Origin of the sequence: Polaromonas sp. JS666 (assembly GCF_000013865.1) — a bacterium.
GTDB lineage: Bacteria > Pseudomonadota > Gammaproteobacteria > Burkholderiales > Burkholderiaceae_C > Polaromonas.
Window position 1 is genome coordinate 172,201 of record NC_007949.1, and the last position, 56,203, is coordinate 228,403.

Consider the following 56,203-nt stretch of genomic DNA (forward strand, 5'->3'; position numbering starts at 1 on the left):
GCCAGTGCGCTTCAGCCGGACGAAGTCAACGCTGTTCGGGATAAGCTGAAGGTTGGTGGCGGAAGGGGACGAAAGTAGGCCTGCCGCCGGCGACGAAAAATGAACACCATAGTGGGTTGCCGCGTTCTAAAACATGTGTAATGTCGGTGCTTAAATCAACCAGAGGGTCCATATGGCAGGCAAATTTCCCATTTCGGTGGACATGCGAGAGCAGCGATCCGGTGTCACGCAGATCCTGGAGCGCAGTCAGGTAGTCTCAGTCGAATATGTTGAACTTGCCGTGGGTGACTTTGTGCTGTCCCATGATGTTGTCGTGGAACGGAAAGAAGCCACTGACATGATCAATTCCATTCTTGACAGGCGGCTGTTCGGGCAGGTGGCCCAAATGAAGGCAAATTACACGAGGCCCATCATCCTCATTGAAGGGGACATTTTCAACACCCGGTCGGCAATAAATCCTGATGCGCTTCGCGGTGCCCTGTCATGGTTGACCGTCATTGAAGGTGTCGGCCTTTTGCATTCCAGGTCCGCGGCTGAGACAGCAAGTTTCATTGAGGTAGCGACGCGACACGCCCAGGAGGGCCTTGGATATGACAACCCCCTGCGCGGAAGTAAACCAAAGGATCTGGCGGTTCTGGCGCATTTCGCAGTCGAAGGCCTGCCGGGGTGCGGTCCAGGCACTGCAAAGAAGCTGCTCGGGCACTTTGGAAGCGCCGAGCGGGTTTTCGCGGCCTCGGTCGATGAGCTGTGTGCTGTGAAAGGTATCGGCCGCAAGACTGCCGATCAGATCCGCGAACTCCTTTCCTTCACCGTCGCAAGGTCGTGACAATGCTTCCCGGATTGCGGGTAGACTGATTCTGTTTTGGCACAGTCCAATCCGCTGGCCTTGTGCCAGCCTTCAAACAAGGGTCAGCTGACCCGATCTCAAACCTACCCAGCTGGGGACTACGTCCCTCTGGGTGTGGTCCGTCGCCTGGGTTTCAACAAGGAAGACTTTATGCGTGGATTGAAAACACGGGTGGCATACGCACGTGCCGTTGTTCTCGCGGTGATTGATGACGTAAAGGGTCCAGAGGCCATCAACGATGCGTACTTTGACTCGCAAGTTGACGGCGTGCACGACTATCGCGCCGGCAACTTTGAAGTCCCGGCAATGATTCGTGATGTGCCTGACCTGGTACTTGCCTGGGAGTATGGGCAGGCAACAGCAGCAATGTTGACGGTCGCGAATTGCGAATCAGAGTGCAACCTAACTGAAGGAGATGAGCAATGAGCAACGCCATGGAAGAAGTCATTGAATCGGTGCCCGACGGCACGATCAGCGACCCCAAGGTCATGCAAAGTGCACGGGGCTTCTATGTTGGTACCACCAAGGCTGAGGACGGTATGCAGGTTCCCTGCAATCGCTTCTCGGACTACATGCCCGAACACAAGGCTCAGGAATGGCTGCAAAGGGCCATTGACCAGGGCGCACTGTAGAAGTGCATTCGGGCTTTCTCCGCTCCCGCTAAAGCTCACTTCTTGAGCTGATACGGGGGTGTGGCGAAACTCATAAACAAAAAATGGCCCCTGCGAAGGGGCCATTTCTCTTTCCTCACGAAAGTTTTGCAGTCCCGAATTACTTCTTCGCCACCGGGTTGGCCTTCTTGGCTGGCGCTGCGGCTTTGGGAGCAGTCTTCGCCTTTGCAGGAGCTGCAGCCACAGGTGCAGTTTTCAGACCTGCACGCTGATCCTTAAGGCCCATAATTTCAGTCGCAATCTTGTTCTTGCGCTCGGTCAGCGTCGCAATTTTCGCTGTCAGCCTCGCTACGGCCTTTGCAGTCTTGGAGACAGGTGCCTTTTGGGCTGGAGCCTTGGGCACAGGTTTCGCCGTCTTGGCGGGAGCCGTTACTTTCTTCGCTTTCGCTGCGGCTTTGTTAGCCACTTTTTTCGCAGTTGCCATGTGATGTACCTATTTTTGTTAGCTGGCAGAAGAATATCTGCCAGACCGTGATTGTCGCCAATATTTGGCCAGCAATAGTCACGGCTCCAATCGTCATTGCCGCCGGGACCATTTTGTTGGAAAATAGCAGCGGTTAGGCCCAGTGCCTTTCGCGTGCCGGCTTCATGCCAGTGCACGCATTACTTTTACCCACGCGGGAACTCACGTCCCGCAAGGGCATGGGTTCCTTTTTTTTTGAGGGATCCCCATGAAATCAATAGCGTTAGAGCGCCCCGTGCCTAAAGCGCATGGGACATTCGTTCTACCCCAAATCAGTTCGGAAGTTCCTCTGGTCATCGGGGGCGAGTCCATCGCTCACCAGACCCTGGCCAAGTTTTCGCTCGCAGCGGAAAAGTGTGGAATGGAACTGCCAGGTGGTGACATTCCAAAGCTGGAATCGATTGTCCAAATGCAGCTGCAGGGTTGGCTGGACAAGCAGGTCGGCGCGAACGCTCGGGCTTGTTTGGGCGGCCAGCCTCTCATCTCTGCAAATTCAAGCGAAATCGAGTTTTTCATGCGAGCAGTTTCCAACCTGGAATTGCTCAAGTTGAAACCCGTTATCGAGGCACTTGAAGCCAAGGTGCCGGGGCTGGGCTGGTATGTGGTGGATGTCATCGAACGGTCAAACGGTCGAGGCATCAGTATCTACAGCCCAGCAGCGATGGGCTATCACTCCTTTTCCCAATTGCAGGGAGCGGAGTCTGACGAAGACTTTGTGAAGGAGATGCAGGCGATGGAGGGTGAAGATGAACCTTCACCGGAGGAGCTTGCAGAACTGATCGAGCAAGCGAGGAGCGACTATGCCTACCTGCCTTCCAAAGTGCTGGAAAGTGTAGAGGGCCATGCGCATCTTTTGGGATGGGCATCACCGAATGCAAAACACGGACCCAAGCGACTGAAAACAAAACAGGCGGCGTACTTGCTGAAAACCGCGGAATTGCCCGATGGCCTGAAGCAATGTGTCACGGACGCAATTGCCTTGGACTGTCTATACGGTAAGGACAAGGGCGCTTATACCTGGGACAACTCACAAGACGAAGAGCAAATCGGGGCAGCCTGCTTCATTGCATGGAATGACGCCGAAATGTTGTTTGAACTGGTGCAGCACTACGAAGAAGATACCTACAACAGCGGAACAGCCATGGAGTGCTTGTGCCGGTTGAAGGTGGCCACAGGCGGAACGCCTGCAGAGTTTGAACAAATGGCGCGTCTCATGCGCGCTTACTTCGATCAATGGAATGCATTGGGCAACCTGCTTGTGCACTTCCTCGATCAACAAGGAACCGAAAATGGAAACAGCTGAAGTGTCCGTACAGGACAACCGGTATGTATTGGGTGCGGCAGTCATGCTGTACTCCAAAGCGAGTAATTACCTGGACTGCTCTGGCGCCATAGCGACAGTGCACCACGTGCATGACATCGATGGAAAGCCCGTAATTGGGGCTGGACGGCCGATGACGGAAGCTGATTACTTGGCCATGGTCAAGGTGTTGGCGCCCCAACAGAGGCCTCAGATGGAGTGGCAGGACCACTGCATCCTGGCAAAGGGCATGGGCAAGATGATTTGGTGGACTCCACCGATGAATCGGGCGATGTTCTTCAAGAAGTCGGACATGTTTGGCGCAACGACCTTCTCGGGCCAGGGCATCTGCCCGCTTCCAGGGATGGTCTGGATGTCAGATGGGCGTGACCTATTTGTCTACGCCTACCGCGGAAGCGCGATGCCGGGCAAGGAAACCAGGCTGTGCCAGGCACCACTGTTCAACGTGTGGGCGCGTGGCGAGGTGTGTGTAGGAAATGCCTCGCGGCCGGATGACTCTGCAAAGGGGAATCCGCAAGCCTGGGAGCGTTTCCTGTTCGACTCGCACTTTACGCATCCGAACTTTGCGCAAGTGGATCGCCTTACCAAAGGTGTGAAACCTGCCGAGTTCTGGAAAAAGATGGTTGCGAAGCCTGCTCAAAAGTTCCCTGAGTCCGTTTTGGTTGACCTGGAGCTGAAGGTAGAAGACCTCATGGAGCCTGACTTCAGGACCCGGGTGGCCAAGATGCACGCTGCGGGGGAATTTTGATGTCGCTGGATTCAATCATTCAAGGGATGTTTCCCACGGTGATCATGCCTCGTGAAGGGACGATCGCGCCGGCCACAAAGAATGGAACCCGCTACGTCGTGGCGGGGGACGGTTTGTGGCGGGAGGTTGTGTTGCCCTGGGTAACGGTGATGCACAAGATTGCCAACTCTGACTTTATGCTGCCCTATGGGGCGGCCGAAGAGGCGGTGGTGATCAAGTGCGGGCCAATCCCAACGGAATTGAGAAGCAAGTTTGTGCAGGATGCGAAAGCAGCCATGCCGAACGAAATGGCGGCTGCTGTGATCTGGAATTCCAACGATCACAGCTGGCGCTACGAAATGCGTGAAAACACCACGGCCAGCACCGCCCACATTGACTACCGCGAGGTGCATCTGGGTGACGGTGAGTTCCTGGTGTTGGATCTACACAGCCACGGCACATTCTCGGCGTTCTTCTCTCAAGAGGACGATCGGGACGATAAGGGTTCGATGAAGTTTTCTGGAGTGATTGGTAACCTGAATTCAGGGAACATGACCTCCGTGCTTCGAATGAACATGCTGGGCCAAACATGGGATGCCAATCTGGCATCTAACGGGAAACTGGAGGTTCTATGCAAATGAAGCACAAGCTTCATGCAGCCCTGCTCACAAAACCAGTCAAGATTCTCTTGGTTGGGGCTGGAGGGACGGGTAGCCAAATGATGGTGAAGTTGGTCAACCTGCATAAGGCGATGGTCGCGCTGGGGCACCCACATGGCTTGAAGGTCATGGTGGTGGATCCGGACGTGGTCTCACACGCGAATATCGGTCGTCAGAACTTCTACCCCGGAGACGTGGGTAGTTTCAAGGCGGATGTGTTGGTGACGCGGGCCAATATGGCACTTGAGAATACGGTATGGGAAAGCAACATTGGCAAACTCGATACCCGATCAAGTCTGTGTGACTACGACATCGTCATTGGCGCTGTTGACAATCGTGCCGCCCGACTGGGAATCCTTCGGGGCCTGGAAGGGACCAGATCAGGAGTTCGCTACTGGCTGGACACGGGCAACAGGAGGGCCGATGGTCAGGTGATTCTTGGGGAAGTCAGCAGCCGATCCAAAGTTGGTGAAGACAAACTCAGATTGCCTCACGTGGGTGAGCTGTACCCGGAGATGATTGATCCGGCGCAGGAAGATAAGGATGACACACCGTCCTGCTCATTGGCGGAAGCGTTGTCTAAACAGTCCCTGCTAATTAATCCGACCATCGCGGATTTTGCAGGGAACATACTTTGGCAGTTGTTCACGAATGGCGAGATTGAAAACCACGGGGTTTTCGTCAACCTGGACCGGATGATGGTGATGCCTTTGAAGGTAGACCCTGATGTCTGGACGCGCTTTGGCGTGCTTCGTGATGGACGGCGACACCGCATAGTGCGACAAAGTGTGAAAGCGAAACGGGAAGCAAAGGCCAATCAGGCTGTTGCTGCCTAAACCACAATGAAGAATGGCCACCCGCATGGGGTGGCCATTTTTTTTCCCGGCTGCGTATGCTGCCAATCATTGACCACTAACCCCGTTATAAGTTGACCACCGAATGTCGGCTTCGGAGAAAAGCGAACTTCCCCTTAGGGCCCTTTGCGGGCACTGATGATTGGAATTCGAACGACGGGGCTGCAGCGGAAGGAGTCATTCAGGTGCAGCTTCTGCTGGGCTATAGTGCTTGCATTGCGAAATGTCGGACAGCTTGGCTCGGTGCCAATGCGCCAAGATAGGCGACAAGATAAAGGGGGACTGTAGTGGCACTAGCGTTTCAGGAAAAGCCTTTGCAAACCTTGGCTGCATGCGGCTTGCCGCCCAATGGACTGATTCGTATCCAGCGGCGGAATTCTGGTTTATCTGGTTGGATACGCTGGGATTGCCAGAATATCCGACGGTCTACATCACGTTAGGCCGCGCAAATACTGAGCCATGAGCACTTGTCTAGTCATACATGGGACCTGGGGTGATCGATCCGATTTTGCATTTGCGGACTCGTTGTTCTGTCGGGCCATCAAGGCCGCAACGAAGCACACTTTGGAGTTTGAAAGATTTGAATGGAGTGGGAAAAACTCGTCTATCGAACGCGTTCAAGCAGCGTTACGTTTACGCGAGGTGATTTATGCCTTTCCAGACTCTCGGCTACCCATACTTCTGCTAGCGCACAGCCACGGTGGCAACGTAGCCATTGAGGCGCTACGGGATGAGGATGTAGCTATGCGCGTTGCTGGCGTCGTGACAATGGGAACCCCGTTCCTAAGCGAAACCATCAGGCACTGGGTGCTATTTCTGTCTACGATGCCTGGCCGAATGAGCGTATATGCAGCGGTCGTCGGCATAGTGCTAGCAAGCGTGTTTGCAATTGTGGGGTCGATAATATCGATGCATCACCCAGCGTACGGAATGGCTGGAGCTCTTGCACTATTGGTTCTCTTTTTTGTATCTAGCCGGTCACCTCACAGTGACCTGCTGGAAGGCGCGGCGAAAGCAGTCCGCCTGCGCTCTGAAACGATTCTTGCCAAGAAGAGCAGCCCGATAAATGCCAAACTTCTAGTCGTGCATGCACGCGCCGATGAAGCGCTGTGGTGGCTGCGTCACGTGTTTGCCTTCTCATCAATTCCATTTACGTTGTTTAGCGTTGGTCTTGTGACCACAGGCTGGGCAATGTTGCTGGCTATTGCGCTCGGAGCGCTGTTTAGGGTCTTGAGAATTTTTATGGATGAGAAGTCCATTGAATGGATGCTCGTGCCAGTTTTTGCCTCTGCAGGCTTCGGACTTTCAGCGCTACTGCTAGGTCTGGTTGCCATCCTATTGACCAAGTCGCTTCAGCGCTTCATTGGAGCCGGAGAGGCCGTCAGCTTTTGGTCTGACATCGTGACGCACGTTCAAGCAACTCGATTGCCAAAGATCGCCGTCACAGACATTCGCAAGCTTGACGCCTCGCTTGGAAAATTCCATGGAGGCTTATCGCATTCAAAGTACATGCGTAGCGGGGACGTTGCGGATCAAATTGCAGAGGCATTCGATGGATGGCTATCGAACAGCGCGGCCTAACCCGTCATTGCAGCGGACCGCCTTCGGCGGCCGCTGAATTTCAACGTTAAACCTCAAGAGGGCATCGTGCCGCTTACTACCACCGGAATCGCAATCCAGATCCTCGCCAGCATTCGTGCCCATCGCGAGAACCTGGAAAACTGCACCACCAACGACTGCAAGGTCGTCGTGAACTATTTGATTCGGAAGTTTTCGGAGCCGCTCGGTCGGGTGAACGAGAGCCAGGTGAAGATGTCGGCAAGCGTTGCCGCCGGAGAAGGTGGGAACACAGTGCGAGACCATGCAGTACCGGTGATCATCTTGCTGGAGGAACTTCTCCAGTGGCCCGACACACATGTAAAGGTAACGCTCGAGAACGCGAGCCGAGTCGAGGAATTTCTCCGCAAGTCCTTACTGATTGTCGAGGTGACTCGCAATGAAGATCTTGTCCTGTGCAATCGTGGCTATCAGCGCGCGATGCCTCCATGTTGGAGCAATAGCGACCATGCGTGGTTTCAAGACCCTCTTGCTCGCTACAAGGAGTGCGGAATTGAGGTTTAACTGGTCACCCGACTCGGCCACGCAACATCAAAAGGCCGCTTCGCGCCATGCGTTGCGTGCCGGTCAGCTTCGACGTTGAACGACTGCTATCGAGAAGATCGAATGACCGGAGTCAGTCTTGACCTGCCCCTTGGCACACACGCTCGGATGACCGGAGTTGGCCGCAAACCGTCATTTGCTGATAATCGACAATGTTCGATTATCGATAGTCAGCGAAAAACGGGTTTGCGATTGTCTGCTTTCGGCCCATAGCGGATACGGCCTTCATGACGCGTGCTTCGTCTTGAACTCCGGATAGAGCTGACACATTGCAGAGAAGCGGGAGAAGTCATCGCTCAACCTCATGGCTTCGTGTGTCTGCTCAACCAATCTGGTGAACGTGATACTGCGCAGCTCGCCCGATTCTTTGTGGTAACGCAGCATCTCGAATGAGCTGCCGCTCGGCGCGTCGTCGGGCGCGCCGACCAATGCCAACGTCCCATGAGCGATGTGGTTCCGCGTGTCGTTAACTGGCAAGGTGCGCACAAGAAGCTGCTTCAGATCGTCCATCGCGGGGGAAGCCGGTACCTGCTTGATCTTCTCCGTCATTGAAGTGATGCGTGCAGAGAATGTCTATTGAAGCCAATTCGCGGAAATCTGCTCTCTGAAAACATCCGTGCGGATGTGACCAAAAACCCAATCAACTTCATTCAAAGAAAAGATTAGCCGTCCAATGTGGTTGGCCCACACTTGACGATCACTGCCGTTTGCCGTGTGTACCATCGTATCCCTCAAAAAATGCACAGTTCCATAACTGGTTTCTATTTGCAGGCATTGTGTAGTATGGGAATCTAAGGAATGAACGCTTGCACTTCAGAGCGGTTATTGGACTCAGGATTTCCAAAAGCCGCAAAGGGTCGTCAAGACGGCGCCGACTCACGACGTTAGCCAGAGGTAGGTTGGAGCCGGTTGGCACATGACGCACAATTGGTGGCAAGAGCAACAATTAGGCGTCGCTCGGCGGCCGCCTCCCAGGGAGAGAGAAATGCAGGTTCTAAGTTCTAGGACTGGCGGGCAGTGGCGAGCCCCAGTTCCTCCAGCACCACCCGGTGTTGGCGCGCCTGCTGCTGCCAGCGCAGCAGTTATAGCCGATGTTGGTGAGGACCCCGCGGCAGCCGAAGCTAAAAGGGCGCTGTCAGATGTCCTCCGCTGCAACAACCTAGTGGTGCTGTCAGGTCTGGGGACCTCTCTTTGCGTGCTCCCACACACGGCAGGTGGGCTCAAGGCCCCGACTATGGCTGACCTATGGAATCAGGCCGAGGCCGCGCAGAATGCCCCGGTTCCGACCGGTACCGCGGCTCGGAAGTCTTTCGCTGAAGTGTTGCAGGTCGTTGGTCATCCCGTCGAAAAGAAGGACATTGAAGCGCTTTTGTCGAGGTGTCGTCTTGCTGAATCGTTCTTGACCGGGGCAGACAAGAGTGAGGTCGCTCGGTTTATTGAGACCGCAGAAGCGGTGATTTCGATAGCAACTAATTTTGTCTTCATGGACCATCCTTTGCCCGTGCACTCGGAGTTCTTGCGGCGTACAGCGAGGCGCCCCAATCGTAAGGCGAGGGCAAAGATATTCACGACCAACTACGACCGTTGCTTTGAGGAGGCAGGACGTCAAGGGCGGTACATCGTTGTCGATGGCTTCTCGCATACATGGCCGCCTACGTTTGATGCAGTTCACTTTACATATGACACGGTCCGCCGCCTTAAGGAGAATGACACTCAGGAACTCATCCCCAACGTGTTCCACCTGTACAAGCTTCATGGCTCTATCGACTGGCAACGTCACGCAGAGTCCGGTGAAATTACAAAGTGGGCGCCGGGAAAGCCACTGCTTATCTACCCGCGGAACTCCAAGTATGAGCTGGCGTTTGAGCAGCCGTATCTTGAAATGATCAGTGCATTCCAAGCGGCATTGCGCGAGCCGAACACCGGCCTTTTGGTGATTGGATTTGGGTTTAACGACAACCATCTCGCTGAGCCCATCATGTCGGCAGTTCGTTCCAACCTCAGCTTGAAGGTGGTGGTTGTCAGTCCAGGTTTGGCCCCATGGACTGCGAATGGTCAGGCCGGTCCAGGAGAGTGCGGGATGAACAAGTACCTTGGGAAGCTACGAGACCTCGCCCTTGCGGGCGACGCTCGCATCACATTGCTGAACTGTGGCTTCGAGCAGATGATTCCACTGGTGCCAGACCTTGCCGCAGAGACTGACCTTGAGCAGCATGTGGCTAGACTTCGGAGCATTGGGGCCGCATGAGCAAGCTTGCCATCTCACCTTTTGATCAAAGCCGATATGTCGGTTCGGTCTGTACAGTTCGACCAGCCTTGGTTGAAGTAAATCTGCCTCTGTCACCGCGTCCGGGGAGTAGCCACTTTGCCGGGTATCCGTTGCCGCGGGGCCAGGTTGGTGAGTTTGTTGTCATTGAAGGTGAAGAACATGCAGTACTCGGGCGCGTGATTGAAACTCGTTTGCCCGAGCGTGACCGACTCACTGTGGAGCCTACGTCCAATAGTGAGGTGGCGCCCAATCCGTTAGGGGTCGTGCAACTGCTGACGGCCATTGACCTGGAATCTGGCCGAGCGCTTAAGGGGGTTCCAGTTTCGCCTCGGATTGGTCAACACGTTTTTTCCGCCCACCCGCTCATCGTCAAACAGGTGGTGGAGTCGAGTTCAACTGCAGAGGACCGGCGTATTCAGTTGGCGACATTTCCTCACGCGAGGGATACTTCTGTCTCCATGCCCCCAAGCTACCTCTTTGGAAGGCACTGTGCGATTCTTGGCGCCACTGGCGGTGGAAAAAGTTGGACATTGGCGCATCTGGTGGAAGAGATAGTGCGCCTACGAGGCAAAGCGATTCTCTTCGATGCAACCGGTGAGTTTGCGACACAAGATGCACCCGGCGTCGTGCACGTTCATCTCGGTGGGCGGAAAGCCAATCAAGCGGACCCACGACGTTTTCTGAGCTTCCCATATTGGCAGCTCACGGAGTCAGACCTCTTCGTCCTGTTGCGCCCGAGCCCCGGGGTGCAGGCTCCAAAGCTCAAGGAGGCGTTGCGTAGTTTAAAGGTCGCGACACTCATGCCGGCATTGGCGCAGCAGGGGGTGATTCGCAAACAAGGTCAGCCGCGTTTTCCATTTGAGCAAGCTTGCATTCAGCATGCGTCTGCTTTGGCGCGGCCAGGCCAATGGTTTGACATATCCCTGCTTGCGCATCAGGTGTGGGAAGAGTGCGTATACCCAAACGGGTTTGGCGCCGCTGCGACCACCAACTGGGGCGGGCCTACTCCTAACGAACAGTCAGCTTGCGTGACGCTGCTCACGCGAATTGAAAGCGAGCTTGCCTCGCCAAGCTTGGAGTGCTTGTTCTCGCCGGCCGGCCTAGAGTCACTCCCAGATGTCCTGACAGCATTTCTTGCGGACCCTGAGCAACGAGTGCTAAGAATTAGCCTCGAATTCTTGTCCTTTGAAAACAACGCTCGTGAGATTGTTGCAAATGCGGTTGGGCGATACCTATTGGGGCTCGCTCGGGAGGGGGAGTTCGCTGCCATGCCTCTTGTAGTCATGCTCGATGAGGCTCATCAGTTCTTAGACAAGTCAATTGGGGACGAGTTCTCCCGAACGGACCTAGATGCCTTCGGCCTCATTGCAAAGGAGGGGCGGAAGTACTCATTGACCTGCGTGTTGGCGACCCAGCGGCCTCGGGACGTTCCCGAAGACGTATTGAGCCAGATGGGCATGTTTATTGTTCACCGTTTGATTAACGAGCGGGACAGAAACGTTGTCGAGAAGGCATGTGGCGACCTTGATGCATCGGCCGCTTCGTTCTTGCCAACTTTAGGGCAAGGAGAAGCGATGGTGGTGGGCGTAGATTCACCGATGCCGCTGCCAGTGATGATTCGGAAGCCACGGCGCCCTCCTTCTTCGCATTCGGCAAACTACGAAGCGCTCTGGGGTTGACAGGCGGGCACCATGCTCATGGGAGCCTGAAGAGAAGGTCCTCGACGTAGTACTGAAAGTTGTCCGAGTTGTTGCGGGCCTTGCTCGGGTCGGTCAAAGCCAGCGCTTTGGCTTTCGAGGTTCCGTACACCTCTTCCTTCAAGCCCACGCCAGCGAGATGGGTCAACTCGTGAATTAAGGTGCCCATCTGAGAGTCGGCTCCGGTCACCTTGAGTCTGAAGAAGTCCGGCGTCAGGTAAATCGAATCCGGGGCCGCCTTGTGAACAGCAGCAAGATCACCTTGCCCCCACTTGAAGGCTAGATCGTTGCTGACAGGACACCAGAACTGGGAGAACGCGGCCGATCCGAGAGAGCTTGCATAGACCTTCTGGACATTTTCGGCGGTGTCGCTTCCTAAGCCGCCGAACCATTTTTGCAGTCGGTCTACGTCGGTTTGCGAAGGCGCTTTCAGGCTTGCGATGGCTCGCTGGACGCCGCTCCTGGCGTCGGCCAGCGCCCTATCGGCTGCCTTCTGCTGATCAGGCAGGCACGCCTTCTTGTGTTCGTCTGGATCAGCCGCTAGCGCAGGACTGCAGAGAACCATGACCAGTAAGGCTGCACCAATCGCAGCGCGCCACAAACCGTTCATGGGAACCTCCTCAATCGCAGCGAACCTTCATAAGAACGATCCCGGCTTCCACTTTCACAAAATACACAAGCCGTCGATGCGGGCATCGTCGATGCCGAATATCACTTCTTGCCACCGCACCTATAAAGGACAGTCACCGAGTGGCACTGCACCAGGACCGGTAGTGACGTTCACAGGGATCACTTGGGATGTATTTGGTCCTCTCCGGGTTGACCACGACAGCAGTAGAAGGATCTTTGGCGAAGTTCCGTTCAGGCCCTGACTCGACGCTCAATGCGCCCACCCATTGCTCAAGAGTTATCGGATTTACGCACATAGGATGCTGAGCAGTCTCTTTGCAGAACGTCGCGGCCAATGGCCACAGTCGTCGGCTGACGACCCATTGTCGGTATGCTCTATCGCGTACAGCTTTATCGGCACCATCCTTCTTATCCGCCATCGCGGCCCTCGCCACCAATGCGCAATTCACCCCAACGTTTTGCAAGAGGGTGTCACAGAGAATCTTGACTTGATGTGCCTCGTCGTTGACGTCATCCTTGGCCAGTCGACGCATCGGCGCGAGTGCGAGAAGTTGGTAGTACATGCCGAAGATCGAGGAGGCCGTTGGCAGGGCCGCGTTTGCTGAAGGTTGCCGCAGCGTCTGCAACTCCGCGCCTGTACCCGATGCTGACGCGGCCTTTTGAATTGCTGCTGCCGGCAACATCAGCGCGAGCGTCTTGCTAACTTCGTTGGGTTCGAGCGGCGCGAACGACTTCGGGCAGTACGCCTTCAGTTTTGCCACGTCAGTCAAAGTGTCACGGTCGCACGCGGCGTCACGGGCGCATTGCAGAACGAAATCTTCAGTACATGTAGAGGCGGCATAGAGTGCTGAGCCCCATCGCGCAGCATCCTTGTTCGTGTCTGGAAGAAATGGAAAATAATACCGCGTTGGTTGTACCGCCGCGTCCGCATAGAGTTGCGCGAGTTCTCTCAGGCGTTGAGCATGACCCGTATAGATATCAAGATCCCAATCTGACATTCCAACAGCCAACAGGTCCTTTGGCCAAGTTGGTAAGGATTGATACGGAACGAGGATCAACGTATAAGGAACGCTGAGATCCTTTGCAAACGTCGGAAACTCCATGATCTTCTTCAATACTGCATCTGCGTCGAGAGCCACGTTCAGAAAGCCGCCTTCCTGCATGGAGATGTTCTTGGTGCTCTTCTGCTCCAGCGACTTCTTGAGTTCTCCACTCACAGAACCGCTTGCACTAAATGCTCCCGCACCGCCTGATGCTTGAGCACTGAACGATTCCTTGAGGCTTTCGAGAGATTGCTCGGCTGTGAACATGACGGAGAGCTTGCCCCCCGTGCGAATTGTGCTTACGAATGAATCACCGCACTCGTACTGAAAGTTGGTCACCCGTTGAGAAGGCGTTTTTGTTTGATCCGACAGCAGCTTCCATGCGCGGGGGGTGAACTCGACGACAGTTGTGGCCTGAATATCCCCAGCGTCAGATCCAAGAGCGACCAGTTGTTCGCCCCCCTTGTCGACAGTGGCCACCGCAAGTATGTTGCGTTTCGATTTATCGAAGCTGGTCTCACGCGAGAACTTGGCACTTCCTGAAGCCGCCCCGTACGATCCTTTCATGGATACGTTGAGGATGCGTTGCATCGTTTCACGGTCGTATGTGTCATAAAAGCGAACATACGATGCAGCGCCCGTGACGGGTTTGCTAAGTCCGTAGACACACTTGGCCTGCATCTTCCGGCCCATGCCGCGATACCAGCCTTGGCCCAGCAAAGCCGCCTCGCGCGGATAGACCTCTTCCGACGACTGAAAGTCGGCAACACGCGCGAGCATTTCAGGGGTTACGGCAGGCGTAGGAGAAGGAGGATGGGAGAGTCGGTTCCCTGCCGATGTTTGTGCACTCGCCTGTTGGGCAGCGAAAAGCAACAGGCAGACAGAGGCTGTAACGCTGACACGAAGCATGTTTTACCCTCCAAGAGAGACTTTTAGTCCGCTGCTTGTAGTCCAGCGGTACCAGCGCGCGCTTTCTTCCTTTCTGCGATTCTCGCCATAGCCACAGTACCTGTCAAGAACATCCATAGCCTGAAAGTCAGAAGCGAGTCTCGCCTGTGGAGGGACGTTTGGTCGATTAGCTTCCTGCCGTCACGGCACCCGTATCCACAACTGGCCCGCCTGGTAGCTGCCCCTAGCCAACGGCTGGAATTGGCCGATTCCTGCCTCAGCTTCGGGCTCGCCCCGGTGGCGATAGGCACCCATTTGTGCCTGAGAAACATGCGTTTAGGCCTGGTCATTGAATACCAGCACCAGTGGTTAGCTATTACCGGTACAAGTGGCCAACACCACCGGAATGCTCACTTTGCGCCGGTTTGATTCCACCAGCGGCAAGAACAGAAGCGGCAATAACGGCGGCGCACCGAGGAGTGCAAATGTTTAGGATTTTCAGTTTTCCTTGATGTTTTGTCGGTCAAACTTTATGGGCGTCTACGTAGTGAAGTGTCGGCACGAGCTCATCTGGGGAGCGTAGATTCACAGCGATGGGTGAAAGCCACTTGACGCGACGGGCCTGCTGGCCGTCTCGTGGGCCAGTGTTATAGGTGTGCCAGTGGGCTCTTCTCATATGGGGACGGACTGTACCGCCGTCGCCGGGTCCGGTTCGGTCTGCAATGGTTCTGGCCTCTCTCAGCGCAGAACCAACGCGAAAGCCAACGTCCCAAAAAGAAATTCGGTCAGCGCTGTAGCTGCGCTTGCCAGCTGATTCCTGAGTGCGTAAAGCTGCTCGACGATTTCCAAGCCCTTGGGGGGCGACGTCGGACTCATCAGCGCAAAGGTAGAGCACAAGACTGGCTAGCCGCAACCTCAAAGCGTTCATGTCGTCCAATACTTTATTGACCATATCGGGGTCTCGATACTCATCATCAGTGGCTTTGGGCACCGTCTTCCATGCATTACTAAGGCTGTCATGTTCTGGAAGATTATCTTGAACCTCCTTAAGAACTTGCATGGCGTTCAATGATTCAATATAGCTGGCCTTAGACGCAGCTCCAAAACTACCCCTCAGAAGATCAACATGGTCATGCACATGAATGAATTCCTTGCTACGCATGAAATCGCCTGGGTCGAGTTGGGGGTGCCGACGCAAAGCTAAAGTGAACTCGAGTATCAACTCTGGTGAGCTGCGCAGAAGTAGCACGAGTGCCCATGGATCGCTCATTTTCGGGTCCACGAGAATCTCGAAATGTAGCTCGGGTGCTTCATCGCCTCGTTTGCCGCTGCTTGCATGGTCGTCAATATAAGAAAAGAATCCATGCATCTTTAACCCGGGGGAATGCTGCATCCCAGGAGTGGGGATGTACACGCACCAATCTGGAAGGCGAAAAAAACAGTCTTCGGGTAATCCGTCTTTAACGTCGCTGTTGACGATTTCTTCTAAAAGCGTTGGATCGAAACGGTAGACGCCCTTGGTCATGCGCCACGCGGCAAGTGCAGAGCCCAAGCGCATTTGATGCATTAAAAGCATTTCGGCTTCTGCAAGGCTATACGTGTCTTTTTTTAGCTCTGCAAGGACACCGCCCATGACGTTTACAGGCAAATAGCACCAATCCTTCCAGCCGTATCCAACGACTGCTTCCGGGTACTTTCTGGCCATTTCCACGACCTTCCATGCGCCGGGGAAATCGTGGCCATAACCATCAAGGACGCGCTGCGGCAATGTAACTTCACGAGTGACGGCTTCCCTAAAATCGGATGATTGACCGAATTGATATTTCTTATTTGATTTCATTGGCAGTTCTTTAAAATTCCGCCACCAATCCGTGAATACGGTTGGAGCCGGTCTTTAGGTTTATGGACATCTATGTCTCCCGAATTAGGAGTTGACCTTTTCAAGTAACTTGTCAAACTCGTGCAAGACCTGCAGTTGGGCTTCACGGATGGTTGGGTGGGGTTCGCCGCTGTACCAGACAAAACACCGATTCTTGGCGCGCGTCAGCGCCACGTACATAAGCCGGCGTTCTGCCTCGGTATTCACCAGGTCGGAGCCATCCTCCGGCTTACCCGCGTCGATGACGTGGACGGTCTCGAATTCCATGCCCTTGGACGCGTGCATGGTCATGAGGGTGACTGGACCGGTCTCCGTGCTATTTTTGTTCCTGGCGATGAAGCTCAGTCTGCTTGAAATCGTGCCCTTAAGCATTTTGAGGGTGGCTGCTGCTCCTTCGATAACTTCCTTGATGCCCTTCGAACGCTGCTTGGAAGCCAACCACTTGCCTACATCAAGCACCACCTCGTCAACACTACCGCCGGCTTGCGATCGCAACTGATCACGCCAGTATTTGCAGAATTTGGCGAATTCCTTGATGAGAGCGGCATCTGTGGATGTTGCGCTGTCGAGATCCGGTACCTGAGCCTCAAGAAAGTCCTCCGCTCTGCCACGCATGGACTGAAGCAGCTCGGTTTTTACAGCGTCGTCCAGGCCCAGCGTCCCAAGGCATCCAAAAACCCCCACTGGCGAGGCATCCACAAGGGATTGGAGCAAGCCCAGGTAGGTGGCAACCCAAGGGTTGTCCCAAAACGATTTGCCCAGGCGGACGTACGCAACCTGACGCTCTGTCAGCGACAATTCCAGGTCATTAAGGGATTTGTTCTTCCTAGCCAGCACCGCTACGTTTGAGTGCGCGTTGGGTGTCCTGCTGATCAAGTCCGCCAACTCCTTGCACTGGCTTACAGGCGAGGCTGTGTGGTACGAGGCTATCTTCCCTCCCGGGCCACGCTGAGCAACAAGGTGCTTGGCAAGCCGATTCTGGTTGTTCTGGACCAGCAAAACAGCGTGGGTCAGGATTTCCTCGCGGCAGCGGAAGTTGTCGCCCAGCTCAATGCGCTTCGCCCCGAAGGTGTCCATAAAGGACTTCATGCCGCTGTAACCCAAGGCGTGGCGCCACTCATAGATTGATTGGTCGTCATCCCCCACGATGGTGACATTGATTCCAGCGCGTGCGTGGGCGAAGATCCAGACTTTCTGCAGTTCGTCAGTGTCCTGTCCTTCGTCCACCAGCATGTCGGTGTAGCGCATAGGCGGAATGGTGCCGTTGTCGGCGAATAGGGCGCAGTCACGCATGACCGTGTACAGATCCGTAGCCCGACTGGCGCGTAGCCGCTCCATGTACCGACTCACCACCCTGGCCGCAGGGCCACTGAGTTCATGGGCCTCCCTATCAATGGCGTACATGTAGGACTCGAATTCCTTTCGGATGTCCTTCACCAATTCCATATCACTGGAAAACGGACTCAAGGATTCATTGAGCAGAATCCCTTGTTGAGCTGGGCCCAGCACCTTCTCGTGCGTGCGATGTTCAAACAAGTGCTGGAGGGCAATGCTGTGAAAAGTACCAACGCGCAGGCGGTGCTTTGCGATAGGGGGCTGACCTGAGCCCACTTGTGCCTTCTCAAGGCGTTTTCGCATTTCCTCGGCACCTTCCTTGGTGAAGGTGACCATGATGAGGGAGCGGCGCGGGTCGCTCAGAATCCGGCGAGCCTTGGCCACGGAGGTCGTAGTTTTGCCAGAGCCTGGGCCGGCGACGATCATCAGGTTGCCGTCGTGGTCAATCGCTTCTTGTTGGGTAGGTGTGAAGGCCATAAACGCGCAAAAAAAAGGCCGCGCGGGTGCGGCCATTTAGGATGATTCTGATTTAAGCGTCAGTCAGAGCGTCTGCCTTGTCAGTCAGAGGGTCTGCCTTCTTTGCGCGGGGCTTGGCGCCAGCCGCCTTGCTTGCAGCTGCTGTTGCGGCCGCGGCGTCATCAATGACTTGAGAGGGGTCGGCGTTATCCAGATTCAGGCTGCTGTCAGTCGCGCTGTCGTCCTTCATCGACTTGTCGAAGGCGTCGAGTTCCTTGCCCTGGGCTGCAATCGTTTCGGCCTTACCGGACTCAACATGTCCATGCTGTTCCTTGATCAAGCGGTCTGCTTCACGGTACAGGCGAACCACTTCATTGCGCAGCGCTGCAGCGAAGGCGCGAACAGACTTCTTGCACATGAACTCGGCTTCGGCACGTTGGGTTGAGTTGATCACGCCCATCAGGTTGGCGGTGCCGGCCACCAGATTCAGGCGGTCGAGTTCCTTGAGAATGAGGAAGTAAGCGCGAGCGTGACCCGAAATGATGGGTACGGAGGTTTCAATGGCGTTGGGGTAAACGGCGCTTTCCATCTTCACGCCGTTCGTTTCCATGAGCTTGGCAAAGCGGTTGTTCCAGTTGCCGATCAGTGTCCCAATGCTTTCCAGCTTCTTGGTAATCATGTCGCCATAGCGGTCCAGGAGGCCTTGATCAAAGCCGTTCCAGGAACGGTACTGATACTCATAATTCAAAACCTTGGAAATGAACTGGAAGTCACGGCGGAAAAAGTTGATTGCCGGAGGAGAACTGAGTTTTGCATCATCGATGAACGCGATGGGACCCATGAACTGATTTGCGAATTTCTCGCCGAAGACTGAAATGACCGCCTGCCGCTGCTTGGAGGGCAAGAGGTCTACGAATGTGTTGGCACTGCGCTCGGGTGTTGACATTGGGAGACTCTCCAAAATAGTAATAAGTACGCTATGAATTTAGGGCAGATGGCTCAAATGCATGCCCGAACAACGCACTAAAAACTAGCCAAAGCCTCGGCAAAGTGGAGGGTGACGAAGGAAATCTGCCATTTGTGTTGACGCTTACTAAAAATGCCATGCATAATTAATTCCGAAAGCTGCAAACCAGCGATCAGTGCAGATGGAACACTTAAACGTTTCGATCCGAAAGCGTCAGTTGCGACGGTAACTGGCAGCCTTACAGGCATAAAGAAATTGAAGAGGCCGAGAAGTTGGCTTCTCTTGGGGGGTGCATAAGCACCCCGTCCATGATCTTCAAAGACGTGAAATACATGACAGGTTGATACCGACTTGTGATGTCTTTCTCGACGATGTCGGAAAAGTCATGCAGCAATGCATGGTTGCGCATCTTGTGTGCGCCTTAAATGCGATGACGTACCTTCGGGGAAGTCATCTTCACAACCTCCCATACGGGCACTACTTGCCCTTTGGGTGATGTGCTCGTGATTTTTCTAGGAAATCTCATGAGCACGTTCATCAAAATCATCCTTGCTGTTGTAGCTATCTACGCAGTTGTTGCAGTCGCTGGTGCCAATACGGCCTCCGTCGGCAAGCAAAAGATCGTTGACCGCCAAGCCAAGATCGAACAGGTCCTGGAGGCTGCCAAGTAAGAAAAGAAGACCTCCGGGTCTTCTTTTTTTTCTGTCCATCAAACATCGCTCAGTTCGAGCACATCACCAAAAACTCCAAGCGTCAGAACTGCTGACCGGATTGCCAACATGTGCAGTCCTGTGAGCACTTCTCGATGCAAATCGAAAAGAGCGAGCCTCGTGTTCGCATAAACCATGATGGGGTAACTCATCAATTTATCAACCCGGCAGGGAGCCATCCCTGCAGGGGAGCTCCTTTGTCGGTTCACTGACAAGGAAGACATGAAGATGAAAACTGTCCTTCTGCTCAGTCCCTTAGAGGTCTGGCATGAGCGTGAGAGCGCGTAAACGCGCAGAACCCAAACAGCTTTTCCTTCCCACGATGTTCCTGCCTCATGAAGAAGAGGCCAGAGAGCAAGCGTTCCAAGCCCGCCATAAACGGAAATTAGAAAGTCGAGCGAAGTATCAGAGCCGCGTTTCCAAAAACAAGGTGAAGACTCGCAAGATTGACGACATACATCCGAGCCTCTTTGACCTGCCCCTTGGGCCTGTTGAGGACGTTGAGCTGAGCATTCCATTTGATCCGTACGACGACCACGTTGGCATGGACAAGCCTGATCTTACCGATGAGGCGGCAATGGATTGGAGCGAGGGCGCCATAAATCAACTGCACGAGGGCATGGTGATGTATTCACTGCGCCTTCTCAATGCACGTGGAAATGGCAAGGAAAAGAAAGCAATCCTGAGTTGGATCTTCGACCCACATGCCTTGGCTTACGCCGGGGACATGGACGGTCCTGAACCGCTTTGGACAATTATTCAACCATCTGAAGTTCCGTTTGGATTTGAACTGTGCTGTCGCCTTTCCGGCTACGACCCAGAGCGAATCAGAGAAGGCTTAGCACCGATTCTCAAAGAACTGGACCTGGATGAACTCTTTAAAGAGGTAGAACATGAGCGAAACACAGAGCAGCGTACAAGAGCAACAAAAGTATCCAATACGCTCAACATTCAATATTCCCGAGGCACCGGAAAAGGCGGCGATTCTGGGCCTGAAGCCGGGACTCCCAGGAGTACCGAAGGTAGACCCGTACTACGTCTTCGAAACCGAACGCCTGCGTGACATGACGATGTTCTGGATCGGCGGCTTCAAGTCCATGCTGATCGAGGGCGATCCGTCGGCCGGGAAAACGTCGTTTATCAAGCAGTGGCACGCGAAGTTGAATGTGCCGCTGTCAACAGTGGCATGTAGTCCTGACACGCAGAACCATCAGGTGTTTGGGCAGATGCTGCCGACCGAAAATGGAACCCTGCGCTGGCATGACGGTCCAGTCACCAAGGCCTGCCGCGATGGCACCTCGGTACTGCTGGATGAGTACAACATTCTGGAACCTGGGCAGGCATCCGCCTTGAACCTGATACTGGAAGGGTACTCATGGACTATCCCTGAAACGGGCGAAGTCATCACCCCCGCTCAATCTACGCGGTTCTTTGCAACACAAAACAGCATCGACAGCCAGGCTGCCGTGACCGGACGCAACGTCATGGACGTGGCCAACGAGGACCGATTCTTCTACATGGAGGTCGATTTTCTGTGCCCTGAACATGAAGAAGCCCTGGTCCTGCGGACACTGCTTCCGGGCGGTGTGCAAGCAGAAGTAGCGAAGCACATTGCCAAGCTGACGGTCGAAGTTGCCAACAAGGTACGCGTTGCGTTCCGGGATGGTGATGAAGCGATTGAGAAGCCACTTTCAACCCGTGCAGTTCTGCGCTGGGCGAAGTTGGCCTCGATGTACACGCCGGTTCTCAAGGCCAAAAGGCAAAGCGGGTTGCATTTTGCGATGCGCCGCGCACTGAAGATGCCGCGATCCATGGCTGCTGCCGTCAATGAATACATCACTCTGGCGACAGGGTTTGATGAAAACCTCAACCAGGTCAGCCCATGAGCTTGCTCTATGAGCTGTACCAGCACCCCACAAAGGGGGCTTGGGGTGTGGCAGTCAAGGGTCAGACGGTTCACACCGCCGCGGTCAACGGCCTGTCATTCATTGATGCAGCCTTGCCAGCTCACCAGCTTGCTGGTGAGATCAGCAAGCGGTTGCGAATGGGCTATACGAAGACAACCCGTGCGAAGTACCTCAAGGTCGTAGATGGCCCTGAGGGAAAGCGGGAAGGGAGTTTCGTTGAGCAGCACCCCGAACTTGCCGTTCAAGGTGGACTGGTGCTTTTCACTACGGTGAGCAATGCGGACGATCTGCAGGCGCTCTCCCAGCAATGGGAGGCGGCTGTTGAGAAGTCTGATGCGCGACCAGTTGAGATTGCCAGTTGGGTCAAGGACGTGAAGAACGCAACCCAATACATCGTCGCCCCGGCAACGCACCCAGCCATTGCGCTGGTGCTGGCTGACTGGGCGATAGAGAACAAGCGATTGCTCGTTGCGGGTGCCGAAGGCGTCCCAATGCAAGCGCCAAAAATTGTGCCAAAGGAGTGGGAAGACTGGCTTGCCGGTTTCTTTACTTCCAGGAGCGATATCCGTACTGCCTTAGAGCAGTTGGGGTGGTCGCTGCGTGATGCGCTAACGCGTAATGACGTGCAACCCGAAACAAACGTAGGCGATGGCGACTCATGGTTTTCGAGCGCTTCGTCGAATGCCTTTTAAGAGGATTTTTGATGATCAACAATAAGAGTGTTTATCGCCCTGGATGGGTGAACTTTCTGATGACTCTGGGAATGGTAATTTTCGCACTGCTGCGGTTTGCCATCCGGGCCATCGCGTGGATCACAGTGAAAGCATTGCTTTTGCTGGATAGGGTTGGGCCAAGGCGTAAAGCCGATCCCCGTGCTCTGGGCACCATTGCCGCCGCAAACGCGAATGTGCCCGTTCATCGTGAGTTTGTAGCCACTACCGTGCTGGAAACAGCACCACGCGGCGAAGAGTTCATACCTGCTGACCGTATCGTGTCCATTCGTTTGGATCCGCCGGTTGCAGTGCTGAACCTGCGTATCTACTACAAGCATAAGTTGATCAAGCGTGAAATGATCGTCACTGAGCAGCGTCTACGGACGTTGATGCAGGGGCGGCACCACACGCTTGGTGAAGTGGCCTTTGATCCTGTGAAGGGTCTGGAAGCAATCAAGGACGAAACCGTGCAAATGGCGCAGGACTTGATCAATTCGACAGGCAACATCAAGGTGTCAAAAGCCAAGGGCAAACCGGAAGAACGAAGCGACAAGCCAGTTCAGCCGAAACAGGAGAAAGTGGTTGCCAAGCGTCAGCAAAGCGAGCCCAAACCTGTTGAACCGAAAGCTGTGGCGGTACCCAAAGCACAGCCGACGCCCGCGCAGCCTGCACAGCCTCGCAATGCGTACGTACCCAGACCTACCAAGGGGGTCACGTTTGAAGGTAAGCTGGTCGAAGCTGGCTCCCGTGTTTTCCGACCCGAGGGCCGAGCACCATACGAGACTTTTGAGGCATTGCTCAAACTCGACAATGGCGTGGATGTGCCGTTGCGTGGTGCAGAGCTGGAGCGAGAACTGCAGCGCTTCAATGTGCGTGTCGGAGAACGCGTTGCAATCACGCCAATGGGTAAGGTGCCAGTCACCCTGCCCAGCGGCGATGAAGGATCGAAGAACGTGTATCGTGTAAGCCGTTTGGACGGAGCGAAACAATGATCTCGATTACTGCACATGGCCGCTTGGCGCATCAACCGGAGTTGAAAATGATTCCGGGGGGTAGCCAGGTATGTGAATTCCGCCTTCTTGACTCGCGTTTCCACAAGGGTCAGGAGGTCACGGAAGCGGTTACGTTTTTTTGCTTCGGTGAGATGGCTGAAGAGTTTTGCTCGACGACTGTCAAGGGACAAGAAATCTCTGCCACCGGTACACAGGAAACGCAAATCTACACGCCGGCAGGTGGACCGACCAGAACGTACGTGAAATATCGTTTGTCCTGGTTCTCTCGTGGACGCAAGCCTTACACAGGCGATCGATCGCAGAGGCAGGGGTATCAGGGTGGCGTGCCACAAGGCGATCGGCCGGCACAGGGGCAAAACGATGGTCCGATCCCGGGCCAACGTCCGCAACAGAGGCCACAAGGTGACCAGCAAGACCGCAACTGGCAGCCAGGTCATGAGAGGCATCAAGCCGCTCAAGGCCATTCTGGCGGGTACAGCGATCATGGTGGTGATTTTTCTCACTCTGGGTTTGCCCACAGTGGGAGTCATGAACCGGGCTTCTAGCCTTAACGAACTCACTTCAACCCAACCGGGGCACTTCCCGGTTGGGGAGTGCTCCTTCCCAGGAGGCACTATGCCATTCATGTGTGAGCGGCTGGTCCAGACGGTCCGGCAATTTCAAGATTCAACAGGTGAAGTGGCCATGACTATCGTGATCGAGAATCGCGACGAAAGCATGGGGATTCACAATGTAGGGTTCGACCCCAAGATTGGACTGCTTGTGGATGGCAAAACGCCATCACTCACGTGGTACATCGAGGCGGAAGACTTTCACCCCCTCCAGTGGGGCCCAACGTTGCTGCACTGATTTTGGCAAGGCTCGGACGCAAGTCCGGGCCCGCTGCCTTGCAAAGGTCCATATATTCTGAGAAGATGCGAGCGTTATGAAAAAAGTCGGTGCCCGGCTTTTCTCATAACCTTCCAACGGAGCTGGTAAGCCGTGCTGAGAAATCAGCGTACCCAGCCTTCAACATGTCCTACCCAGCGTAGGCGATTCACATGGCACTCCCTGGTGGGAGTCGCAGTCTACTGGTCAGGCTCATAATCCTTTGGTCGTTGGTTCAAGTCCAACACGCCCTACCACTTTCTGTAAGGTTTTCGGCGGAAGTAGGTGCATACATATGCCGGTCCACAACGGCGTTTAGTTGCCACTTCGTTGCCGTTCTTGCCGCGAAAGGGTAGCGCGATGAAGCCTGCTGAGCCGCTCAAGTTCACTCTGATTCGTCCAACGAGCGGAATCGAACTGCTTGGGAAACGTCGAAAACCATTGACAGATCGGACTCAGGACGAACTTCAAGAGTTCCTCAGACGTCTCGAGGCCGACGACTACACGTTTGAGCGCTTCCAGGGAGTTGCAGAGCTTCGCGTTTGGCAGGCGCTGGCGCTGCACCAGTTCCTGGACCCCGCTGTCTTGGGCCTGAACAGGAAAGGCCGATTGGGCGAATTAAAGCGAGCGGCAAAGATGCTGCTGCCCTCAAGTACCCGGCTCCTGACTTTTGTTGCTGATGTCCCGATCATGCTTGAGGACATTGAGCAAGGAAATCTGGTCTGCGTCAAATCGACAGGCGATCTTTTGCAAAGCTTCACCACGCCCGAGCAATTCAAGTCCTACGTGATGAAGGGGCGACTCAGCGTTTATCCGCAGCGGGCCCGGAAGAAGGAATCATCGCCAGTCGTCCCGGCGTTATTGCCGCCGGTCCTGCGCGACATGTGGGAAGGGATTGAGCGTTGGAAGCCTGTTGACCAAGGCGGAACCGTTATCCCCGGCCGCCGCTCGACCGAGCCGGACCTGCTGCCATTCTTTGTTGAGCGGGGTTACTCCATGCATCAAAGCAAAGTTTTGGCGTCACTTTGCCGACCTCCCACCGCCCACATCGGGCGCCCTCCCAAGGAGCCGAGCCACAGTTCGATGTTCCCTGGCTCGGTAAGGTCAATGCGAAAGGCTTAAAGCCTTTTGCCTGCGCGGAGAAATATCTTTCGAACTTTTCATTTGCTGATCGCTGATGCAGCATGCCGTCTCATGAAGACTCGCATCAATTGGCAAGCATGATTGCTACAAAGGAAGAATCGAATGATCTCCGGCTATTGCGGGAAAGTCAGATCCTGGAGTTGATACCGGTGTCTCGATCAACCTTTAGACGCTGGGTCAAGGCCGGTAAATTTCCGGCTGGCTTCAAGGTATCCGAGAGAATCACCATGTGGTATAGCTACGTTGTCTTTGATTGGATAAAGAGCCCTCCAGAGTCGCCAGAGGTGCGCCAATGGTGAAATTGACCCGCGAGCAACTCTACCGATGGGTGTGGAGTTGTCCGATGACAAAAATCGCCGACGAACTCGGAATCTCTGACTCCGCGTTATCCAAAAAATGCCGTGAGCATGACGTTCCAGCACCTTACCGCGGCTACTGGCGGCAGGTCGAACGGGGCAAACAGGTGCAGCGCGTGCCGCTTCCGGATCCCGATATGGGCGCTACTGAGGTACCGGTCAACGTGAGCGAAGCGCGCGCAGCCGAGCTGGATCAATTGCCGGCGCCGGTGGTGAATGACAAGTCGTATGCTGGGCTAGCCCTACCGAAAGTATTGGCAGGTGCTAAGGCTCCCCAGGTTGCGGCTGCAAGCGGTTTTGCGAGCGGTATGCCAAGGCCGCAGGTCGGCCTGGCCGAAGAGGGGCGCGAGACCATGGCAGCTCCCGCCGACATCATTGCCTTGGCGACACTGCATGACAAATCTGTTTCAGCGAGGCGCTTTATGGAGGCCTTGAGAGAGGCAAGCCAGGATTGTGATGCGCCGACGAAGGCGGTGCTCATGTTGTGGACCGACGCCGCCGGAGCGTTCATTTTTCAATCGGACCCTATCGCCCGAGTCATCAAGGAGTGCCGCCGTGTGGCGTCAGGAAATGGCAATCCCGGATGGTGGACCTCTATACAGCAGGGAAATGGTGGGCATCAATAACTAACGTGCTGCGCATTGAAGTGCCCGCATTCGAACACCAAGGCGGTGCGCGAAAGATCGATGTCCGTTGAATGATTTTGCAGGCTCTTCGGTGCTGCTCAATCGCAACCTTGGACGCTGGCAAGTCTTCCGCCGTTATGGATTTATGGATTGCTTTGCGTGGGTTCGACTGCCTGCATCGTCCCGCTCTTGAGTCGAACGCGCAGCTCCCCAACGTTCCATAACGTCACTCTGCCGATTCGAGTAGGTTGCGGCAGATGACCTGATTTGCACCAGCGCCAGACGGTTGCCGGCGAGATGGCGAACAGGGCGGCGACAACGGGAAGTCGCACGCCCGCGGATGAAGGAAGACTGTCAAATCCCGCGAAGGCTGCGCGATCAGTATCCCTCATATGCCCAGCTCCCTGTGTCATCACCAGCGGCGTACCGTCTCTACGCTTTCCGGAGCCAACCCATCGTGAGTGCGTCGGGGGCGCATACGCCGGGGACGTATCATGTCCAGGGCAGGCTCAGCATTCAGAAGATCATAGAAATCTTCAGCACGAACGGCACGCGGATCAGCCGGCCGAATTCTGAATAGCGGCAGCCCCGCCAGCTGGAACAGCTGGTTCTTGATGTCGTCACGACTCGCCGCGGTTTCGCTGTCGTGCCATGATGAGTCCAGTTCAAACCCCGCTACTGGATCCTCGTCGCAGGTGCACAAAAGAATGTCGACCTGAGACTGCCATGCAAATTTTCGAAAACTCTCAGGTATGGAGAGACCAAGCTCATCCAGATCGATGAAGTTGCGCAGTGCGATATTGGGATAGGTTTGCAGCGATGGGAAATACTGGCGGATCGCGCGCAGAAACTCTCGCTCCTGATTGCTTGCGCACAAGTTCCGCCGAAAGTCGAGCGCGTCGGAAGCGGACCAGGTGCGAATAGAGAATGTGCTGACGATCGACACACGCTTCACCTGTGGGCACTCCTGGGCGAGTGGTGGCTCGCGTCGACGTCGAACAGAGTCCGAAAGTTTCGTCGCTGCCTCAACGCGAATGGGTAGCGGTTTAGCCGGCAGGTCAGCCGTCATCGCAAGCGTCTTCAGCGCGCCATCGATGTTCTGATTGATCATGCTTCTCAGGTCGTTCTCAACCAGCAGCAAGCTTCCGTTCAGTGCAAGCCGCCATAGCGTCACCAACGCTTTGGCTGTGACGCTGCCCTTTTCGAAGCCTCTGCGCAGCGCTGAGGGAAGAGCAACTTGTGTAAGGGGTATCGCGGCGGGCTCAAATACTGCGGTGAGCACGTATTGCTCATATGCCGCCAGGAAGCCCTCTAAATCATCGGCCTCCAGCCGTCGTCTCATATGCTCGATTGCTGCACTCATTCGAATTGGCTTCACAAGGAACTGTCCCCACGCTAGGTCGTGAACCTTCAATTTGACGAAGGGCTGTAAACCGGTTTGAAAAGGGAGCGGCTACCGACAGCTATGAGGTTTATGTGAATTAGTGTTTATGTGATTCAGAGCATACGCGAAGTTGCTCTTTCTGTGAAGGCAAACCCCTTTGCGTGCTTCGTGAAACCAGGCCATCGACAAGCTTTTGGGAGCACATCAAAAGCGCATGAATCGCTATGGATACTCATGGATCTCCATAGCTCTGCGCGCAATATTTTTGCGCTTTTCGGCACACATACAACCTCAAAGCGAGCCGCGCGCGTCAGTACCTTGACGGCACGCCGGTCGCGGGTGTTGTGGTACCTGACTCTTGACGGTTCTGATGAGGCGCTCAGGTGTCCTATGCGTCCAATCCAGGTCCTGAGGTGGTGAGCCCATTTTTAATGGCTTCTTCGAGAGAAGGGGCGGATGGCCCCGGGCTCAATGACTGCGGGCAGGTTATGACCCGCAGAGCGGCCGTATGGTGCTACTTGGCATCGCTGGTGTGGCGTACCTTCTCGAAAAACTCAAAAATCGAAAGGTTGAATGCACCAGCGATGACCTCAAGCGCATTGAGTGTTGGGTTGGCTTGACCCCGTTCAAGTCGGCTGAGGTACGTTTGATAAAAGCCGCAACGCTCACCAAAAACAACTTGGCTCATACCGCTCTCAACACGGAGCTTGCGCACTGTCATTCCCACTCTTAAGGCCAAGGTTTTCTTCACCTTGGTGAATATCCAGGCAATATCCTAATTCACATAAACACTAATTCACATATGTTGTGTAGGCATCAACACATCGAGTCTGGATCCAGATACCGACATTTCCTATGTCACAAAAATTCAAGCTGCATTGGCTTTGCCGATCAACGAAGTGATTCTGAGTGAGGGCCGACCCAGGACATGCACGCTTGAGGAAATCCTGCGCTATCAAAAACCTCTTTCGTGACACACGCATGCCCACCAAGCTATTGTTCCTCGATATATTCCTCCTGCTTCACCCCCGAAGCTGGGATTGCTCGGCAGGTCTGACCTATCGTCGCGAGGTCGTCCGCCCGCGTTACCGTTGGCGAAACTATCTTGCCGCTTTCCTGGCAATCAACAGCTGGAACTCAAGCCCAGATGTCTCGGGTGCAGGCTATTACTACTGCCAGCTGACGCATTTTCTGCCACGTTGCCTTGCGGGGTGCGCCGCTCTCCAACTCTATTTCAGCCACGGCCGCAGACAGCACACTTAACGGAGCCTCGTCGAGCACGGCCCGCAGTTGTGCAATGTGCTTGGGAGGAATTGTGCCGGTGACCAATGCGTGACGCAGTGTCTCAGGCGGTATTGGCTCGCTGTAGCTAATGCTGCCTGAACGCGCTGCCATTTCTAGCGCGTTGCTGGTTTGTGCATCTGATTTTGGCTTGCGGATACCCGTCACCCCCAGCCCGTAACCCAACACGTTAGCCAAGCGCTCGGCGCGCGTGAGGCTTAGATTGGCGAGCTTTCCGGTTTCAAGCTCGTTGATCGTGGCACGTGATAGCCCGGCCAACTTTCCAAGGCGTTCCTGGCTGAGACCCATTTCGGATCTTTGGCGTTTTACGACATTGGAGAGCTCACTGAGGATGGCCATCCCGTCACCTTAGCAGTCAATTTTCAAAATGTCGAATATATTTGTCTCGTCTATGACCAATATATAAGAAATCACTAGCCCATGTTAGCCATGGGCCCCTTATTTGCTGTACAGCAAATCAAGGAGTTGAGCATCCGGCCAGTGACGGAATAAGGGTGCCTCCGTTCAGCAGCGTTGGCGTCAACGGCGACGGCACGGTTATGCTTCCAAACGCGGAACAGTTATGGTTCTAGGGACATATGCCACCTAAATATGACACGCTGACTCCCGACAAAGGGTCCAAGATATTCCTTGATGTGGTGGCCGAAGAGATTTCGCACGCACCCCAAAATTGAGGTCGTGAGCTCTAGCGGCCGACGGATTCACGAATCTTTTGACGATCTGCGCAAGTCGCTCTCGCCAGATATCCAAACTCGAATTATCGATGTCAACCCTTACTTTGATGACCTCTCAGAGTTCGAGGAAAGCATGATCCCCGAGACACAGCCCTTAGACGCCTAAGGCTAGATGTTCTGAGCAATTAAAGTCGTAAACAGGTTATTAAAGTCGTAAACACGGCTCTAGCACCCATGCGGGTTTGCGAGCAGGTGAATTTTTACGGGCTTGTTTAAAGTCGTAAACACGCCTGTAAATGTGGGATGCCGAGCGACCGCTCAGCAGCGAGGCTGTGTAAAAACCCCTTGAACCTTGCATGAAATTTGCTGTCACATATCGAACCGTACGGAGGGTTGGATATGGCGAGATTCATTGTGGGTGCGGATCGGCAACAAGTCACGCTGCTACCGGAGTGCTTGGACGACTTCATCACTGAAGACAACACCGTTCGGGTGGTTGATGCGTTCATAGGTGAGTTGGATATGGTGGCCCTGGGTTTCGAGGGAGCAACCCCGGCTGCAACGGGTCGACCTTCGTACCACCCATCAGTGCTGTTGAAACTCTACCTCTACGGTTACCTCAACCGCATCCAGTCCAGTCGCCGCCTGGAGCGCGAATGCCAACGAAATGTGGAGCTGATGTGGCTGACCGGGCGCCTGGCCCCTGACTTCAAGACCATTGCGGACTTCCGTCGTGACAACGGCAAAGGCATCCGCAATGTGTGTCGGCGCTTTGTGCTGTTATGCCGTGAGCTGAAGTTATTTAGCGAAGCGGTGGTGGCCATCGATGGCAGCAAGTTCAAGGCCGTCAACAACCGGGAGCGCAACTACACGCCCGGAAAGATCGAGCGGCGTGAACGCGAACTCGAAGAAAGCATCCAGCGCTACCTGGACGCCCTGGAAACAGCCGACCGCACCCAACCCACAGAGATGCAGGCCAAGACAGAGCGCTTACAAGGCAAGATCCAGAAGATGCGCCAACGCATGCAAGACCTGCAGGCTGTCAAGGCACAGCTAGAAACCCTACCGGATCGACAACTCTCCCAGACCGACCCGGACGCACGGGCCATGACCACCTACAGCGCCAAGGGCACAGCCATGGTGGGCTACAACATACAAACAGCGGTAGACACCAAGAACCACTTGATCGTGGCGCATGAAGTTACGAACAACGGCAGCGACAGGTCACAGCTGAGTCAGATCGCACTGGCTGCACGCGAAGCCATGGGCAAGCGAAAATTGAAAGCTATCGCTGACCGCGGGTATTACAGTGGCACGGAGCTCAAGGCTTGTGAGGATGCAGGGATCGCAGCAATTGTTCCCAAGCCCATGACGTCAGGCGCCAGAGCCGAGGGGCGTTTCGATAAATCAGACTTCATCTACATCGCCCGCGATGACGAGTACCAATGCCCTGCTGGGCAGCGTGCCATCCACCGCTTTACAAGCGACGAGAGGGGAATGCAGATTCGTACCTACTGGAGCAGCTCGTGTATTGGATGCGCAATCAAGGCGCAATGCACTCCCAGTGACTACCGGCGCATAAGGCGCTGGGAGCATGAGGCGGTGATGGACAAGGTACAGCAGCGTCTGGATCGTATGCCAAAGGCCATGACGGTGCGTAAGAGCACTATTGAACATGTCTTTGGAACGCTCAAGCACTGGATGGGCTGGACGCACTTCCTCACGCGGGGCATGCACAACGTGGCAACGGAAATGAGCTTGAGCGTGCTGGCTTACAACCTCAAACGTGTCATCCGCATTCTTGGCTTTGCGAAGACGATAAAGGCAATGCAACTGGTGGGTGCATAGGCACCTATTTAGATCGCAGATCTGCCAATACTGGCCGTCCAACGACCCATAGGGTTCCCATATAGGGTCTGCGGTACAAATTAATTAAGAAAATCTGACGCACCCGAGAAATCGTGGAGCGCGCGATGATGATTCGGCTTGCCGATGCGTTGTCACACAGCCTCCAGCGGGAGCTGCCGGTGGCCAGTGCCCGCTTTCTGGCAGCCCAATTGCATGAGTTGGGTTACAAGTCAGTCATCGGTCGTAGCGGCCTACTTAGACGTCAAATGGGCTAGTCGACCTGCGCGCCGCTGGTAACTTTGAAATTCAGTACCTGTGAACCGGCGGCTTAAAGAATGCAAAGGCGACCTTTTGCGATTCGTAACGTCGGGCTAAGGCCTGCCGCTCACTTCGTCACCACTTGTCGTCAGCCCTGCTGGAAGTGCCTTGAGCCGGCGCGGCAGAAGCTGCAGCATTGGTGGTACGCGGCTTCGCTGCAATCACAGGTTTCACAGGGCTGGCGCCAGGGGCATCGGCAACTGCAGGATCAGGTGCCTCTTGAGATGGCGTCATGCCAGCTGTTTTTTGCGAACCCGCTGGGAGCTCTTGGCGTAATTGCAAACCACCGGGAGAGAGCTGCTCGAGGTTGGAGCGCACGTTTTCCAGCCTGCCGTAGGACAAGTTTGGCGTGACGCGTTCCACCACCAGCTCACAACAAGGCGACTCTGTTCGGCCCAGGCTCTGTCCTGTTTGCGGGTCCTTCATCTCGTTGCCCATGGTCACCATGGCATAGGCACCTATTTAGATCGCAGATCCGCCAATACTGGCCGTCCAACGCCCCATAGGGTTCCCGTATACGGTCTGTGGCGCAAATTAATTAAAAAAATCTGACGCACCCGAGAAGTCGTGGAGCGCGCGATGATGATACGGCTTGCCGATACGTTATCACACAGCCTCCAGCGAAGGCGGGCATCGGCTAATGTCTGCTTTGGGGCTCAACTGCTGGCCGCAGATTCCCTCGCCGTGTCGTGTCGGGCCGGGAGGCGCTATGCTCATACCGCCTGCCTTTCTATTGCAGCACGCACTTGCCCGGCGACGGGAATGGGTTCTACGGCGCCATAGCCTTCTGTTGACAGGGCAGCGGCAACCGCTGCATAGTAGCCCGCCGTCTCCAGGTCATCGCCCGCCGCCAGGCGGGCCAGCAGCGCGCCACCAAAGGTATCGCCGGCACCGGTGGCATCAACCGGACGGCAGGGAAAGGGCGGGATCCTGATGCGTTTGTTGCCATCCACCAGGAGCGCGCCATCCGAACCAAGCTTCAGAGCGACGACGCGCGCGCCGAGCTCCAGGCAGAAGTCGGCCAGCCGGTCAGGATCCTGCAGCCCGCTGATGGCCACAACGTCCTCGTAGCTCGGCAGGCAGATGTCGGCCTGCCGGATCAGCTCGCGCATCACCGCGCCTGCCCGAGCCAACGGCCAGAGTTTCAGCCGCAGATTGGTGTCGAACGAAACCTTGACACCTGCCGACCTGGCGATGTCGATCGCCGCGAAACAGGTGTCGCAGGCGCTCTCAGAAATCGCCGCCGAAATGCCGGACAGGTGCAGGAATCGCGCGTCAGCAATGCGTTCGGCGGGCAACTGGTCCGGCGTCATGCGGCTTGCGGCAGAGCCGCGCCGGAAGAAACTGAAGTGGTGGCCGCGCTCGTCATGGTTGACGAAGTAGACGGCGGTAAACCCCCGGGCATCGGTGCGCACCCCGGAGTGATTCACACCTTCGCGTGTCCATAGCTCCCGCAGCATCTGGCCATACACGTCGTCACCGACCGCAGAGACATAGCCGACGCTGGCTCCCTGGCGGGCCGCCGCGATGGCGGCATTCGAGGTGTCGCCGCCATAGCCCTGCAGATACTTGCGCCCGCCGTCCTCTGAGGTCTGGTTGAACTCGACCATGGCTTCGCCAAGGGCCAGGATATCGGTTTTCACGAAAAGCTCCCGGTTGCATCAGATACGGCCGTACTTGGCCAGGCCGGTCCGCAACGACTTCTCGGCGATGATCAGGCGCGCCTGCTCCAGCTCGCGCTCATCGATTTCGATCGACATGGCCAGCACCTCATCCGCCTGGTCGCGAGGAACCACAACCACGCCGTCAATATCGGCCACGATGATGTCACCCGGGTTCACCTGGACCCCACCCACCTCGACAGGTACTTGCGAGGCCACCGTCCTGAAACGGCCCAGCGTGGTACCGGGGCTGACGTCACGGGCATACACGGGAAAATCGTAGTCGCGGCGGATCTCGGTCAGGTCGCGCACGCCACCGTCGAGAATTGCGCCTGCATGCTCGTTGGCCACGGCGCCTGCCGTCATCAGGCCGCCCCAGACGGCCACATTCGGCTCTCCGCCGGCAATCGAGATGACGATGACGCTGCCGCGGGGAGCTTCATCGATAAGGTCCAGCGCGTGCTGCGGAGGCACGAATTCATCTGTGGCGACTTCCAGCACGGTGGCGGCAGGGCCGACCACACGCTTGTCGTTGATACGCGGTTTGATGCTGGCGTCCATATAGCCGCGCTTGCCGCACACCTTGTCCACCGCGTCGGCCACGGAGGCCACGGCGACGGACTGGAAACCTTCAATAAGTTTGTTCATGTGAATCTCTGAAAAGAAAAACTACCACCGGTTGAGCCAGTTGCGCGGCGCCTCGCCGCGCAACACGCGGGCTGCTTCCTGGGTTGTCTTGAGTTGAAGCTCGCGCATCGCTTCCTCGCTGTACCAGCCGATGTGGTTGGTAACAGCGACGTTGGTCAGTGCGAACAAAGGATGGGCCGGATCGGGCGGTTCGGTCTCGAACACGTCCAGTCCTGCGCCCAGAATGCGGCCTTCCGACAGGGCACGGTACAGTGCATCCAGATCGATCAGGCCGCCGCGCGAGGTATTGACCACAATGGCCGTGGGCCGCATCAGGCCCAGGCGCCGGGCATCGATGATGTGCCGCGTTTGCGCCGTCAGCGGCGCATGCAGCGAGATGATGTCCGCTTCACGGCAGATGTCGTCCACGTCGGCGGCTTGCACGCCATCGGGCAGCTCGGGGCACGGGTCATTCACCAGCACCCGGCCAAAGCCGAAGCCGGAGAATTTTTCGTGGGTCATGCGGGCGATGCGTCCATAACCGATCAGTCCCAGGGTTCGGCCGCGCAAGCGGTACATGGGCTTGATCACCCCGGTAGACCAGCGCCCGGACCGCACCTCGCGGTCGTGTGAGACTACCTGCCGCACCACAGCCAGCGCCAGGGCCACGGTCTGGGTGCTGACTTCATCGGTTCCATAGTCCGGCACGTTGGCCACCGCAATGCGGCGCGCTGCCGCAGCAGCCATATCAATGTTGTCCACACCGATGCCGTAGCGGATGACCGCCTTGCAGCGGTCCATGGCATCAATCACGCGCCGCGACACGCTCGATTCGCGCACCAACACGACATCGGCGCCGCGCACGGCCAGGATGGCGGCCTCTTCGCTGCCGCGGCAGGGGCGCAACTCGAAGCTGGCCTGCGCCTCGCCGAGCAGGCGAATTTCCTGGTCATACCCCGCGTAGCCGTCGTCGATCGCCACCACCCGATACGGCAAGGGCTGTGCAAGGGCGGACATCATGCGTTCTCCTGGCTCATTTGCGCGTGCTGTCCGCAGCCTGGACCAGCTTGTCGGTCCATTCCTTGCTAACTTCAGCGTCAAGGTACTTGCGCACAACCGGCTGGGATGCCTTGCGGAAACGATCGACTTCCGCCGCGCTCAGCTCGGTCACGATCATGCCCTTCTCGGTCAGCACCTTCTTTGCCGACAGATCCTGCTCGCGCGTCATGTCGCGGTGAATCTTCTTGGCTTTCTCCACGCCTTCGGTCACGGCTTTCTTTTCGGTGTCATTGAGACCATTGAAGAAGCGGTCGCTGACCAGATACGCGTGCAGGCTGTAGACGTGTCCGTCAAGCGTGACATGTTTCTGGTGCTGGTACAGACTGGCAGCGAGGATGTTGGTGACACCGTTTTCCTGGCCGTCGGCGGTACCTTGCGCCAGTGCTGCGGGCAGTTCGCCCCAATCGATGGCCGTGGGGCTGGCGCCCAGGGACTCGACCAGCTTGACGAACACAGGGCTGGGCTGCACGCGCATCTTCATCCCCTTCATGTCATCAGGCGACCGGATGGCGCGCTTGGAATTGGTGAAATGCCGAATCCCGTTGTCCGCATAGGCCATCAGGCGGATACCCGTCTTTTTGCGCATGTCCTCGGCCAGATCCTTGCCGAACTGACCGTCCAGGACGGTGTAGGCGTGCGCATGGTTGTCGAACACGAACGGCAGGCCGAAGATGTTGAAGGTCTTGTAAACGCCGGGAATACCGCCGTCATGAACCACCGCCAGCTCCACACTGCCCAAGCGCAGGCCTTCCATCATCTGCTGCGCAGTGCCCAGCTGGCCGGCGGGGTAGATTTCGACCTTGATCGAGCCATTGGTGGCCTTTTCGACGTGCTCCTTGAAGGCCACGGCCGCCACATGTTTGGGCTGGTCGTTCTTGGCGGGCTGGAAGTGCGCGTACTTGAGCACCTTCTGGGCGTGCGCCGGAAGGGCAACGAAGCCGGTCACCAAGGCGGCGACCAATGTCAGTAGCGAGAGTCTTTTGGAATGCATGGGAGTCTCCTTGTGAACAGGTTGAAGGTTGAAAACACTTTGAAAAAGGCCTAGTTCCTGTAGCCCAGCAGGCCCGGCAGCCAGGTGGACAAAGCCGGGAAGAAAGTGAGAAGCGCCAGCACGATCAGCAGTGCGACGAGCATGGGCCGGCCTTCGCGCACCATGGGCCCCATCTGGACGCCAGAGACAATCGAAGTAACGAAGAGCAGACCGCCCACCGGGGGCGTGATCATTCCGAGCGTGAGGTTCACGATCACCACGATTGCGAAGTGCAGCGGATTCAGGCCGGCAGCGTCCGCCAGCGGCGCGAGGATGGGCACCATGATCATGACGCCGGGAAGCGGTTCGATGAATATCCCCACCAGCAGCAGCAGCACATTGATGGCCAGCAGCAGCATGCCCGGCGACAGCTGCATGCCTGCGATCCAGGCCGCAACGGTCTGCGGGATCTGGCCCACGGTCAGCACCCAGGCGAACACCGCCGACGTAGCGACGATAAACAGGATGGATGATGTCATCAGCGCCGTGCGGAACAAGATGGCAGGCAGCTTGTCCATGGTCAGCGTGCCATATACAAAGCGGCCCACCAGCAGGGCATACAGCACCGCTGCTGCGGACGCCTCCGTTGGCGTGAAGACCCCAAAGTGGATCCCGCCCAGGATGATCGCAGGCAGCATCAATGCTGGCAGCGCCCGTATGAAAAGTCTCAGGATCGGCGACGGGTCCAGCAGCTCCGGCGCGGAGCGATAGTTGCGACGCACGCTCACGATATGGTTAACGATGGCCAGGGAACCCGCGATCAGCAGTCCGGGCACCACACCCGCCAGGAAGAGGCCGGTAATCGTCACGCTGTTGTCTGTCAGCGCATAGATGATCATGATGATCGAAGGAGGGATGATGGGACCAACAATGGCGGTGGAAGCCGTGAGCGCTGCCGCGTAAGGCGCGCTGTAACCCGCCTTGCGCATCATCTTGATCAGCATCGCGCCGGGTCCTGCGGCATCGGCGAGTGCCGAGCCGCTGATCCCGGAGAAGAAGGTCAGCGTCAGGATGTTGGCATGGCCCAAGCCACCTCGCCGGCGGCCAACAAGACGTGCCGCGAAGTGCAGCAGCACGTCGGTCAGCGCACCGCCAGACATGAGTTCGGCGGCCAGGATGAAGAACGGAATCGCCAGCAGCGGAAAGCTGTCCAGACCGCTGAACAGGTTCTGGATGACGATCAGCCCGCTCAGCCCCGGTTTCATCCAGATGGCAACGAGTCCGGCGATCAGCATCGCGAAGGCGATTGGAAGGCCGATCACCATCAGCCCAACAAAACTAATACCCAGGATGGCGCTCATGGTTGTCCCCGGGTTACAGCGCCTGGGGGTCGAATCCCTCGACCTTGTCCCATTCGCCCATGCCGATCCACTGCCGCGCCACCAATACCAGATGGACCAGCATCAGCGCAGCCCCCACAGGGATCGCAAGGTAGACCTTGCCGAATGGCCAGTTCAGCACCGGCGTTTCCTGCTCCCATCCAAAGATCGCGTACTCCACCCCCAGCCACCCCATCGCCAGTAGTGTGATGGCCATCACAACCACCAGCACCGCTCGCAGCGCGCGCGCCATCCCGGGTGGCAGCGCGGCGGGCAGAGTCTCGATGGCGATGTGCCCGCCGACGCGCAGCGCCGGACCGGCACCCAGGAATGCCGCCCAGATCATCATGTAGCGGGTGACCTCTTCTACCCAGGTAAAGGAGACGGAGAACACATACCGGGAAATGACGTTCGCAATCACCAGCACCGCCATGGCCCCCAGCAGCAGAACCAGCGCCCAACGGTTGGCCTCCAGGAAATAGCGCTCCATTGCCGGCCGCGCCGGCTGTTCGTGTTCCATCGGTTTTCCTCAATGTTCAGGTTTGTCGAATCTTCAATTTTGATATATCGTATCTGATATCTCAGATTTAGCATTCTCGAAAACCCTATACTTCAGCTTTACAGCACCTTGGAATACGACATGAACGCCCCGCTTCTTCTTGAGCGCCCGCAGTCACTCACCGACCTTGCCTACGAGCGCTTGCGGGAAGGGATCGTGGTGGGCGAACTGAAATTGGGTGAGCAGGTGTCCGAGGCGCAGCTGGCCCAGCGCATGGGCATCAGCAAGACACCGGTACGTGAAGCGCTGGTGCGTTTGAAGATGGAAGGACTGGTGGACATCTACCCGCAGCGCGGCACCTTCGTCTTCAAGCTCACGCCGGAGCAGGTAGGGCAGTTATGTCGCTATCGCGCCATGATTGAGGTCGCCGCCCTGCGCGAGGCCGCCGTCACCAACCGCAAAGAGCTGATCCGCCGCATGCGCGAACACATGGTGGAGATGGTGGCCGCCGAAAAAGCCCGCGACGTGAACCGGCTATCGCGTATCGACATGAATTTCCACCACGAATTTCTGAACTGCTGCGCCAATCCCTATCTGCGGGGCGGCTACGAACTGATCCGCTACCAGCTGATCGCCCTGCGCCACCGTTCGCCCATTGAGAACATGGTGGACAGCCACCAGATATTGGTCGACGCCCTGGAGCGCAAGGATGTGGACACCGCCTCCACATTGCTTCACGAGCATGTGTTGGAGAACGAGGCCAGATACAGCGCAGCGTGCGCCGTCTCCTGAGCGCCTTACCGAGGCGGCCTGTCCGGGCGACTGACAAGTCGCCTCACGCTGGCATTTCACTCATCAAGTGAGTCGGCTTCCGGCGGCTTGGCCGCGGCAGACATGCCACAAATCTCGACGAGCAACGCGCGCAGCCTGGGCCTGACACAAACGCAAACGCTGCGCTACGTCATCGGCCCGCAAGCCCTGCGGCTGGCCGTTCCCAGTTTGTCGAACAGCCTGATCAAGGACACCTCGCTGGTCTCGGTGATTGCGGTGGGCGAGTTGATGCTGGCCACCAGGGAAGTCATCGCCACCACCTTCCAGCCCTTTCCGCTGTACCTAGCGGCGGCGAACATTTACTGGGCCATGAGCGCCTCGTTTGAAACGCTGCAGAAAAAGCTGGAAGTGCGGCTGAACCGCAGCTATTTGCGTTAGCTGCTGACGCCTGGCCAGTTGGCTACCTCATCAGCAATCACTGATCCACTTCTGTTTCGATGCTGGCACTGCCCCACCTCAATTGAATACGGGCGTTTGCGATTTGACTCTTGACTATCCCGCATTGCAGCGGGTCAGCAGTTGATTGAAGAAGGACGTCTTCAGCCTTGACGTGATGCCCGCTCGCACATGAGGGGACCCGGCTACTTCGTGTTTGACCACGTCTCCGCGTTCGAAAAGCTCACAGCATTCGCAGTGGGCATGAGCATGGTTCGCGCCTTGCGCCCGTTCGCCTGAACGCGGTGGGCAGCCAACGGCCAATTTGGTCTGACTGACACCGCCTGCCTCGAAGCGGTCGCTCACTGCCGACCGCTCCTGGCCGGGACTGCCAGTTCGCTGCCTTACCATGAAGCCGCCCTTCGATCCGAGCGCCAGGCCGTCCATGAAATCACTCCGCCGTTGCAAATTGCTGCGAAACAGGCTGCACCGCCCGGTCGGCACAGTTGAGGTCGACGGCCGGGTGGCCAGCCCGCTGTAGGCCTCGATCAGATCTCAGTCTGTTCGGAAATCCCCAAGGCATCGTCCACCTCAATGCCGAGATAGCGCACTGTCGACTCGAGTTTGGAATGTCCAAGCAGCAGTTGCACTGCACGCAGGTTCTTTGTGCGCCGGTAGGGGTTCAAAGTAGCCGACGGCTTTCATGGAAGTACTTTCAGGTTGAAGGAGTATGAAATATGCAGCCAGTGTCACGGTTTGATAAGAAGCGAAATTTCGCTATGTCTATCAAATGAAAATTGAAAATGTCGAAGACATCCGCGTGCTGGTCGAGACCGCGCGCTGCGGCACGCTGACGGCCGCCGCTGCCAGCGCCATGCTTAAGCGGCTAGAGGCGCAACTCGGTGCTCGTCTGTTTGAGCGTTCAACACGCGCGATGCGCATCACACAGCAAGGGCAGACGCTGCTGGACTACGCCACCCGCGCGCTGGAACTGCTTGAAGAAGGCGAGGCCCAATTGAGCAGCGACAGCCGCTCTCTGATGGGAACGGTGCGCGTAGCGGCTCCATCGGACCTCACGCGCAGCGTGCTGCTGCCCTGGTTTGACGATTTCATTTCAGCCCATCCAGGCGTGCGGCTGGCCCTGACGGTGACCGACCGGGTGCAGGACGTAATACGCGACACAGTCGATCTCGCGTTGCGCTACGGCGAGTTGAGCGATTCCCGCCTGGTAGCGCGCTCCCTCTTCACGACGCGGCGGGTACTGTGCGCCTCGCCCGCTTATCTCAAGTGCCATGCAGCCCCGCTCACACCGCAGCAACTCGGCCAGCACAACTGCCTGACCTTTCACCTGAACAATAAGCGCTATGCCACTTGGCGCTTCGAAAAGGGTGGCGAGTGGACCGAGGTGCGCATTGATGGCGACCGCGACGCCGATGACGCCGCCATTGCCCATCAATGGGGGCTTGCGGGCGAAGGGCTGCTCTACAAGTCGGAACTCGATCTGGTGCACGACCTTGCCTCGGGCGCGCTGCTGCGCCTCTTGCCAGGCTGGAATGGCGAGCACTACCCGCTCAATGCCATCCTGCCCAGTAACCGCTTCGTGCCGGCGCGCGTGCGCGCGCTGGTTGATTTTCTCGCTGCCCGGTTCACGGCGCTGGAGGCTCAAAAACCCGGGGCACCTACAGCCCGCGGCTTGAAGCGATAGACAAGGTATGGGGCCTTGTTCTTGGCCACACCATCAGCCTGCAGCGCACTGGTCAGCGGCAGCTGGGCTGCACCTGTGTACATATAGCCGTCGCTGTTGTAGGTCACACCGTCAGGCCAACTCATGGCGGCATCACTCACTAGGGCCTGTTAACACAAATGCAGTCCATCGGCGATCAGCGCGAAGCTGATGAAACCGACGAACATCACGTCGAGTTTCTCGAAGCGAGAGAAGATACGGCGATAGCCCTTCAGGCGCCGGAACAGTCGCTCCACCTCATTGCGGCATTTGTACATCTTACGGTCGTACTCCCAAGGCTCGACTCGCGTCTTCAGAGGCGGCACGACGGGGATAAAGCCCAGATCGAGCGCGAGCTGCCGAGTCTCATTGCCTTCGTAGGCGCGGTCCATGAGCAAATGAAGCGGTCGATCCGGCGCACCCAGGCGGCTGAGGAGCGCGCGCCCCGCGGGCGCATCGTGCGCCTGGCCGGGCGACAGCGAAAACGTTACGGCCGTTCGAGCATCCGCGGCAACCATATGAATCTTGGTGGTCCACCCGCCTCTGGATTTTCTGATGGACTGGGGGCCGTTTTTTTTAACGCCCCGGTGCCATCGGGGTGCACCTTCACGATGGTGCTGTCCAGCGACACGGCCTCGATCCTGATGCGCACCACCTGGGCTTGCTGAAGTTCTGCGAAGACGCGGTCCAGCACGCCGCTCTTGGACCAGCGGTTCATGCGCGTGTAGATGGTGTGCCAGTTGCCGAAGCGCTTGGGCAGGCCGCGCCACTTGCAGCCGTGCTCGGCGACATACAGGATGGCGTTCAACACACTCAGATTCGACAGGCTGACATTGCCGCGTTGCAGCGGCAAGCAGTGCTCGATCTGGGCAAACTGGGCTTGAGTGATCTCCATGTATGAAGTATCTCGCTCCATTCATGATCAACTCAATTAGTGTTAACACGCCCTAGTCAAGGGCGCCAGTGAGCGTCTGGTGGGGTGACTTGTGGCGGTGAGTGGCCTATTGATCAGGCTGAGTCTGAGAAATACTACCTGTCCGGACGACCAGAGACTGCCGCGCTCATCAATCGAGACGAATCTTCGCCCCCTCCGCTACCTTTTTCCACTTGATCAATTCCGCTCGCAGAAACGTGTCGAATGCTTCCGGTGTACCGCCCACAATCTCCGCGCCCAGCCCTGTCAGTTTTTCGGCTACATCAGGCGTCTTTAAGGCCTTGTTGATTTCTACGTTGATCTTGGCAATAACATCCACGGGGGTTCCCCGGGGAACCATCAAACCGCCCCAGGACACCGCTTCGTAGCCTTTTATCCCGAGTGCCTCGTCCACCGTCGGAACATCAGGCAACGATGCGATCCGCTTTTGGCTGGTAACCGCTAGCGCCCGGAGTTTCCCGTTCTTGATATGTGGTACTCCCGCAAGCGCCGTTGGTAGTGCGATCGCAATTTGCCCTCCCATCACATCAGTGATCGACGGTGCATCGCCCTTGTATGGTACGTGCAGCATCCTGACATCGGTCATCGCTGCGAGCAACTCACCAGCCAAGTGATTGCTAGCTCCGTTTCCGGCTGAGCCAAAGGTAATTTGTCCTGGTTTTTCTTTCGCCATGACAATCAGTTGCGCCAGATTTTTAATTGGAGAATCGGACGACGTCACGATCACCAGCGGGACGATGGTAGTGAGAATGACCGGGGCAAAATCCTTGGCCGTGTCGTAGGGCAGCTTGCCATAGACCGCCGGATTTATGGCGTTCGGCCCAAGATTGGCCATCAGGACTGTATAGCCATCGGCTGGGGATTTTGCCACCAACTCGTTGGCCACGATGCCATTGGCTCCGGGACGATTTTCAATGACGACCGTCGTGCCCCACGCTTGGCTCATCTTCATGCCAAGCAGCCTGGCGGTGACGTCCGAAGCACCACCAGGTGGATACGGAAGAACTATACGCATGGTCTGCGTGGGCCAGTCTTTGGCCATGGCGGTTTGACCGCCGAAGAGGGAGCCGAAGAACATGAGCGCCGTGGCAATCCGGCAAAGGTATCGGGTCATCGTCATTGAGAGTCTCCTGGTGATAATTCGTAAATGGGGTTGGTAGCCTTGATCCTGTTTCGTTTCAAATCACTCCTTTTTTCTTGGAGTGGGCAATTCTTTCTGCGGACCAACCCAGTTCTGTGGTCAGTATTTCGTCGGTGTGCTCGCTCAGCGCCGGGGGAGCACGCCGATAGTGGATGCTGGATCTCGAAAACTTGATGGGATTGGCGATTTGCGGGGCCGAGACACCGCTTGTATGAGGCAGCGAAAAAACCATGCCGCGGGCCAGCACGTGCTCGTCCGCCAGCGCTTCGGGAATGGACTGGATCGGACCGCATGGCACCCCCGAGCGTTCGAGTTGATCCAGCCAGTGCCTCTTAGATGCACGGACGAACAATTCAGACAAGGCGGGAATGAGCGTTGCGCGGTGCTGCAGCCGCTGGGCGTTGGTGGCGTACCGTTCATCATGGGTCAATTCTTCTACGCCGAGCGTGCGGCACAGCGCAGCGAATTGGCGGTCATTCCCGACAGCAACGATCAGCTCACCATCGCTGGCGGCAAAGGACTGGTAGGGGGCGAGGTTGGGATGCGCATTACCCCATCGCTTCGGTGGCTTTCCCGATACGAGGTAGTTGGATGCCTGGTTGGCGAGCCAGGAGACCTGGGTGTCGAGCAGGCTCATGTCGATGTACTGGCCCTTGCCGCTGCGGGTTCGTTCGAACAACGCACTGACGATGGCGACCGAAGCGTACATGCCGGTCATCAGATCGGAGATCGGCACGCCGCATTTCTGGGCGCCCCCGCCGGGCTGGTCGTCACTTTGCCCGGTGATGCTCATCAGCCCGCCCATCGCCTGGATCACGAAATCGTAGCCCGCTCGGCTGCTGTAGGGGCCGGTTTGGCCGAAACCGGTGATCGAGCAGTAAACCAGGCCCGGATTGATTTCGCAGAGTGCGGCGTAATCCAGGCCATAGCGCTTCATGTCGCCGAGTTTGTAGTTCTCCACGAACACATCGACTGTCTTTGCCAACTCGCGCAGAATGCCCTGGCCTTCCGGCGTGCTGATATCGATGGTGATAGACCGCTTGCCTCGATTGGCAGAGAGAAAATAGGCGGATTCGGCCGTTGCCGAACCATCCTCGCGTGCCAGAAAGGGCGGTCCCCACCCTCTGGTATCGTCTCCGCCGGCGGGTCGTTCGACCTTGATCACATCGGCACCCAGATCGGAAAGTAGCTGCGTACTCCACGGCCCCGCGAGGATTCGACTGAGATCAAGTACCTTGATGCCGGATAAGGGTCCTGCCATGATGTGCCTTCTTTGTGTAGCCCATCAGCTCGGATCGAACAGGACGCCCGGGTTGAGAATCTGCTTCGGATCGAAAGCCATCTTGGCTGCTTTCATCGCGGTGCAGAACAGTTCCGGCCGCTCCTTGTCATACCAGGGTCGATGGTCCCTTCCCAGAGCGTGGTGGTGGGTGACTGTGCCACCCGCATCGACCATGGCCTGCTCGGCGATGCGCTTGATCGCCATGTATTGCTCGGGAATGCGTGACTTGTCGCCATAGGCAAACCAGGTGAAGTACGGCGCCGGGCCATCCGGATACAGGTGAGTGAAGCGGCAGGTGACTGACCCCTTGCGCCCCGTCACTTCCCGGATGGCGCGATGGGTTTCGGCCTTGACATGGTCGCGCAATGCGGCAAATTTGTCCCACGTGACGGCGGTCTCCATCGTTTCGCGCATCACGCCGCGCGCGATGGCGTATTCGCGCAGAAAGGGCCCGCGCAGGAATTTGTTGCGCCAGTTGGTCGTGCCGGAGTCCGATCCCGCCGCCTTGTCGTTCAGCGTTTGCGCGTCCCACTCGCCGGAGCATTCGGCGCAGATTTCCAGTGCGCGGTTCATCCAGACATCGACCGGGTGGTCGGCCGATTCAAAGCCGAGCACCAGAATGTCGTAGCTGCCGTCGCTGGACCCGGTGTAGGCCGCCTCTTCCCGCTCGATCAGGCGGGCGTTGGAGGGATTCAATCCGGACTGTGAGAGCAAGCGGGTCGCTTCGACCGCATTTTCATAAACGCTGAAGCGCACGGTCGTCATCTTGCGGAAGACCGGACGGCGATGAAGTCTGACCCAGGCTTCGGTGATGATCCCCAAGGCTCCCTCGGAGCCAAGAAACAGCCGGTCGGGATTGGGGCCGGAGCCTGACACCGGGAAACGGCGCGATTCGATGTTGCCCGAGGGAGTAACCACCTTGAGACTTTGAACATGGTCATCGATTTGCGTATAGGCCGTGGCGAAATGACCTGCGGCGCGGGTGGCAATCCACCCGCCGAGTGATGAGAACTCCCAAGCTTGCAGGAAGAAGCGCATGGTCAGTCCAGTGGGCTTGAGCTGCTTTTCCAGGCTAGGGCCGAGAACACCGGCCTGAATTCGCGCTGACTGCGACTTGGCATCCACTTCCAGTACCTTGTCGAAATGCTTCAGGTCGATGGTGACGACACCGCGGTACCGGTCGTACTCGGGCGGATTGACACCCCCAACGACGCTGGTTCCGCCGCCGTACGGGATGGCAGCCAGATTGTGTCGGCCGCACCAGTCGTACAGATCAACGATGTCTTCTTCCGTTCTGGGGTACGCAATGACGTCGGGCGGGTTGCGAAACTCCTTGCGCAGCGCCCGCGCCACGTCGACTGTGCCTGCCCCATAGGTGTGGTACAGGCGATCGTATTTATCGGTCGTACACATTGCCGCGAGGGACGCTGGCGGCTGGATGCGCGGCGCGCGAAGGTCGATGTCCTCTTCCTTAGGAAACGGCATTGCTTCGAAGTGATCAATGCCAAGCATCCGGCTCCATGCGGATTCGAATTCGGCGGTTTCTTCCGGCGGAACCGTGTCTCCTTCATAACCCCACCCATAGAATTTTCGGCGGCGCTCTTGCATTGTGAATCTCCTGATGCTGTCGTTAATTTCACTGCAAAGTCTGCAGATGTGTGCGTATTTGACGGTAGAACATCAAAAGATGAAAATGATCATTTTCAACACAAATCATTGATGGCATCGATTGATTGGGCGTCAGGAAAAATATGGAACTCAGGCATTTGCGTTATTTCGTGGCCTTGGCTGAATGCCTGAACTTCACCCGTGCCGCGGAACGGGTGCACGTCACCCAATCCACCCTGTCTCACCAGATTCGGCAACTCGAAGAGGAGATTGGTGAGCTTCTCTTTGAGCGGGTCGGCAAACGCGTCTTGATCACAGAGCAGGGGGAGTTGTTTCTCGGCTACGCCGCCAAGGCGCTGAAAGAAGTTGATCAGGGCCTGGGTGCATTGAAGGAGTCGTCCCAGGGTCTCACGGGCAAGTTGCGAATCGGCTCCACACATACGTTTAACCAGGGATTCATTCCTGAATGCATTGCAACCTTGTTGCTGCGGCACCCCACCGTGAAAGTGGTCGCGAACGAGTTCACTGCTGATGACATAGGAGACAGGCTTGCATCCGGGACGCTCGATCTTGGGATTTCCTACCGGCCCGGCACCGTGGGCGATCTGTGGTTCGAGCCCTTGTACAACGAGCAAATGGTCTTGGTTGTCGCGCCCCAGCATCCCTTGGCCGGTCGCAAGCGGATCCGGTTGGTGGAGCTTCATCGGCAGCCTCTGGTGCTGCTGCCGGAAACTTTCGCAACCCGCACCATGCTCGATGAGTGCTTTCGTGCATGTGATGCCGAGCCTCTCGTAGTGGTGGAAATGAATACGCTCGCTCCCATGTTGGCACTGGTGGAAAGAACGCAGATCGGCGCCATCGTGTCCGAGAACGCGGTACGGGAGCGCTCCGCGTTGTGCGCCATCCCGCTGGAGAGTCCAACGCCCATGCGTACGCCGGGAATTCTCTGGAAGCGCGATGTAGATAAAACGGCGCCCATGCGCGCGTTCGCCTCCATCGTCCGCGCGATTGCACGCAGCAGCAGATTGCGCCGCCCGGCGCCGGGCTAGAACCAACCAATACCTGGCGCGACGCTGAACAAGTACCCGCAGGGCACGCAAGTGGACTGATGACGGGTTGATTACTGGCAAAGAGGTCGTGATGGGATTCGCGTGGCCCCGTGGGCCCCGATTGCCGCACCAATGGATGCGCCGGTGCAATCAGCCGTTGCCGGCCCCGGACCACACCAGACGCAGGTTGGCGCGCCTCTTTTCGCCACTCGTAAGTGCCAACTTGCGGCTCAAAGAAATGAGTTGACGTGAATACGTATTCACAGTCTAATTAAATATAGATTTTTGCCACTAACACTGTTATGACTACGTATTCAAAAAATGACATGGTCACAAGCCACGATATCGCCCGTCGGGCTGGCGTCTCGCAATCCACGGTATCTCGCGTACTAACCGGCAATACGAAAGTGCGCAAAGAAGCGCGGGAACTGGTATTGGCCGCAGTACGTGAATTGAAATACCGGCCGAACGGTGCTGCCCGTGCCATGCGGACCAGTCAAACCGGGAACATTGGCGTCGTTGTTTCGCGCCTAGCCAATCCACTGTATCCAGAGATGCTTCAGATCTTGGGTCGATGTCTCATGAGCGCTGGTTTCCGCATGGTTGTCTGGAATACGGAAGAGATGGGTGAAAAAGTGGCAGTAGAGGCCATTCGCGAAAGCCGGGTTGACGGCGCCATCATGACTACCGCGACCGCCGACTCGACGGAGCTGTATGAGGCGTTGCAAATGGATGTGCCGGTGGTTCTCATAAACCGGGTAGTCGAAGGGTGGCGCTGTGATCAGGTCGCCAGCGACAACCTGACTGGCGGACGTCTTGTTGCCGAATATCTTGCGAAGGCGGGCAAACGCCGCATCGGAATGATAGGTGGAAGCCCCCTTGCCAGTACGATTCGCGACCGTCAGGCAGGCTTTCGTCATGCGCTCGCCGCTAGCGGGTTTCCGCTCGATGAAACACGATGCATGCAAGTCGACACGTTTTCCTACAGGACCGGCTTCGAGGCTGCGTCGCGTCTGCTTGAGCTCTCCGACCCGCCTGATGCAATTTTCTGCGTCAACGATGTCATCGCTCTTGGGGCGAGAGATGCCGCTCGTGCCCGCGGCATCGATGTTCCTTCCAGATTGTGGATTGTGGGATACGACGATATTGAAATGGCATCTTGGCACGCCTTTGATCTGACGACGATTCGACAGCCCTTGGTGCGAATGACGGAAACCGCGATCAGCTTGCTTATCGAGCGCATTCGCGGCCACCAAGGGGACTGGCAGAACATCTGTCTGCCAAACGAACTCGTGATTCGCGGGTCAACCGGTTGGTAGGCGACGCACAACCAGACCAAATACCGAAGCAAGAATTTTTGATGCCGACGTTCGTGGTTCGTCGCGGTTGTTTGAAGAGTCAGATGCCCTTTCTCGCGAAGTGCAGTCCACGCGCGAGACTCAATTCATTTGGAGATAGAACGTGAGAAAAGAAGACGGACAAGGTCCGGTTATTGATGAGCCGGCGCGCCAGCTTCCGGTGCGGCACGAGGTGGATGTGTTAGTCGTCGGCGGTGGATCGGCCGGGATTGCTGCGGCCACTGCGGCCGCTAGATTGGGAGCCAGCGTGCTCCTGGTCGAGCGCAATGGTTATCTTGGCGGCACGCTTTCCATGGTGACGCTGGGGAGCATCTGTGGTCTATACACGGTGACCGACGACGAAGTTTTCCCGATTGTGCGCGGATTTGCAGCAGAGCTTATCGAGCGCCTCCGGCAGCTTGGAGGAGCCAAAGAGCCGTTGCGCTGGCTTAAGACAGCTTCTTTGCCATACGACCCGTCTGCGATCAAGATTGTTGCAGATGAGATGGTTCTGGAAGCTGGCGTTCAGCTTGCATTTCACTGTCTCGCGGTCGACGTTCATAAGAAAGGCAATCAGATCTGTGGCGTCACATTTGAGGGGCGCGACGGGCGCTGGGCCTGTCTTGCCGATGTCGTCATCGACTGCACTGGCGATGGTGACATTGCCTCCATGGCCGGAGCGTCCTTCGAGCACGACCCGGAGATCATTCAGGCGCCGACGACCATGTTCCGGTTCGGTGGAGTTGATGTCGATCGGGCGCGCCAATTGACTCGTGACGAGTTAAGAACGCATCTTGAAAGTGCGGCCGCCACGGGTTTGGCTTTGCCTCGGACTACCGGAGGGGCGTTTAGCACCCAACCTGGTTCCATGCACATGAACATCACACGCGTTCTCAAGGGAGATCGGGCGCCTGATCCTTTGAACACTGCCGAGCTTACAGACGCCGAAGTGGGTGGGAGGCGGCAACTTAAAACCTACCTCAAGGCGTTTCGCGAGTTCGTACCCGGATACGAATCCTGCTACATCGCAGATATAGGTGCACAAATCGGCATCAGGGAAAGCCGTCGAATTCGCGGCGACTACTGGCTGACGCTGGACGATGTATTAAGCGAGGGACGGTTTTCCGATGCCGTCGCTTGCAGTGCGTGGCCCGTCGAAGAACATGGTGCCGGACGCGCGACCCGGTGGGTGTTCCTGGCTCCTGGCACCTACTACCAACTACCTTTTCGAATGATGTTGCCGATCGGGTTGGAGCGTTTGCTCGTGGCTGGGCGTTGCTCATCCGCTTCCCATGACGCGCACGCATCAATGCGGGTTGCCGCTGTGTGCATGGCGCTCGGGGAAGCTGCTGGAGTGGCAGCGGCGCAGGCAAGCGCTTCAGGGAAGGCGTTACGCGAACTCGACATGCCGGCGCTCAGGCGCCAGTTGATTTATCAAGGCGCATACCTGGGCGCCGAGATGGACAAAAACCATTCACACAGCCTTTAAACCAATGTCAACCATGATGAAAAAATATCGCTCAAATTTTGAGCCCGGAACAACACGCTGGGCACTCCGAAAGGCGCAATGGCGCGCGCTGGGAATTTCCGACGAGGACATGGAAAAGCCGAAGATTGCCATCATTAATTCGTCGTCCGAGCTGTCTATCTGCTTCAGCCATCTCGACGAGGTGGCGGCCATCGTAAAGCAGAGCATCCGTGATGCAGGCGGCCTGCCATTTGAAATTAAAACGACGGCCCCCAGCGATTTCATTACTGGAGCAGGTCGAGGCGGTCGTTACCTGATGCCATCACGCGATCTGCTGGTGAACGACATCGAGGTGGCCGTGGAGGGCGCACTTCTTGATGGCATGGTGTGCCTGAGTAGCTGTGACAAGACTGCTCCGGCCCACATGATGGCGGCCGCAAGACTTGATATTCCTACCATCCTTGTGATTGGCGGCTACCAGGCGTGCGGCAAGGTCGCCGGCAATAAAGTTGACATTGAAGACGTTTTTGAATCAGTCGGCGAGTTGGCTGCCAAAAAAATATCAATCAAAGACATCAGCGACATGTGCGACGTCGCCGTGCAGGGGCCCGGTGTTTGCGCCGGCATGGGTACGGCCAATACCATGCATATCATGGCCGAGGCAATCGGCATGACTCTTCCTGGTAGTGCACCAGTGGCGGCCCGAAGCGATCGGATGAAGCAACTTGCGAGCGAAGCCGGCCATCGCATTGTCGATTTGGTGAATAAGAACATTCGTCCCAAGCAAATCATGACGCCTCTGGCATTCGAAAATGCCATTTCGGTTGGACTGGCTGTCTCCGGCTCGATCAATATGCTGCGCCATCTTCAGGGTGTCGCCGCAGAAGGAGAAATCGACGTCGATGTCTACCGCCTGCTGGATGAGATTGGTAGAAGAGTTCCTCTCTTATGCGCAATAAAACCAAACGGCTCTGGACGAATCGAGGATCTTGAAGCGGCGGGCGGCGCTCTGGCTGTCATGAAGCGGCTTGAGCCTGTTCTCAACGGTGATGTCATGACGGTCACCGGTAGGACGCTCAAGGAAAACTTGACACATGCACGAGTGCTTGACGGCAAGATCATCGCTACCTTGGAGCAGCCGCTCAATCCTGGGCCGTCGGTGATCATGCTGAGGGGATCACTCGCTCCAGAGGGCGCCATCATGAAGCTCGGTATCGGCGGCAAGGCGGCCACCTTTCGAGGCCGGTGCCGCGTGTTTGAGAACCAGGAAGAGGCTATGGCTGCGTTATCCGCCGGCGAAATCACCGGCGGGCAAGTCATTGTCCTCCGCGGATTAGGAGCCAGAGGTGGTCCCGGCGTGGCATCGGCCTCTTGGTTTGTTGCGGCCGTCAACGGAACCCGTCTTGGCGAGGAGATCGCAGTGATCACCGACGGTCAGCTCTCCGGACTGAACAGGGGTTTTACGATCGGTCAGGTGATGCCGGAAGCCGCTGACGGCGGGCCGATTGCGCTGGTGCGCGATGGAGATGAAGTTTTTATCGACGTAACCGGACGCAAGGTCGAGCTGAATATCGATGCAGGTGAACTTGCTGCACGCCGCGCTGCCCTCGCACCATTTGTGCCGGCGGAGCGCCGGGGATGGCTACGCATCTATCAGCACATGGTTCAGCCCCTTTCCAAGGGGGGGACTTTAAAGCCGAACCTCTAGCTTGAATACGTCGTTTTTTATTGAATCATTTGATGGAGAATTTTTATGAATGTGCTTATGCGCCTGCTTGGCTTGGGGTTGTCTGCTCTGGCTTTGACCACAATGACGAGCAATGTTTTGGCCCAGAGTTATCCTGCTAAACCTATTCGTTTCGTTGTTCCCTATCCGCCCGGCGGCGCGTCTGACGTCACGGCGCGGATTATCGGACAGAAGCTTTCAGAAGCGTGGGGGCAACCGGTCATCGTCGATAACCGGGCGGGTGCAAATGGCAATATAGCTGCGGAGCAAGTTGCGAAAGCGCCAGCGGACGGCTATACGATGTTGATGGGCAATGTCGGACCCAATGCGATCAGCCCGAGCCTTTACACGAACCTTGCCTACGATGTGGCGAGCTTTGCACCTGTGACGCTGACCACTACCGTGCCTATCGTGTTGCTGGTGAACCCGTCTCTTCCTGTCAATAACGTTAAAGAACTGATTGCCTATGCAAAGGCGAATCCAAACAAGTTGAATTTTGCCTCTGCCGGCAATGGCTCGTCTAACCATCTGACTGGGGAGCTTTTCAAGAGCATTGCCGGAATCGACATTGTTCATGTTCCCTATAAAGGCGATGGTCTCGCGCTCACTGATGTGATGGGAGGACAGGTGTCGATGATGTTCACCACGGTTGTGTCGGCCATGCCTCATATCAAATCGGGCAAGCTGCGGGCTGTGGCCGTTGCTTCAGCAAAGCGGATAGCTGCAATGCCGAACTTGCCCACAGTTGCTGAGTCAGGTGTTCCAGGCTTCGATTCCAGCTCGTGGGGCGGGATCCTTTTTCCCGCGGGGACACCGAAGGAGATCATCGCAAAAATGCACGATGCAGTCGTGGCAATCCTGGCCATGCCCGATGTCAAGGCGCGTTTGAGTAGTTTGGGCGCCGAGGTTGTTGGCAATACGCCTGATGAATTTGGCAGCTATATCAAATCGGAAACGGTGAAGTGGGGCAAGGTAATCAAAACTTCGGGCGCAAGCGTCAATTAAACCTAATGCCCGGCCTCAACATGATCAAAAGCCTAGTGGGACGCTTGACAACAGCCCCCTCGAAAGGGGGAAAGAATTGACCGACCCACTGTCCTGCGCATGTGCGGGCAACAATTCGTCGCGAGTTTCCATTTTCAAATTTACACCCCTCGCTCTGACGGTAAGCCCTTCCCCAAAGATCCTCCTTCGCACGCGAGCACGACGTCACGAAATCGGCATCGTCTGTGGCGCGTCCAGCACGGTCTTGAGATCAGTGCGTGCCAGGCGCTGAGCCGTGTCGCGTCTTTCCCCGGTCCAGAAGCCTGCCTCCGCGAGTTCGATCCGGGCGACGGTACTCTCCATGTGTCGCAGAGCAGCCACGCGCGCGGCTTCGGGATCCCGCGCAAGGATTGCCGCGCTGATGGCCTCGTGCTCGGCGCGCACCTGCGCGGTGAAATCCGCACGGCGCGCCTCATTGCTGCGCGTCACCCGGATGGCATCCTTCAGCGCACGGGTGAGCATGCCCAGCAGATCCGTGTAATGGGGATTCCTGGTCGCGCGGGAAATTGCCATATGAAACTCAAGATCCTCCTTGACGCCGTCGCCGCCGTTGGCCACCGCCCGGTCGATCATCTTCAGCGCGTGCTTGATCTCCGCCATCTCGGAAGCGGTACGCCGCCTGGCGGCCAATGCGGCCATTTGAGCTTCGATTCCGCAGCGCAATTCAATGATGCGCAGCACGCCTTCCGCCGGATTATTTTCGGAGGAAGAGAGCCGGAATGCTGCCGAGGACTGCGGGTCCAGTACTGCCGTTCCGCTGCCTTGACGGGTTTCGACAAGCCCCTCGGATTTCAGTCGGGAAATCACCTCGCGAACGACAGTCCGGCTGACGCCAAATTCCTCGGCCATCGTTCTTTCGGTCGGCAAGCGGGCATTGACCGGATAAACGCCGCTGCGCAACTGCTCGGCGAGGACCAGGGTGAGCCGGTCTGCCAGCGTCGGCTCGACGACCGGCTTCGGGGTGCTGTTCTGTTTCTTCTCGTTGGACATCGGAGCTCCGGAATCAAGGTCACGGGATGGACGGAGATTCAATGGTAATACCTGCTTGACAAATTGATAAGACAAGTTTGTAATACCAATAAATAAAAGTCGTCATACCAATTCGTATTATCACTTTAGATCTCGAAAACATTGAAACACAACCCCTGCTTCCTCCTCCTATGAGCACGCACCCCATCCAGAAGGCCTTCCTGTGCCGGCGTTTTACGCCGGCGATTGAGGCAGAACTCAGACAGCGGTTTGACCTTGAGGTCAACCTGGAGGACACGGTCCTGACACCCTCCGGTATTGCCAGCAGGGCCCATGGCGCAGAAGTGCTGTTCGTCACCGCGACGGAGGCCATCACCGCCGAGGTGATCCGGAAGCTGCAACCCGGCCTCAAGACCATCGCCACGCTGTCAGTGGGATACGACCATATCGACATGGCTGCAGCGCGTTCGCTCGGCATCAAGGTGTTGCACACGCCTGACGTTCTGAGCGATGCCTGCGCTGAAATTGCGATGCTGCTGGTGCTCAATGCCTGCCGCCGCGGCTACGAGGCCGACCGCATGGTGCGCAGCGGCTCCTGGCCGGGATGGGGTCCCACCCAGTTGCTGGGCATGGGCCTGACCGGACGTCGCCTGGGCATCTTCGGCATGGGCCGGATCGGCCGTGCCATTGCCACGCGCGCCCGGGGGTTTGGGCTTGCAATTCATTACCACAACCGCACCCGGTTGTCGCATGCGCTCGAAGAGGGAGCCATTTATCACGACACACTGGACAGCCTGCTCGGCGCGAGTGACATCTTCCTGATCGCTGCACCGGGCCGGCCGGAACTGAAAGGATTTCTCGATCACGATCGGATCGCGAAAATTCCTGAGGGTGCCGTGGTCATCAATATTTCGCGGGGTGATTTGATCAACGATGACGCCCTCATTGAGGCGCTGCGGTCAAAGCATCTGTTCGCCGCCGGACTCGACGTGTTTGCGAACGAACCAGCCATCGATCCGCGCTACCGCAGCCTCGACAACATTTTCCTGACGCCTCATATCGGCAGTGCCACGCACGAAACACGTGATGCCATGGGATGGCTGCTGATCCAGGGCATCGAGGCCCTGAATCAGAGCGACGTGCCGGACAACCTGATTTCCTGATTTTTCATCCACAAGAATCCCCATGAACTTAAAGCGCCCCTCACTTTTTCGCCAGCAATGCCATATCGACGGGCAATGGGTCGATGCCTCGGACCAGGCAACCCTGGCTGTCGTCAATCCGGCCAATGATGAAGTCATCGCCTGCGTTCCTCGCCTGACGGACAAGGACGTGCAAAGCGCCATCCGCGCGGCAGACAAGGCACTGCCCGCGTGGCGCGAGATGAGCGCCAAAGACCGGTCCAAAATATTGCGTCGCTGGTATGACCTGTGCATGACGCACCAGGAAGACCTGGCGACCATCCTGACCACCGAGCAGGGCAAACCACTGAGCGAAGCGCGCGGCGAGATTGCCTACGGCTCCGGATTCATTGAGTGGTTCTCCGAGGAAGCCAAGCGTGTTTACGGCGACATCATCCCCGCTCCCACCGCGGACCGCCGCATCATCGTGATCAAACAACCCGTCGGTGTCGTGGCCGCGATCACGCCCTGGAATTTTCCGAATGCCATGATCACGCGCAAGGCTGGCGCCGCGCTTGCCGCAGGATGCACGATCGTCGTCAAGCCCGCATCGGCAACGCCTTTTTCGGCACTCGCATTGGCCGATCTGGCCGTCGAGGCTGGCATTCCGCCGGGCGTGTTCAACGTTGTGACCGGCCGATCCGATGTGGTCGGCGGGGCGCTGACATCCAGCCCAGTGGTCCGAAAGCTCTCGTTTACCGGTTCCACCGAAGTCGGCAAGCAACTTATGGCGCAGTGCGCTGGCACGGTCAAGAAGGTCTCGATGGAGCTCGGCGGCAACGCACCTTTCATCGTGTTCGGCGACGCCGATCTCGATGCGGCGGTAGCGGGTGTGATGGCCTCGAAGTTCCGCAATGCAGGACAAACCTGCGTCTGTGCGAACCGCATCTTTGTGCAGGACATGATCTACGACGTGTTCGCTGCAAAGCTGAAGGTCGCCGTTGAAGCCCAGGTGGTCGGTGATGGCATGCAGGCGGGCGTCAATCTAGGCCCGCTGATCGATGCCGCCGCCGTGAACAAGGTCCAGGAGCACATCAGCGACGCCATTGCCCTGGGGGCCAATGTGCTCACCGGGGGGCAGGCGCACGCGCTGGGTGGTCATTTTTTCCAGCCCACCATCCTGATCAACGTGTCCTCCGAGGCAAAGCTGATGAATGAGGAAACCTTCGGGCCGGTCGCACCGCTGATCCGCTTTTCTACCGAAGAAGAAGTTGTATCGATGGCCAACGACACACCCTTCGGACTCGCCGCCTACTTCTACACCGGTAGCTATGAACGCGCCTGGCGGGTCTCCGAGGCGCTCGAATGCGGCATCGTCGGCCTCAATGAAGGAATCATCTCGACCGAGCTTGCGCCATTTGGCGGGATCAAGGAGTCGGGCGTCGGTCGCGAGGGCTCCAAATACGGCATTGAGGATTATGTGGAAGTGAAGTACATCTGCGCCGGCGGGCTGGGGAAAAAGCGTGCCGCATAGTTGTGCGGGCGGTATGGTGGGCAGGGCAGGGCAGGGAATAACGTGAAGGAAATCGGCATGAAGAAAATCGGAATGGTAGGGATCGGCATGATGGGCCACGGGATCGCCAGCAACATCATCAAACACGGCTATCCCATGG

55 protein-coding genes and 3 pseudogenes (2 of these 58 running past the window's edge) are annotated in these 56,203 nt (G+C 56.9%); 33 read left to right on the top strand and 25 right to left on the bottom strand.

Features of this window, described 5'->3' with window-relative positions:
- The 4 genes from BPRO_RS25320 to BPRO_RS25335 form a co-directional block, all read left to right on the top strand.
- Positions 1-78, top strand: the final stretch of a protein-coding gene (locus BPRO_RS25320) for a hypothetical protein (protein WP_049764311.1). It extends 516 nt beyond the left edge of the window; the window shows 78 of its 594 coding nt (coding positions 517-594); its start codon lies off the left edge, out of view; the stop codon is at positions 76-78.
- A gap of 94 nt (positions 79-172) precedes the next feature.
- Positions 173-826, top strand: a complete 654-nt coding sequence (locus BPRO_RS25325; protein ID WP_011485916.1) for an ERCC4 domain-containing protein — start codon at positions 173-175, stop codon at positions 824-826.
- Positions 827-997: 171 nt separating this feature from the next.
- On the top strand, positions 998-1,273 hold the full coding sequence (locus tag BPRO_RS28950) for a hypothetical protein (protein ID WP_157046009.1): 276 nt from the start codon (positions 998-1,000) through the stop codon (positions 1,271-1,273).
- Positions 1,270-1,479 carry a hypothetical protein gene (locus tag BPRO_RS25335; protein WP_011485918.1) on the top strand — a complete coding sequence of 70 codons (210 nt, stop codon included), beginning with the start codon at positions 1,270-1,272 and terminating at the stop codon, positions 1,477-1,479. The genes BPRO_RS28950 and BPRO_RS25335 overlap by 4 nt, the downstream gene beginning before the upstream one ends.
- 139 nt (positions 1,480-1,618) lie before the next feature.
- Here the strand turns inward: BPRO_RS25335 and BPRO_RS25340 are convergent, their stop codons facing one another.
- Positions 1,619-1,942, bottom strand: coding sequence for a hypothetical protein (locus BPRO_RS25340; protein WP_041390439.1), 324 nt, complete (start codon positions 1,940-1,942; stop codon positions 1,619-1,621).
- A gap of 247 nt (positions 1,943-2,189) precedes the next feature.
- Between BPRO_RS25340 and BPRO_RS25345 the strand changes: the two genes are divergently transcribed.
- The 6 genes from BPRO_RS25345 to BPRO_RS25370 all read left to right on the top strand — a co-directional run bounded on the left by BPRO_RS25345 (position 2,190) and on the right by BPRO_RS25370 (position 7,663).
- A complete protein-coding gene (locus tag BPRO_RS25345) occupies positions 2,190-3,284 on the top strand; it encodes a PRTRC system protein F (protein WP_011485920.1) in 1,095 nt (364 codons plus the stop codon).
- Entirely contained in the window at positions 3,271-4,050 is a 780-nt protein-coding gene (locus BPRO_RS28225) for a PRTRC system protein B (protein WP_011485921.1), read from the top strand. Before BPRO_RS25345 ends, BPRO_RS28225 begins: the two co-directional genes overlap by 14 nt.
- Complete coding sequence (locus BPRO_RS25355) at positions 4,050-4,670, top strand: PRTRC system protein A (RefSeq protein WP_011485922.1); 621 nt, start codon at positions 4,050-4,052, stop codon at positions 4,668-4,670. Before BPRO_RS28225 ends, BPRO_RS25355 begins: the two co-directional genes overlap by 1 nt.
- Positions 4,667-5,524 (top strand): PRTRC system ThiF family protein, encoded by an 858-nt coding sequence (locus BPRO_RS25360; protein ID WP_011485923.1) that lies wholly within the window; start codon positions 4,667-4,669, stop codon positions 5,522-5,524. Before BPRO_RS25355 ends, BPRO_RS25360 begins: the two co-directional genes overlap by 4 nt.
- Positions 5,525-6,472: 948 nt before the next feature.
- Entirely contained in the window at positions 6,473-7,123 is a 651-nt protein-coding gene (locus tag BPRO_RS29905; protein ID WP_157046011.1) for a hypothetical protein, read from the top strand.
- Positions 7,124-7,189: 66 nt separating this feature from the next.
- Positions 7,190-7,663, top strand: a complete 474-nt coding sequence (locus BPRO_RS25370; protein ID WP_011485925.1) for a hypothetical protein — start codon at positions 7,190-7,192, stop codon at positions 7,661-7,663.
- A gap of 264 nt (positions 7,664-7,927) precedes the next feature.
- Here BPRO_RS25370 and BPRO_RS25375 read toward each other — a convergent pair whose 3' ends face one another.
- On the bottom strand, positions 7,928-8,251 hold the full coding sequence (locus BPRO_RS25375) for a hypothetical protein (protein ID WP_011485926.1): 324 nt from the start codon (positions 8,249-8,251) through the stop codon (positions 7,928-7,930).
- Between the two features lie 685 nt (positions 8,252-8,936).
- Here BPRO_RS25375 and BPRO_RS25380 point away from each other — a divergent pair.
- Positions 8,937-9,950, top strand: coding sequence for an SIR2 family protein (locus tag BPRO_RS25380; RefSeq protein ID WP_232291592.1), 1,014 nt, complete (start codon positions 8,937-8,939; stop codon positions 9,948-9,950).
- The gene (locus tag BPRO_RS25385) at positions 9,947-11,650 is read left to right on the top strand and encodes an ATP-binding protein (protein WP_011485928.1); all 1,704 of its coding nucleotides are present in this window, start codon (positions 9,947-9,949) and stop codon (positions 11,648-11,650) included. Before BPRO_RS25380 ends, BPRO_RS25385 begins: the two co-directional genes overlap by 4 nt.
- Positions 11,651-11,666: 16 nt before the next feature.
- Here BPRO_RS25385 and BPRO_RS25390 read toward each other — a convergent pair whose 3' ends face one another.
- The 5 genes from BPRO_RS25390 to BPRO_RS25410 form a co-directional block, all read right to left on the bottom strand.
- On the bottom strand, positions 11,667-12,278 hold the full coding sequence (locus BPRO_RS25390) for a M35 family metallo-endopeptidase (RefSeq protein WP_041390442.1): 612 nt from the start codon (positions 12,276-12,278) through the stop codon (positions 11,667-11,669).
- Positions 12,279-12,411: 133 nt separating this feature from the next.
- On the bottom strand, positions 12,412-14,250 hold the full coding sequence (locus BPRO_RS25395) for a hypothetical protein (protein ID WP_011485929.1): 1,839 nt from the start codon (positions 14,248-14,250) through the stop codon (positions 12,412-12,414).
- Between the two features lie 502 nt (positions 14,251-14,752).
- Positions 14,753-16,069: an AcrVA2 family anti-CRISPR protein gene (locus BPRO_RS25400; RefSeq protein ID WP_011485930.1), complete on the bottom strand. Its 1,317-nt coding sequence runs from the start codon at positions 16,067-16,069 to the stop codon at positions 14,753-14,755.
- Between the two features lie 84 nt (positions 16,070-16,153).
- Complete coding sequence (locus tag BPRO_RS25405; RefSeq protein WP_011485931.1) at positions 16,154-17,956, bottom strand: ATP-dependent helicase; 1,803 nt, start codon at positions 17,954-17,956, stop codon at positions 16,154-16,156.
- A gap of 16 nt (positions 17,957-17,972) precedes the next feature.
- Entirely contained in the window at positions 17,973-18,845 is an 873-nt protein-coding gene (locus tag BPRO_RS25410; protein WP_011485932.1) for a hypothetical protein, read from the bottom strand.
- Between the two features lie 545 nt (positions 18,846-19,390).
- On the opposite strand from BPRO_RS25410, the gene BPRO_RS29910 reads away from it, so the two are divergent.
- Positions 19,391-19,537 (top strand): hypothetical protein, encoded by a 147-nt coding sequence (locus tag BPRO_RS29910; protein WP_157046012.1) that lies wholly within the window; start codon positions 19,391-19,393, stop codon positions 19,535-19,537.
- 38 nt (positions 19,538-19,575) lie between these two features.
- On the opposite strand, the gene BPRO_RS29915 is transcribed toward BPRO_RS29910, so the two are convergent.
- On the bottom strand, positions 19,576-19,728 hold the full coding sequence (locus BPRO_RS29915) for a hypothetical protein (protein WP_157046013.1): 153 nt from the start codon (positions 19,726-19,728) through the stop codon (positions 19,576-19,578).
- Between the two features lie 741 nt (positions 19,729-20,469).
- On the opposite strand from BPRO_RS29915, the gene BPRO_RS25420 reads away from it, so the two are divergent.
- The 8 genes and pseudogenes from BPRO_RS25420 to BPRO_RS25450 all read left to right on the top strand — a co-directional run bounded on the left by BPRO_RS25420 (position 20,470) and on the right by BPRO_RS25450 (position 26,201).
- A complete protein-coding gene (locus BPRO_RS25420) occupies positions 20,470-21,462 on the top strand; it encodes an AAA family ATPase (protein ID WP_011485933.1) in 993 nt (330 codons plus the stop codon).
- On the top strand, positions 21,459-22,175 hold the full coding sequence (locus tag BPRO_RS25425) for a hypothetical protein (protein ID WP_011485934.1): 717 nt from the start codon (positions 21,459-21,461) through the stop codon (positions 22,173-22,175). The genes BPRO_RS25420 and BPRO_RS25425 overlap by 4 nt, the downstream gene beginning before the upstream one ends.
- An 11-nt stretch (positions 22,176-22,186) precedes the next feature.
- The gene (locus BPRO_RS25430) at positions 22,187-23,188 is read left to right on the top strand and encodes a hypothetical protein (protein WP_157046014.1); all 1,002 of its coding nucleotides are present in this window, start codon (positions 22,187-22,189) and stop codon (positions 23,186-23,188) included.
- Positions 23,185-23,433: pseudogene (locus BPRO_RS30995) on the top strand (single-stranded DNA-binding protein); the annotation flags it as partial. The gene BPRO_RS25430 and the pseudogene BPRO_RS30995, both read left to right, overlap by 4 nt.
- A 178-nt stretch (positions 23,434-23,611) precedes the next feature.
- Entirely contained in the window at positions 23,612-24,058 is a 447-nt protein-coding gene (locus BPRO_RS30640; RefSeq protein WP_232291593.1) for a hypothetical protein, read from the top strand.
- Positions 24,059-24,436: 378 nt separating this feature from the next.
- On the top strand, positions 24,437-25,198 hold the full coding sequence (locus tag BPRO_RS25440) for a hypothetical protein (RefSeq protein WP_011485937.1): 762 nt from the start codon (positions 24,437-24,439) through the stop codon (positions 25,196-25,198).
- A gap of 98 nt (positions 25,199-25,296) precedes the next feature.
- Positions 25,297-25,518, top strand: a complete 222-nt coding sequence (locus tag BPRO_RS28965) for a helix-turn-helix transcriptional regulator (RefSeq protein ID WP_041390451.1) — start codon at positions 25,297-25,299, stop codon at positions 25,516-25,518.
- A gap of 44 nt (positions 25,519-25,562) precedes the next feature.
- Complete coding sequence (locus BPRO_RS25450; protein ID WP_041390453.1) at positions 25,563-26,201, top strand: hypothetical protein; 639 nt, start codon at positions 25,563-25,565, stop codon at positions 26,199-26,201.
- Between the two features lie 412 nt (positions 26,202-26,613).
- Here BPRO_RS25450 and BPRO_RS28230 read toward each other — a convergent pair whose 3' ends face one another.
- The 3 genes from BPRO_RS28230 to BPRO_RS25465 form a co-directional block, all read right to left on the bottom strand.
- A complete protein-coding gene (locus BPRO_RS28230; RefSeq protein ID WP_011485940.1) occupies positions 26,614-27,564 on the bottom strand; it encodes a DUF2726 domain-containing protein in 951 nt (316 codons plus the stop codon).
- Between the two features lie 535 nt (positions 27,565-28,099).
- Entirely contained in the window at positions 28,100-28,306 is a 207-nt protein-coding gene (locus BPRO_RS25460; protein WP_157046017.1) for a helix-turn-helix domain-containing protein, read from the bottom strand.
- A gap of 416 nt (positions 28,307-28,722) precedes the next feature.
- Positions 28,723-29,226 (bottom strand): helix-turn-helix transcriptional regulator, encoded by a 504-nt coding sequence (locus BPRO_RS25465; RefSeq protein WP_011485942.1) that lies wholly within the window; start codon positions 29,224-29,226, stop codon positions 28,723-28,725.
- 734 nt (positions 29,227-29,960) lie between these two features.
- On the opposite strand from BPRO_RS25465, the gene BPRO_RS25475 reads away from it, so the two are divergent.
- Positions 29,961-31,409, top strand: coding sequence for an IS1182 family transposase (locus BPRO_RS25475; protein ID WP_011485943.1), 1,449 nt, complete (start codon positions 29,961-29,963; stop codon positions 31,407-31,409).
- Between the two features lie 393 nt (positions 31,410-31,802).
- On the opposite strand, the gene BPRO_RS28975 is transcribed toward BPRO_RS25475, so the two are convergent.
- From BPRO_RS28975 to BPRO_RS25505, 7 genes are all read right to left on the bottom strand, one after another.
- Positions 31,803-32,174 carry a hypothetical protein gene (locus tag BPRO_RS28975; protein WP_011485944.1) on the bottom strand — a complete coding sequence of 124 codons (372 nt, stop codon included), beginning with the start codon at positions 32,172-32,174 and terminating at the stop codon, positions 31,803-31,805.
- Between the two features lie 266 nt (positions 32,175-32,440).
- Positions 32,441-33,370 carry a sugar kinase gene (locus BPRO_RS25480; RefSeq protein WP_011485945.1) on the bottom strand — a complete coding sequence of 310 codons (930 nt, stop codon included), beginning with the start codon at positions 33,368-33,370 and terminating at the stop codon, positions 32,441-32,443.
- Positions 33,371-33,388: 18 nt separating this feature from the next.
- On the bottom strand, positions 33,389-34,036 hold the full coding sequence (locus BPRO_RS25485) for an RraA family protein (RefSeq protein WP_011485946.1): 648 nt from the start codon (positions 34,034-34,036) through the stop codon (positions 33,389-33,391).
- A gap of 21 nt (positions 34,037-34,057) precedes the next feature.
- Positions 34,058-35,035, bottom strand: a complete 978-nt coding sequence (locus BPRO_RS25490; protein ID WP_011485947.1) for a C-terminal binding protein — start codon at positions 35,033-35,035, stop codon at positions 34,058-34,060.
- 13 nt (positions 35,036-35,048) lie between these two features.
- Positions 35,049-36,065, bottom strand: a complete 1,017-nt coding sequence (locus BPRO_RS25495; protein ID WP_011485948.1) for a DctP family TRAP transporter solute-binding subunit — start codon at positions 36,063-36,065, stop codon at positions 35,049-35,051.
- 50 nt (positions 36,066-36,115) lie between these two features.
- Positions 36,116-37,405, bottom strand: a complete 1,290-nt coding sequence (locus BPRO_RS25500; RefSeq protein WP_011485949.1) for a TRAP transporter large permease — start codon at positions 37,403-37,405, stop codon at positions 36,116-36,118.
- A gap of 13 nt (positions 37,406-37,418) precedes the next feature.
- Positions 37,419-37,943 carry a TRAP transporter small permease gene (locus tag BPRO_RS25505; RefSeq protein WP_011485950.1) on the bottom strand — a complete coding sequence of 175 codons (525 nt, stop codon included), beginning with the start codon at positions 37,941-37,943 and terminating at the stop codon, positions 37,419-37,421.
- Between the two features lie 120 nt (positions 37,944-38,063).
- Between BPRO_RS25505 and BPRO_RS25510 the strand changes: the two genes are divergently transcribed.
- Together BPRO_RS25510 and BPRO_RS25515 are read left to right on the top strand one after the other, a co-directional pair.
- On the top strand, positions 38,064-38,714 hold the full coding sequence (locus BPRO_RS25510) for a GntR family transcriptional regulator (protein WP_011485951.1): 651 nt from the start codon (positions 38,064-38,066) through the stop codon (positions 38,712-38,714).
- 66 nt (positions 38,715-38,780) lie between these two features.
- Positions 38,781-39,131, top strand: a pseudogene (locus BPRO_RS25515) (ABC transporter permease subunit); the annotation flags it as partial.
- A 545-nt stretch (positions 39,132-39,676) separates the two neighbouring features.
- Here the strand turns inward: BPRO_RS25515 and BPRO_RS31000 are convergent.
- Positions 39,677-39,805, bottom strand: a pseudogene (locus BPRO_RS31000) (integrase); the annotation flags it as partial.
- Between the two features lie 113 nt (positions 39,806-39,918).
- On the opposite strand from BPRO_RS31000, the gene BPRO_RS25525 reads away from it, so the two are divergent.
- Complete coding sequence (locus tag BPRO_RS25525; protein WP_011485953.1) at positions 39,919-40,833, top strand: LysR family transcriptional regulator; 915 nt, start codon at positions 39,919-39,921, stop codon at positions 40,831-40,833.
- Here the strand turns inward: BPRO_RS25525 and BPRO_RS30275 are convergent.
- From BPRO_RS30275 to BPRO_RS25550, 5 genes are all read right to left on the bottom strand, one after another.
- Entirely contained in the window at positions 40,791-40,958 is a 168-nt protein-coding gene (locus BPRO_RS30275) for a hypothetical protein (RefSeq protein ID WP_198141057.1), read from the bottom strand. The two genes, BPRO_RS25525 and BPRO_RS30275, sit on opposite strands and share 43 nt — an antisense overlap.
- Before the next feature lie 24 nt (positions 40,959-40,982).
- Positions 40,983-41,746 (bottom strand): IS5 family transposase gene (locus BPRO_RS29930; protein ID WP_157046018.1). Its coding sequence is split into 2 segments (ribosomal slippage): positions 40,983-41,431 and positions 41,431-41,746, totalling 765 coding nucleotides; the frame shifts between segments, so codons are not numbered across the junction.
- Positions 41,747-41,915: 169 nt separating this feature from the next.
- Positions 41,916-42,905: a Bug family tripartite tricarboxylate transporter substrate binding protein gene (locus tag BPRO_RS25540; protein WP_011485955.1), complete on the bottom strand. Its 990-nt coding sequence runs from the start codon at positions 42,903-42,905 to the stop codon at positions 41,916-41,918.
- Between the two features lie 58 nt (positions 42,906-42,963).
- On the bottom strand, positions 42,964-44,187 hold the full coding sequence (locus tag BPRO_RS25545) for a CaiB/BaiF CoA transferase family protein (RefSeq protein ID WP_011485956.1): 1,224 nt from the start codon (positions 44,185-44,187) through the stop codon (positions 42,964-42,966).
- Positions 44,188-44,211: 24 nt separating this feature from the next.
- Complete coding sequence (locus BPRO_RS25550) at positions 44,212-45,816, bottom strand: FAD-binding oxidoreductase (RefSeq protein ID WP_011485957.1); 1,605 nt, start codon at positions 45,814-45,816, stop codon at positions 44,212-44,214.
- Positions 45,817-45,959: 143 nt separating this feature from the next.
- On the opposite strand from BPRO_RS25550, the gene BPRO_RS25555 reads away from it, so the two are divergent.
- From BPRO_RS25555 to BPRO_RS25575, 5 genes are all read left to right on the top strand, one after another.
- The gene (locus BPRO_RS25555; RefSeq protein WP_011485958.1) at positions 45,960-46,865 is read left to right on the top strand and encodes a LysR substrate-binding domain-containing protein; all 906 of its coding nucleotides are present in this window, start codon (positions 45,960-45,962) and stop codon (positions 46,863-46,865) included.
- Between the two features lie 326 nt (positions 46,866-47,191).
- Positions 47,192-48,184 carry a LacI family DNA-binding transcriptional regulator gene (locus tag BPRO_RS25560; RefSeq protein ID WP_011485959.1) on the top strand — a complete coding sequence of 331 codons (993 nt, stop codon included), beginning with the start codon at positions 47,192-47,194 and terminating at the stop codon, positions 48,182-48,184.
- 142 nt (positions 48,185-48,326) lie between these two features.
- Positions 48,327-49,691, top strand: coding sequence for an FAD-dependent oxidoreductase (locus tag BPRO_RS25565; protein WP_011485960.1), 1,365 nt, complete (start codon positions 48,327-48,329; stop codon positions 49,689-49,691).
- A gap of 4 nt (positions 49,692-49,695) precedes the next feature.
- Positions 49,696-51,378, top strand: a complete 1,683-nt coding sequence (locus tag BPRO_RS25570) for a dihydroxy-acid dehydratase (RefSeq protein ID WP_011485961.1) — start codon at positions 49,696-49,698, stop codon at positions 51,376-51,378.
- Between the two features lie 45 nt (positions 51,379-51,423).
- The gene (locus BPRO_RS25575; protein WP_011485962.1) at positions 51,424-52,401 is read left to right on the top strand and encodes a Bug family tripartite tricarboxylate transporter substrate binding protein; all 978 of its coding nucleotides are present in this window, start codon (positions 51,424-51,426) and stop codon (positions 52,399-52,401) included.
- A 204-nt stretch (positions 52,402-52,605) separates the two neighbouring features.
- On the opposite strand, the gene BPRO_RS25580 is transcribed toward BPRO_RS25575, so the two are convergent.
- Entirely contained in the window at positions 52,606-53,430 is an 825-nt protein-coding gene (locus tag BPRO_RS25580) for a FadR/GntR family transcriptional regulator (protein ID WP_011485963.1), read from the bottom strand.
- 170 nt (positions 53,431-53,600) lie between these two features.
- Here BPRO_RS25580 and BPRO_RS25585 point away from each other — a divergent pair, with 170 nt between their 5' ends.
- The 3 genes in view from BPRO_RS25585 to BPRO_RS25595 are tightly spaced (at most 57 nt apart) and all read left to right on the top strand, a layout consistent with a single transcriptional unit that may run on beyond the window.
- The gene (locus tag BPRO_RS25585; protein ID WP_011485964.1) at positions 53,601-54,572 is read left to right on the top strand and encodes a 2-hydroxyacid dehydrogenase; all 972 of its coding nucleotides are present in this window, start codon (positions 53,601-53,603) and stop codon (positions 54,570-54,572) included.
- 22 nt (positions 54,573-54,594) lie between these two features.
- On the top strand, positions 54,595-56,064 hold the full coding sequence (locus tag BPRO_RS25590) for an NAD-dependent succinate-semialdehyde dehydrogenase (protein ID WP_011485965.1): 1,470 nt from the start codon (positions 54,595-54,597) through the stop codon (positions 56,062-56,064).
- 57 nt (positions 56,065-56,121) lie between these two features.
- A protein-coding gene (locus BPRO_RS25595; protein WP_011485966.1) for an NAD(P)-dependent oxidoreductase crosses the window boundary here: on the top strand, positions 56,122-56,203 show its start. The gene runs 812 nt beyond the window's last position; only the first 82 of its 894 coding nucleotides appear in the window; its start codon is at positions 56,122-56,124; its stop codon lies beyond the right edge, outside the window.

Bases quoted from the DNA above. Each gene is read 5' to 3' on its own strand.
- BPRO_RS25325 (WP_011485916.1), top strand. From the start codon at position 173: ATGGCAGGCAAATTTCCCATTTCGGTGGACATGCGAGAGCAGCGATCC.
- BPRO_RS28950 (WP_157046009.1), top strand. From the start codon at position 998: ATGCGTGGATTGAAAACACGGGTGGCATACGCACGTGCCGTTGTTCTC.
- BPRO_RS25335 (WP_011485918.1), top strand. From the start codon at position 1,270: ATGAGCAACGCCATGGAAGAAGTCATTGAATCGGTGCCCGACGGCACG.
- BPRO_RS25340 (WP_041390439.1), bottom strand. From the start codon at position 1,942: ATGGCAACTGCGAAAAAAGTGGCTAACAAAGCCGCAGCGAAAGCGAAG.
- BPRO_RS25345 (WP_011485920.1), top strand. From the start codon at position 2,190: ATGAAATCAATAGCGTTAGAGCGCCCCGTGCCTAAAGCGCATGGGACA.
- BPRO_RS28225 (WP_011485921.1), top strand. From the start codon at position 3,271: ATGGAAACAGCTGAAGTGTCCGTACAGGACAACCGGTATGTATTGGGT.
- BPRO_RS25355 (WP_011485922.1), top strand. From the start codon at position 4,050: ATGTCGCTGGATTCAATCATTCAAGGGATGTTTCCCACGGTGATCATG.
- BPRO_RS25360 (WP_011485923.1), top strand. From the start codon at position 4,667: ATGAAGCACAAGCTTCATGCAGCCCTGCTCACAAAACCAGTCAAGATT.
- BPRO_RS29905 (WP_157046011.1), top strand. From the start codon at position 6,473: ATGGCTGGAGCTCTTGCACTATTGGTTCTCTTTTTTGTATCTAGCCGG.
- BPRO_RS25375 (WP_011485926.1), bottom strand. From the start codon at position 8,251: ATGACGGAGAAGATCAAGCAGGTACCGGCTTCCCCCGCGATGGACGAT.
- BPRO_RS25380 (WP_232291592.1), top strand. From the start codon at position 8,937: ATGGCTGACCTATGGAATCAGGCCGAGGCCGCGCAGAATGCCCCGGTT.
- BPRO_RS25385 (WP_011485928.1), top strand. From the start codon at position 9,947: ATGAGCAAGCTTGCCATCTCACCTTTTGATCAAAGCCGATATGTCGGT.
- BPRO_RS25390 (WP_041390442.1), bottom strand. From the start codon at position 12,278: ATGAACGGTTTGTGGCGCGCTGCGATTGGTGCAGCCTTACTGGTCATG.
- BPRO_RS25395 (WP_011485929.1), bottom strand. From the start codon at position 14,250: ATGCTTCGTGTCAGCGTTACAGCCTCTGTCTGCCTGTTGCTTTTCGCT.
- BPRO_RS25400 (WP_011485930.1), bottom strand. From the start codon at position 16,069: ATGAAATCAAATAAGAAATATCAATTCGGTCAATCATCCGATTTTAGG.
- BPRO_RS25405 (WP_011485931.1), bottom strand. From the start codon at position 17,956: ATGGCCGCACCCGCGCGGCCTTTTTTTTGCGCGTTTATGGCCTTCACA.
- BPRO_RS25410 (WP_011485932.1), bottom strand. From the start codon at position 18,845: ATGTCAACACCCGAGCGCAGTGCCAACACATTCGTAGACCTCTTGCCC.
- BPRO_RS29910 (WP_157046012.1), top strand. From the start codon at position 19,391: ATGAGCACGTTCATCAAAATCATCCTTGCTGTTGTAGCTATCTACGCA.
- BPRO_RS29915 (WP_157046013.1), bottom strand. From the start codon at position 19,728: ATGAGTTACCCCATCATGGTTTATGCGAACACGAGGCTCGCTCTTTTC.
- BPRO_RS25420 (WP_011485933.1), top strand. From the start codon at position 20,470: ATGAGCGAAACACAGAGCAGCGTACAAGAGCAACAAAAGTATCCAATA.
- BPRO_RS25425 (WP_011485934.1), top strand. From the start codon at position 21,459: ATGAGCTTGCTCTATGAGCTGTACCAGCACCCCACAAAGGGGGCTTGG.
- BPRO_RS25430 (WP_157046014.1), top strand. From the start codon at position 22,187: ATGATCAACAATAAGAGTGTTTATCGCCCTGGATGGGTGAACTTTCTG.
- BPRO_RS25440 (WP_011485937.1), top strand. From the start codon at position 24,437: ATGAAGCCTGCTGAGCCGCTCAAGTTCACTCTGATTCGTCCAACGAGC.
- BPRO_RS28965 (WP_041390451.1), top strand. From the start codon at position 25,297: ATGATTGCTACAAAGGAAGAATCGAATGATCTCCGGCTATTGCGGGAA.
- BPRO_RS25450 (WP_041390453.1), top strand. From the start codon at position 25,563: ATGACAAAAATCGCCGACGAACTCGGAATCTCTGACTCCGCGTTATCC.
- BPRO_RS28230 (WP_011485940.1), bottom strand. From the start codon at position 27,564: ATGAGTGCAGCAATCGAGCATATGAGACGACGGCTGGAGGCCGATGAT.
- BPRO_RS25460 (WP_157046017.1), bottom strand. From the start codon at position 28,306: ATGACAGTGCGCAAGCTCCGTGTTGAGAGCGGTATGAGCCAAGTTGTT.
- BPRO_RS25465 (WP_011485942.1), bottom strand. From the start codon at position 29,226: ATGGCCATCCTCAGTGAGCTCTCCAATGTCGTAAAACGCCAAAGATCC.
- BPRO_RS25475 (WP_011485943.1), top strand. From the start codon at position 29,961: ATGGCGAGATTCATTGTGGGTGCGGATCGGCAACAAGTCACGCTGCTA.
- BPRO_RS28975 (WP_011485944.1), bottom strand. From the start codon at position 32,174: ATGGTGACCATGGGCAACGAGATGAAGGACCCGCAAACAGGACAGAGC.
- BPRO_RS25485 (WP_011485946.1), bottom strand. From the start codon at position 34,036: ATGAACAAACTTATTGAAGGTTTCCAGTCCGTCGCCGTGGCCTCCGTG.
- BPRO_RS25490 (WP_011485947.1), bottom strand. From the start codon at position 35,035: ATGATGTCCGCCCTTGCACAGCCCTTGCCGTATCGGGTGGTGGCGATC.
- BPRO_RS25495 (WP_011485948.1), bottom strand. From the start codon at position 36,065: ATGCATTCCAAAAGACTCTCGCTACTGACATTGGTCGCCGCCTTGGTG.
- BPRO_RS25500 (WP_011485949.1), bottom strand. From the start codon at position 37,405: ATGAGCGCCATCCTGGGTATTAGTTTTGTTGGGCTGATGGTGATCGGC.
- BPRO_RS25505 (WP_011485950.1), bottom strand. From the start codon at position 37,943: ATGGAACACGAACAGCCGGCGCGGCCGGCAATGGAGCGCTATTTCCTG.
- BPRO_RS25510 (WP_011485951.1), top strand. From the start codon at position 38,064: ATGAACGCCCCGCTTCTTCTTGAGCGCCCGCAGTCACTCACCGACCTT.
- BPRO_RS25525 (WP_011485953.1), top strand. From the start codon at position 39,919: ATGAAAATTGAAAATGTCGAAGACATCCGCGTGCTGGTCGAGACCGCG.
- BPRO_RS30275 (WP_198141057.1), bottom strand. From the start codon at position 40,958: ATGAGTTGGCCTGACGGTGTGACCTACAACAGCGACGGCTATATGTAC.
- BPRO_RS25540 (WP_011485955.1), bottom strand. From the start codon at position 42,905: ATGACGATGACCCGATACCTTTGCCGGATTGCCACGGCGCTCATGTTC.
- BPRO_RS25545 (WP_011485956.1), bottom strand. From the start codon at position 44,187: ATGGCAGGACCCTTATCCGGCATCAAGGTACTTGATCTCAGTCGAATC.
- BPRO_RS25550 (WP_011485957.1), bottom strand. From the start codon at position 45,816: ATGCAAGAGCGCCGCCGAAAATTCTATGGGTGGGGTTATGAAGGAGAC.
- BPRO_RS25555 (WP_011485958.1), top strand. From the start codon at position 45,960: ATGGAACTCAGGCATTTGCGTTATTTCGTGGCCTTGGCTGAATGCCTG.
- BPRO_RS25560 (WP_011485959.1), top strand. From the start codon at position 47,192: ATGGTCACAAGCCACGATATCGCCCGTCGGGCTGGCGTCTCGCAATCC.
- BPRO_RS25570 (WP_011485961.1), top strand. From the start codon at position 49,696: ATGTCAACCATGATGAAAAAATATCGCTCAAATTTTGAGCCCGGAACA.
- BPRO_RS25575 (WP_011485962.1), top strand. From the start codon at position 51,424: ATGAATGTGCTTATGCGCCTGCTTGGCTTGGGGTTGTCTGCTCTGGCT.
- BPRO_RS25580 (WP_011485963.1), bottom strand. From the start codon at position 53,430: ATGTCCAACGAGAAGAAACAGAACAGCACCCCGAAGCCGGTCGTCGAG.
- BPRO_RS25585 (WP_011485964.1), top strand. From the start codon at position 53,601: ATGAGCACGCACCCCATCCAGAAGGCCTTCCTGTGCCGGCGTTTTACG.
- BPRO_RS25590 (WP_011485965.1), top strand. From the start codon at position 54,595: ATGAACTTAAAGCGCCCCTCACTTTTTCGCCAGCAATGCCATATCGAC.